The following is a 56697-nucleotide window of genomic DNA, read 5'->3' on the forward strand; positions in this document are numbered from 1 at the left end:
GTGGACGAAGGGGATCGAACCCTCGACAACGGGAGTCACAATCCCGTGCTCTACCAACTGAGCTACGCCCACCATATTGCATTAACAAAGAACTCGAACATCTTCTTTGTTAACCCCACCCAGCCTGACGGCTTGGCGAAGCTTTAATTGGTGCGGATGAAGAGACTCGAACTCTTACGCCTTGCGGCGCTGGAACCTAAATCCAGTGTGTCTACCAATTCCACCACATCCGCGTTTGAAGCTCTTAAAGCAAAGGCGCCAGACGATTAATCTGGCGCCTTTTCAAAATATGGGGTGGACGAAGGGGATCGAACCCTCGACAACGGGAGTCACAATCCCGTGCTCTACCAACTGAGCTACGCCCACCATATAGCGCTACTTGTGCCAAAGCTGCCTAATGGCGCACCCGGCAGGACTCGAACCTGCGACCATCCGCTTAGAAGGCGGATGCTCTATCCAGCTGAGCTACGGGCGCCTTATTAATCTGTACTCTTGGAGGATTACAAACTAAGTGCTTCCAGCCTTGCAGTACAACAATTCTGCTCGACCTTCTTAACCAGTGCTAGGCTGTGCCCGACAAGTGCGACGAATAGTATAGAGGGCCCGGAAACCCGTCAAATCTTTTTTGAAAAAAATTCATTTTATTTAAGGGGTTAGGCCAATTTGCAGACCAAGCGCCTTTGCCCTCACGCCGTGGCGTGCGAGAATGCGCGCACTTTTCCTCCCCCTCTCGATGGTTAATCACGCGTAATGACTGCACAACTTATCGACGGCAAATCAATCGCCGCCAGCCTGCGCCAGCAGATCGCCAAACGAGTCACCGAGCGCAGCCAGCAAGGCCTGCGCACGCCTGGCCTCGCGGTGATCCTGGTCGGCAGCGATCCTGCCTCTCAGGTTTATGTCTCGCACAAGCGTAAAGACTGTGAAGAGGTCGGCTTTATATCCAAGGCCTATGACCTGCCTGCCGCCACCACCCAAGAGGCACTCACCGATCTGATCGACGGCCTCAACGACAACCCTGCGATCGACGGCATCCTCCTGCAACTGCCACTGCCCGAGCACTTGGACGCGTCCAAGCTGCTGGAGCGAATCCGCCCGGACAAAGACGTCGACGGCTTCCATCCTTACAATGTCGGCCGCCTGGCCCAGCGCATCCCCCTGCTGCGCCCGTGCACGCCAAAAGGCATCATGACCCTGCTGGAAAGTACCGGTGTCGATCTGTACGGCCTTGATGCAGTTGTGGTCGGCGCGTCCAACATTGTCGGTCGCCCGATGGCCATGGAGCTGCTGCTGGCCGGCTGCACCGTGACCGTTACCCACCGCTTCACCAAGGACCTGGCAGGCCACGTTGGTCGTGCCGACCTCGTTGTCGTAGCCGCCGGCAAGCCGGGCCTGGTCAAGGGTGAGTGGATCAAGGAAGGCGCCATCGTTATCGACGTGGGCATCAACCGTCAGGAAGACGGCAAGCTGGTAGGCGATGTGGTGTACGACACTGCCCTGCCCCGCGCTGGCTGGATCACCCCGGTGCCAGGCGGCGTCGGCCCGATGACCCGCGCTTGCCTGCTGGAGAACACCCTGTACGCCGCAGAGACCCTGCACGGTTAATAACCAGTCGTACTGAAAAAGCCCTGCCTTATCGCAGGGCTTTTTATTGCCCGAAAAAAACCTGTTTTTTCTTAGTTTTTAAGCACTTTCGTCTGGTTTTAGAAGAACATTCGACACTCCATCGTCCATACTCCTAAAATGTAACGGCATTTATCAAAGAAACCGTTGCTCAACGGTATTTCCTACTTTTTTAGCGAGTTCATCCGCGTGAAAATTCGTCTTTCTATTGCCAGCCTATTTTTTGCGTTCACAGGCACCTTTGCGCACGCCGCCGAATCCACCCAGGCGCCGCGCGACCCATCCAAACTGCAGATCGCATCCGGCAGCGCCATGCTGGTGGACCTGCAGACCAACAAGGTCATCTACGCCAGCAACCCCGACGTAGTAGTGCCGATTGCGTCGGTGAGCAAGTTGATGACCGGCCTGATCGTGCTTGAAGCCAAGCAGAACATGGATGAGTACATCGACATCAACATCAAAGACACGCCGGAAATGAAAGGCGTGTTCTCCCGCGTAAAAATCGGCAGCGAAATGCCTCGCAAGGAAATGCTGCTGATCGCCCTGATGTCATCGGAAAACCGCGCCGCCGCCAGCCTGGCCCACCACTATCCGGGGGGCTACCCGGCATTTATCGCGGCGATGAACGCCAAGGCCAAGGCGCTGGGCATGACCAACACCCACTATGTTGAACCCACCGGCCTGTCGATCCACAACGTGTCCACCGCCCGCGACCTGAGCAAGCTGTTGGCTGCCGCACGGCACTACCCGCTGCTCAGCCAGTTGAGCACCACGAAGGAAAAGACCGTTGCGTTCCGCAAGCCCAACTACACCCTGGGTTTCTCCAACACTGACCACCTGATCAACCGCGCCAACTGGGATATCAAGTTGACCAAGACCGGCTTCACTAACCAGGCCGGCCATTGCCTGGTACTGGTGACCAGCATGGGTAATCGCCCGGTGTCGCTGGTGATCCTGGATGCGTTCGGCAAGTTCACGCACTTTGCCGATGCCAGCCGTATTCGCAGCTGGGTCGAGACCGGCAAGGGCGGTGCGGTGCCGGACGTGGCATTGCGCTACAAGGCCGACAAAAATCTGAAGAACCGCTCGAATGCGGCGCAAGCCCACCGTTAAAGGGCGCTGCACCACATTTTTATCGGTGTTCTGACAATACTTTAAGCGCCTGGGCCGCCGCCTGCTCCTGCCCGGCTTGGGCCGTCGCATTTGCCGCCTCGCGCCAACGCTGGGCATCCACATTCGCTGGCAACTGGCTCGGACGCTGGGTGAGGATCGCCCAGTGCCCGGCGCTTGCCCACTTCGATTCAAAGTCGCTGAAGCTCATCAATAAACGCCGGTCCATGCCCGAGCGCAGCAGAACCGTGCTTTTCTGCTGATTGAAGCCCACCACGACAACATAGTGCGCATCCGACCACAGCCCGCCGCCCACCCGCGCCATCACCGGATAACCCGCCGCCACTTGCGCCAGCACGGCCGTCAGTTTGGCATCCAGGGGATACACCATCAGCCCGTACTCACGGGCCAGCACTTGCATGTTGCGCTCCAGGTCCGCTTCGCCGCCCGGCAAACGCAGCGGCTTATCCAGCAAACCCGGTGTCATGACAATGCCTTGTTGCGACAGCATGCTGGCTAATGCCGTAGGACCGCTCTGATAAGCCTCGCTGCGAAAGGTCGGCACACCATTGAGTTCGACGCGCTCCGGCAAGCCCGGCAGTTTCGACGGATGCCCGGAACAGGCGGCGAGACCCATGGCGCAGGCAAGCAACAGGGATGATTTAACGTTCGACCGTAACCGCAATTTTTTACTCTCTTGATCAACTGCCGGTAAGGGCCCTGATCATAGGGCGCTCGGCCACGCGGGTATAGCCCAAAGCCAGGGTTTACCGCCTGAGATAGAGCAAACAAGTTGGATGAACACGACCATTGGTCAATAGCAGGCAACCGTCAGGTAGCTAGACTGTCCATTGAGAAGACTGTGTGTGCCCCGTACTGGGCGAAAGGAGGCCTGAATGAGCCTTGCAACGACGATTGTGATGTTGATCTGCGGTTGGCTGGCGGTTGCCGGCGCCATGTTGTGGGGGGTGTTGCGCATTACCCGTCGGCACCATCACCCCCACGTAAAACCTGCCAAGCCCCTAAAGGCAGCGGCACACCACGCCTAGCCAGGCATGCAATTGAAGTCCCGCGTCGCCGCAACTTCCTTGCCGTGGCCATCCTTTAAGGATGCACGCACGGTGGTGCCCAGGCTGGATTCCACCAGCGTGTAGTGCTCACCCGCCTTAAAGGCTTCGTATTCGACCCGGCCTTGGCAATCCCGCTGATTGTCGTCGCCGGGCTCCTCTTCGTACAACGTAACATCCAGGCTGTGAGCCCCCGGTGTCACCTCGAAATAGCGCCCGTCATCCACACGCTTGCCGTCCACGCGCTCAGCCAGCAAGTCATTCGGCGCATCTTCTGTCAGACCAATCCAGGCCTCACTCGGATCCGCTTTAGGGATCGGGCCGGCGCACGCCGACAGCAGCAATACGACACCCAATGCAGGGATCAACAACAGAGGTTTAAGTGACATGGCAGTGCTCCAAAAAGACGATATGTCCGATGGGTGACAAGCGTGACCAGCAGCGCTGCCTGGAACAAATGAATCCATATGAAACGATCTTCAGCCCTTACCTAAATGTTCCTTCACCTGGCTGAAAGGCGCGTGTTAGGTGGGTCGGGCAAGACTGCCGGGGTTTGCAATCCTGCTCCCTCGGAGGTTCACGCATGCTCGGGCTGGTAAAGACCGCACTGCAAAAGCCCTACACGTTTATCGTGTTGGCCATATTTATCTGCATCATCGGGCCGATGGCGGCCCTGCGTACTCCCACCGACGTGTTCCCCGATATCGGCATCCCTGTGGTCGCCGTGGTCTGGCAGTACAACGGCCTGTCGCCGGACGCCATGGCGGGCCGCGTGATCTACACCTACGAACGCTCCCTGAGCACCACCGTCAACGACATCGAACATATCGAATCCCAATCCCTGCCAGGGATGGGCATCGTGAAAATCTTCTTCCAACCCGGCGTCGATATCCGCACCGCCAATGCCCAAGTGACCGCCGTGTCACAAACCGTGCTCAAGCAAATGCCGCCGGGCATCACGCCGCCGTTGATCCTCAACTACAGCGCGTCCACGGTGCCGATCCTGCAAATGGCGTTTTCCAGCCCAAGCCTCTCGGAAGCCAAGATCCGCGACCTGGTGCAGAACAACATCCGCCTGCCGTTGAGCGCCCTGCCCGGCCTGGCAATGCCCACACCGATGGGTGGCAAGCAGCGTCAGATCACCCTCGACCTCGACCCGCAAGCGCTGGCTGCCAAAGGCCTGTCGGCCCAGGATGTGGGCAATGCCCTGGCGCTGCAGAATCAGATCATTCCGGTGGGCACTGCCAAGCTCGGCCCCAACGAATACACCATCCTGCTCAACAACAGCCCCAAGGCCATCGATGAGCTTAACGACCTGCCGATCAAGACCGTCGACGGCGCGCTGATCACCATCGGCCAGGTTGCCCACGTGCGTGACGGCTCGCCGCCGCAGACCAACATCGTGCGCGTCGACGGTCATCGCGCAGTGCTGATGCCGGCGTTAAAAAACGGCAGCATTTCCACCCTGTCGATCATCGACGGTATCCGTGGAATGCTGCCGCGCATCAACGAGACCCTACCACCGTCACTGAAGACCTCGTTGCTGGGCGACGCCTCGGTGTTCGTCAAGCAATCGGTGGGCAGCGTGGCCCAGGAAGGCATCATCGCCGCGCTGCTGACCAGCGCGATGATCCTGCTGTTCCTCGGCAGTTGGCGCTCCACGATCATTATTGCGGCGTCGATTCCTCTGGCAGTGCTCTCAGCGATTGCGCTGCTGGCCGTCAGCGGGCAAACCCTCAACGTCATGACCCTCGGCGGGCTAGCGTTGGCGGTGGGGATCCTGGTGGACGACGCCACGGTGACCATCGAAAACATCAACTGGCACCTGGAACAAGGCAAGGCGGTGAAGACCGCGATCCTCGACGGCGCCGCGCAAATTGTCGGCCCGGCGTTCGTCTCGCTGCTGTGCATCTGCATCGTGTTCGTGCCGATGTTCCTGCTGCAAGGCATTGCCGGTTATCTGTTCCGGCCCATGGCGCTGGCGGTGATCTTTGCCATGGCCAGCTCGTTCATTCTTTCGCGCACCCTGGTGCCGACGCTGGCGATGTTCCTGCTCAAGCCGCATACGCCGGAGCAAGGCGCGGGACATCATCCGGAGGATGAATTTATCAACCACCATGAGGGTGAGCAGCACACAAAACCGCGCACTGCCGCGCTGCAAGCCGTGCTGAATTTCCAGCAAGGGTTCGAGCGCCACTTCTCGAATATCCGCGACACCTACCATGGCTTGCTGACATTGGCCCTGGGTCATCGCAAGCGCTTTATCGTGGGTTTTCTGGCCTGTGTGCTCGCCTCATTCCTGCTATTGCCCAGCCTTGGCCAGGACTTCTTCCCGGCCACGGATGCCGGTGCGCTGGCCCTGCATGTGCGCCTGCCGCTGGGCACGCGCATCGAAGAAAGCGCCGCCGCCTTCGACCGCATTGAAGCGCGGATCCGTGAGGTCATCCCTGCCGAAGAACTGGACACCATTGTCGATAACATTGGCATCCCGCTCAGCGGCATCGACATGGCCTACAGCAGCAGCGGCACCATCGGCCCGCAGGATGGCGACATTCAAGTCAGCCTGAAAAAACACCACGCGCCCACCGCCGACTACGTGAAAAAACTGCGTGAAGCGCTGCCGCAAAGTTTTCCCGGCAGCCACTTCGCGTTCCTGCCGGCGGACATCAGCAGCCAGATCCTCAACTTCGGCGCGCCGGCGCCGCTGGACGTGAAAATCTCCGGGCGCAGCGATGAAGAAAACCGCGCCTATGCCGTCGAGCTGGAACGTCGCCTGCAACACGTGCCCGGCATCGCCGACCTGCGCATCCAGCAGTCAACCGGCTACCCGTCGCTGCAGGTGAATGTCGACCGCCTGCGCGCCAACGGCCTGGGCATTACCGAGCGCGACGTGACCAACAGCATGGTTGCCTCCCTCGCCGGCAGCTCGCAAACCGCGCCGACCTTCTGGCTCAACCCGGCCAACGGCGTGTCCTATTCCATCGTCGCCGCCACCCCGCAATACCGCCTCGACAGCCTTCCGTCACTGGAAGCGCTGCCCGTCACCGGCGCCAACGGGCAGTCGCAGATCCTCGGCGGTGTGGCAACCATCTCCCGTGTGCAAAGCCCGGCGGTGGTGACCCACTACAACATCGAACCGACCCTGGACCTGTACGCCAACGTGCAAGGCCGCGACCTCGGCGGCGTAGCCCGCGACGTGCAAAAGGTGCTGGATGACACCGCGTCCATGCGCCCCAAAGGCGCGACGATCAGCCTGCACGGCCAGATCGACGCGCTGCATGAAGCCTTCAGCGGCTTGAGCTTCGGCCTGCTTGGCGCGGTGGTGCTGATCTACCTGCTGATCGTGGTCAACTTCCAATCGTGGGCCGACCCGTTTGTGATCATCACGGCCCTGCCTGCCGCACTTGCGGGGATCGTGTGGATGCTGTTCCTCAGCGGCACCTCATTGTCGGTGCCGGCGCTCACCGGAGCCATCTTGTGCATGGGCGTAGCCACGGCTAACTCAATCCTGGTGGTGAGCTTCTGCCGTGAGCGCCTGGCCGAACATGGTGATGCGCTCAAGGCCGCGCTGGAGGCCGGTTACACGCGCTTCCGCCCGGTGTGCATGACCGCCCTGGCGATGATCATCGGCATGTTGCCCCTGGCGCTGTCCGAGGAGCAAAACGCGCCGCTGGGCCGTGCGGTGATCGGTGGTTTGATCTTCGCCACCATCGCCACCCTGTTGTTTGTTCCCGTGGTCTTCAGCCTGGTCCACGGGCGTCACCCTAGTCGCGCAGTTGCAGGAGAAACCCCACATGTCGTCTGATCACAAACCCTCGCGCAAGCGCCTGATGCTCATGGGTGTCGGCGGACTGACCGTGGCTGCCCTGTTGGTCGCCAACGGCTTGCATGCCCGCACGCTGCACGAGCAATCGGTCACCGCCTGGACAGAGACCGCCGCCATCCCGCAAGTGATGGTGTTTCAACCCAAGCAGAATGTGGCAGGCGATACCTTGCGCCTGCCGGCGCACCTTGAGGCGTGGAGCAAGGCGCCGATCCACGCCCGGGTCAGCGGTTATTTGAAGGACTGGACAGTCGACATCGGCCGCCAGGTCAAGGCCGGGCAAGTCCTCGCCGAAATCGACAGCCCCGACCTCGACCAGCAACTGGCGCAAGCCCATGCACGCTTGGTGCAGGAACAGGCCAATGCGCGCCTCGCTGCAACCACCGCAACCCGATGGCAAAACCTGCTGGCGAGCCACTCCGTATCGCGCCAGGAAGCCGATGAAAAAACCTCCAACGCCGCGGCCGCCAAAGCCAATGCCCAGGCTGCTGCTGCCGACTATGCGCGGCTGTCCGCACTGGAAGGCTACAAGACGATTCGCGCGCCGTTCGCCGGCACCATCACGGCGCGCAACACCGATATCGGCCAATTGATCAAGGCCGACACCGACAGCGACCCGGAGTTGTTCAGCATCGCGGATACGCACCAGCTGCGGCTTTATGTACCCGTGCCACAGAACTACGCGGCAGTGATTCACCCCGGCCTGGAAGCCCGGCTCACCGTGCCCGAACACCCTGGCGAGCACTTCAAGGCACGGCTGATCGGCGACTCCACTGCCATCGACCGCCGCTCCGGCACCCTGCTCGCGCAGTTCGTGGTCGACAATCCCGACGACGCGCTACTGCCAGGTGATTACGCCGAAGCCACGCTGCCGATTCCGGCCGACACCCATGGTGTGAGCATCCCGGCCAGCGCGTTGATCTTTCGCGCCCAAGGCACCCAGGTCGCGGTACTGGATGGGCAGAACCATGTGCACCTGCAAGCCATCCATATCGGCCTCGACCTGGGCGAACGCCTGGTAATCGACCAGGGCCTGAAACCTGCCGACCGCGTGGTCGACAACCCGCCCGACGCTCTGCGCGAAGGCGACGCTGTGCAACTGGCCGACGCCGGAGGTGCGCATGCGCGTAAGGCTTAAGGTGCGCATGCGCACAGGGCTTAAACCACTCGCTGCGTTGACGCTGCTGGTATTGCAAGGTTGCTCGATGGCGCCGAGCTACAAGGTGCCGTCGATTGACCTGCCAGCCAACTACCGCGAACAGACCAGCGACGGCCACTGGCACAGCGCGCAGCCGTCCGACCAATTGGCCCCCGAATGGTGGAAGCTCTACAACGATTCGCGCCTGAATGACCTGCAACAGCAATTGCTCAAGGCCAACCCGGACTTGGCTGCAGCGCTGGCGCACTTCGATGCGTCCCAAGCCTATGCCAGTCAGTTACATGCCGGGCTGTTCCCGCAGATTACCGCCAGCGCACAACCGTTGCGCCAGCGCCAATCTGACTCGCGGCCGCTACGGGGGGAGACGCAGCCGTCGGTGTACAACAGCAACACCGCCGGTTTTTCGTTGAGTTACGACCTGGACCTGTGGGGCAAAATTCGCAATCAGGTCGCGGCCGGTGACGCCCAGGCGCAAGCGTCCGGGGATGACCTGGCGGTAGCGCGCCTGAGTTTGCAGCATCAGTTGGCGACCTTGTACGTGCAGCTCAATGGGCTGGATGCACAGAGCCGGATTCTTACTGGCTCGCTGGAGGATTTCAGCCAGGCACTGCAACTGACCCGCAGCCGTTACGAGGGCCAGATAGCCTCGGAGCTGGACCTGACCCGTGCGCAAAATCAACTGGCGCAGGCCAGGGCGCAATTGGATGAGGTACGCGGGCAACGCAACCTCACCGAGCACGCCATCGGTGAATTGGTGGGTGTGGCAGCCAGCGACTTTACGCTGCCGCCCGGCCAGCAACTGATCGCCCTGCCGGGGGTTCCGTCGCAGCTGCCAAGCCACCTGCTGCAACGTCGCCCGGACATTGCGGCGGCAGAGCGCCGGGTGTTTGCAGCCAACGCGAATATCGGCGTAGCCAAGGCGGCGTGGTATCCGGACTTCAGTTTGACCGGGCTGATCGGCGGGCAAACGCAGGGCGTGGGGAATTTGCTCTCGGCGGGTAATCGGTATTGGGCGCTGGGGCCGTTGGTGAACCTGCCGATCTTTGACGGTGGCCGCCTAAGTGCCAATGAACGCCAGGCCAAAGCCGAGTTTGAAGAAGCGTCCGCGCAGTACCGCAGCCAGGTACTGAAGGCCGTGCGCGAGGTGGAAGATAACCTCGCGCAACTGCGGGATTTGCAGCAGGAAGCGCAGGATGAGCAAGCCGCGGCGGACGCGGCGCAACACACGCAATCGCTGGCGATGAACAGCTATCAAGCGGGTGCGGTGAGTTACCTGGATGTGGTGACGGCGCAGACGGCGGCGTTGCAAGCGCAACGGACATTGCAGGCGGTGCAGACGCGGCAGCTGCAGGCCAGTGTAGGACTCGTGACGGCACTCGGCGGCGGCTGGCAACCTGGCGCCTGACATCATTCTCGGACCTGGCACAGCTCTAGATCTGGGAGGGGCGGTGCGACTTGCTCTCTATAACGGTGGGTCAGTTAATGATGCCTTGAATGAAATACCGCCATCGGGGGCAAGCCCCCTCCCACACTGATTCTGCGTCAGACACATAATATATAAGCACCGCAGAGCCCCCTCCCACACTTGTCCTGCGTCAGACACATAATGTATGAGCGCCGCTGAGCCAATGTGGGAGGGGGCTTGCCCCCGATGGCGACCTTCCCGACACATCCTGCCAAAAGCCTGCCCATCAACCTCGTGCTCTCCAATCTAGCCTCTCTAAGCACATCTAGAGAGGGCCAGGGAATGGCAGATTTACCCGCTTCACACCGCCTGCGCATCGGCCGCTTCAGCGAACCCAACCGCATCTACCTCATCACCACCAACACCCACGAACGCATACCGATATTCAACAACTTCCATCTCGCTCGCTTAGTGGTCTGGCAATTTCGGCTGGCTCAGTACCAAGGGCTGGCCAATTCCCTGGCATGGGTGATCATGCCGGACCATTTCCACTGGCTGCTTGAACTGAAAAAAGGCTCGCTGGCGGACTTGATGTGCCAGGTGAAGTCAAAAAGCACCAGGACCGTCAATGGTGCAAGCGGACGCAAGGGGCGGCTTTGGCAAGAGAGCTTCCATGACCGGGCGCTACGCAAGGAAGATGACTTGGTGAAAATGGCCCGGTATGTGGTGGCTAATCCATTGCGAGCGGGCCTGGTGGAGCGGATTGGCGACTACCCACTGTGGGATGCCATCTGGGTCTAACGTCTGGCAACACTAGCCGAAACAACACCGTTCAAATGTGGGAGGGGGCTTGCTCCCGATTGCGGTAGGTCAGTCAGATTATCTGTAACTGATACACCGCAATCGGGAGCAAGCCCCCTCCCACATTTTTTACCGGCATTTCAGGCGGCGAGTTTGCCGCTGGCGATGGCTGCTGAAGCAGCCACCATGGCGCGCAGCAATACCGCACACCCTGCCGCCAGATCATCCGGGGCGGCATTCTCGATCTCGTTATGGCTGATCCCCCCCTCACACGGCACAAAGATCATCCCCGCCGGCCCCAACTCGGCGACGAAGATCGCGTCGTGACCTGCCCCGCTGACGATGTCCATGTTCGACAAGCCCAGCCCATTCGCCGCATCGCGCACGGCGTCAACGCAGCCTTTGTCGAAGTACAGCGGCGGGAAGTCGGCCGTGGGTTCCATTTCAAAACTCAAGCCATGCTTGGCGCAGGTGTCATCAATGACCTTGCGCACCTCGGCAATCATCGAATCCAAGCGCGCCGGTTCCAAGTGACGGAAGTCCAGGGTCATGCGCACTTCGCCAGGAATGACGTTGCGTGAGCCGGGATACGCCTGCATGCAACCCACGGTCCCGCAAGCATGGGGCTGATGCCCCAACGCCGCCGCATTCACCGCCGCCACCACTGCCGCCGCGCCTACCAGGGCGTCCTTGCGCAGATGCATCGGCGTCGGCCCCGCATGCGCTTCAACGCCGCGCAGCTTCAGGTCGAACCACTTTTGTCCGAGGGCGCCGAGTACCACGCCGATGGTCTTCTTCTCATCCTCAAGAATCGGCCCTTGTTCGATATGCGCTTCGAAATACGCACCGACCTTGTGCCCACTCTCAGGACGGGTTCCCGCGTAGCCAATCGCATTCAACGCATCACCCACGCTCACGCCATCCGCATCGACTTTGGCCAGCGTCTCCGCCAGGGTGAATTTTTCGGCAAACACTCCGGAGCCCATCATGCAGGGCGGAAAGCGCGAGCCTTCTTCGTTGGTCCACACCACCACTTCCAGCGGCGCTTCCGTTTCGATATTCAGATCGTTCAGGGTGCGCAGCACTTCCACCCCGGCTAATACACCAAAGCAGCCATCAAACTTGCCGCCCGTGGGCTGAGTGTCGATATGGCTGCCGGTCATCACGGGCGGCAAGCTGGGATTACGACCGGGACGGCGCGCGAAAATATTGCCAATGCCGTCGACGGTCACGGTGCAACCGGCGTCTTCGCACCACTGCACAAACAGGTCGCGGGCCTTGCGGTCGAGGTCGGTGAGGGCCAGGCGGCACACGCCGCCCTTGGGGGTGGCACCGAGTTTGGCCAGGTCCATCAGCGACTGCCACAAGCGGTCGCGGTTGATGTGCTGGTGGGTCGATTGCAGAACGTCAAGGGCAGCGTTCATGGGGATCTCCTCAGGCTTGTATTTCTTATGAATTGACAACGACCGGGCTGATTCCGCGCCTGGCATTCAGGCCGTAATACAACAACCCGCCCAACGCCGAACCGGTAAACCAGCCGTAGCTGTAGAACCAGCTGAACGCATCACTGCCCAACGACAGCAACGTCAACACCACCGGCACGCCAAAGGCGATAAAGCCGCTCCAGTTCCACGCCGGGTATACGTCGTCGCGGTATAAGCCGGCCAGGTCCAGTTGCTGTTTGCGGGTGATGAAGTAGTCCACCACCATGATCCCGGCGATCGGGCCCAGCAAACTTGAGTAACCCAGCAACCAGTTGGAATACACGGTTTCCAGGCTCACATCCGAGACGATCAGGCCGAGTTTTTTCAGCAGTTCATGGCCCATCAATACCAGCCCGACCAGGCCGGTGAGGATCACCGCCGTGGTGCGGTTGATCAGCTTGGGCGCGATGTTCTGGAAGTCGTTGGTGGGCGAGACGATGTTCGCGGCAGTGTTGGTGGACAAGGTCGCGACGATGATCAGCGCCATGGCCACGGCCACCCACACCGGGCTCTGGATATGACCGATCAGGGTCACCGGATCGGACACGCTGACGCCTACCAGCTTCACTGACGCGGCGGTCATGATCACGCCGAGGGCGGCGAACAGAAACATGGTCAGCGGCAGGCCGAAAATCTGCCCGAGGATCTGATCCTTCTGGCTTTTGGCGTAGCGGCTGAAATCGGGAATATTCAGCGACAAGGTGGCCCAGAAGCCCACCATCGCGGTAAGGCCGGCCATGAAATAACCGGTGAGGCTCGCCCCTTCAGGGCGCTTGGGAGGAATAGCCATCAACTCGCTGATAGATACATTCGGCATCGCCCACACCAGCAGGCCAATGCCCACAGCTACCAGCAACGGCGCCGACAGGGTTTCCAGGCGCTTGATCGACTCGGCGCCACGCAATACGACCCACAAATTCAGACACCAGAAAATCATGAAGCCGATCACTTCACCGGTGCCGCCTAGGGACTTCCACCCCTCGAAAATCGACCCCAGGAACAGGTGAATCGCCAGTCCGCCAAACATCGTCTGGATACCAAACCAGCCGCACGCCACCAGCGCGCGGATGAGGCACGGCACGTTGGAGCCGAGGATCCCGAAGGACGAACGCAGCAACACCGGAAACGGAATGCCGTACTTGGTGCCGGGGAAGGCGTTGAGGGTCAGCGGGATCAAGACCACGATATTGGCGAGCAAAATCGCCATCAGCGCCTCGCCCACCGACAACCCGAAGTAAGCGGTCAGCACCCCACCCAGCGTGTAGGTGGGCACGCAGATCGACATGCCGACCCACAGCGCAGTGATGTGCCATTTGTTCCAGGTTCTTTCATGCACCTTGGTCGGTGCCATGTCGTGGTTATAGCGAGGGCTGTCGAGGACGTCGGGGCCGGCGTCGAGTTCGTACAGGCCGTTGCGTTCTATGACTTGCGATCTGTTCTGTTGCATGGCCGCTCCACGGTTTTTTCGAATTATTTTTGCTCACCTGCGTGGTGAGTGCAGGTGGCCGGAGTACCTCGTAAACAACATGACATCACGGGCCCGGCCAGCCGTTTCTGCACTCAATAACCGTGCCGAAAACCGCTACCACACCCTTACCGCTCATATAACTGACTGATGTTAATCAGCTTTCCGATTGAACCTGCGGTACTTGCCACGTGACTCAGGCCGAATAACGTAGAAGTTGCCCGAACTGTCAGGACTCAATCTGGTGCAACACAATTATTTTTATTTCCCAGCCCCGTCAAGAGGCATATCTCAACCGTCTGATTTGCAATAAGAAATGTTGCTCATATTGAGATCCTGTCAAGTGCGTCAAAATGGTGAGAGGCCGCTACATTTTGGTGATTTTAATTTTTAATCCTTATAAATCAGATACTTAATATGGATATAAGCTTATTAAAAATCTTCTTGCTCAATCGAAAAACTCGGGCTAGTTTCTATTCCTGTCACCGATGACAGGAATTAACCGACCATCGGCAGCAGTATTACAACACTTAGAACTGGCACAAGCCGGTCAAGCCTGTGAGGAACTCGACATGTCGCTGTTGATCCGTGGCGCTACCGTTATTACCCATGATGAAAGTTACCGCGCCGATGTGTTATGCGCAGGCGGTCTAATTCGCGCCATTGGCACGGATCTGGATATTCCCGCCGGCACTGAAATACTCGATGGCAGCGGCCAATACTTGATGCCCGGCGGCATCGACCCCCATACCCACATGCAACTGCCTTTCATGGGCACCGTGGCCAGTGAAGACTTTTTCAGTGGTACAGCAGCGGGCTTGGCCGGAGGCACCACCTCCATCATCGATTTTGTGATCCCCAACCCGCAGCAGTCCTTGATGGAAGCGTTTCACCAATGGCGCGGCTGGGCCGAAAAATCGTCATCCGACTACGGCTTCCACGTGGCAATCACCTGGTGGAGCGAACAGGTGCGCGAGGAAATGGCCGAGCTGGTCAGCCATCACGGCATCAACAGCTTCAAGCACTTCATGGCCTACAAGAACGCAATCATGGCGGCCGACGACACCCTGGTCGCCAGCTTCGAGCGCTGCCTGGAACTCGGCGCCGTGCCCACCGTGCATGCCGAAAATGGCGAATTGGTGTATCACCTGCAACGCAAGTTGATGGCCCAGGGCATCACCGGGCCGGAGGCGCACCCGCTGTCGCGCCCGTCCCAGGTAGAAGGTGAAGCGGCCAGCCGTGCGATCCGTATCGCCGAGACGATCGGCACGCCGCTGTACCTGGTGCACGTGTCCACCAAAGAAGCGCTGGATGAAATCACCTATGCACGTGGCAAGGGCCAGGCGGTGTACGGCGAAGTGCTCGCCGGCCACTTGCTGCTGGACGACAGCGTCTACCAACACCCCGACTGGCAAACCGCCGCCGGCTATGTGATGAGCCCGCCGTTCCGCCCGCGCGGGCACCAGGAAGCGCTGTGGCATGGCCTGCAATCGGGCAACCTGCACACCACCGCCACCGACCACTGCTGCTTCTGCGCCGAGCAAAAAGCCGCCGGGCGTGACGATTTCAGCAAGATCCCCAACGGCACCGCCGGTATCGAAGACCGCATGGCGCTGCTGTGGCACGAAGGCGTCAATACCGGGCGCCTGTCGATGCAGGAGTTTGTCGCGTTGACCTCCACCAACACCGCGAAGATCTTCAACCTGTACCCACGCAAAGGCGCGATCCGCGTGGGTGCGGATGCCGACCTGGTGCTGTGGGACCCCGAAGGCACGCGGACCATTTCCGCCAAGACGCACCATCAAAAGGTCGACTTCAACATCTTCGAAGGCAAGACCGTGCGCGGCGTGCCGAGCCACACCATCAGCCAGGGCAAACTGGTCTGGGCCGATGGCGACCTGCGCGCCGAACGCGGGGCCGGGCGGTATGTGGAACGGCCGGCGTATCCGTCGGTGTTTGAGCAGTTGAGCAAGCGGGCGGAGCATTCCAAACCCGTAGCTGTGAAGCGCTGAGACCGCCATCGGGGGCAAGCCCCCTCCCACGCTTGACCGCATTCATTCAGATACAACTCGGTCGAATGTGGGAGGGGGCTTGCCCCCGATGAGGCCCAAACAGACAACACAAAAAACCAATGCCCATCAGAGGCAGCACCTCAATAACCGTGAGGCCAACACCGTGATCCAGACCCTGACCCACCTCCCCCATCCCCATGAAGACGGGGCCACCCTCGCCAGCCATTTCACCGACCTGGCACCGCCCCTCAACGCCCGCCAGGCCCAACTGGAAGCTTCGCGCTGCCTGTATTGCTACGACGCCCCGTGCGTGAACGCGTGCCCCAGCGAAATCGACATCCCGTCGTTCATTCGCAATATCCACACCGACAACGTCCAGGGCGCAGCGCAGAAAATCCTCTCGGCCAATATCCTCGGCGGCAGCTGCGCCCGGGTCTGCCCCACCGAAATTCTCTGCCAACAAGCCTGCGTGCGTAACAACAGCGAAGAATGCGCGCCCGTGCTGATCGGCCTGTTGCAACGCTACGCCATCGACAATGCGCACTTCAGCGAACACCCCTTCCAGCGCGCCGCTTCCACCGGCAAGCGCATCGCCGTGGTGGGCGCCGGGCCAGCCGGTCTGGCCTGTGCCCATCGCGCAGCCCTGCATGGCCACGACGTGGTGATTTTCGAAGCCAAGGAAAAAGCCGGCGGCCTGAATGAATACGGGATCGCCAAATACAAACTGGTGGACGACTTTGCCCAGAAGGAGTTGGATTTTCTCCTGCAAATCGGCGGCATCGAAATCCGCCACGGCCAGCGCCTGGGTGACAACCTGACCTTGAGCGAACTGCATCAACAATTCGATTCGGTATTCCTCGGCCTGGGTCTCGCCGCCAGCAAACAACTGGGGCTGCCCCACGAAGACGCCCCCGGCCTGCTCGCCGCCACCGATTACATCCGCGAGCTGCGCCAGGCCGATGACCTGACTCAACTGCCCCTGGCCGACCGCTGCATCGTGCTCGGCGCCGGCAACACCGCCATCGACATGGCCGTGCAGATGGCCCGCCTCGGCGCCCGCGATGTGAACCTCGTCTACCGCCGTGGCCTTGCCGATATGGGCGCCACTCACCATGAACAAGACATCGCCAAGGCTAATCAGGTGCGCCTGTTAACCTGGGCACAGCCCGAAGAAGTGCTGCTGGATGACAAGGGCCACGTACGCGGCATGCGCTTCGCCCGCACCCGCGTGGAAAACGGCCGCCTGCTCCCCACCGGGGAAACCTTCGAACTGGCTGCCGATGCAATCTTCAAAGCCATTGGTCAAGGCTTCGACAACGACGCATTGCACGATCCCCTGGCGCAACAGCTGCACCGAGTGGGCGAGCGCATCTTCGTCGACGAACAGCTACGCACCAGCATCCCTGGGGTCTACGCCGGCGGCGACTGCGTCAGCCTCGGCCAGGACCTCACCGTACAGGCAGTGCAACACGGCAAGCTGGCCGCCGAAGCCATGCACGCCCAACTCATGCTTAATGTGGAGGCTGCGTAATGGCCGATCTCTCGATTGTCTTCGCCGGTATCAAAGCCCCCAACCCGTTCTGGCTGGCCTCCGCGCCGCCCACCGATAAGGCCTACAACGTGGTGCGTGCGTTTGAAGCAGGTTGGGGCGGCGTGGTGTGGAAGACCCTGGGTGAGGACCCCGCGGCGGTCAACGTGTCGTCACGTTACTCGGCGCACTTCGGCGCCAACCGGGAAGTGTTGGGCATCAACAACATCGAGTTGATCACCGACCGTTCCCTGGAAATCAACCTGCGGGAAATCACCCAGGTGAAAAAGGATTGGCCCGACCGCGCGCTGATCGTGTCGCTGATGGTGCCGTGTGTTGAAGAGTCCTGGAAAAACATTCTGCCCCTGGTGGAAGCCACCGGCTGCGACGGTATCGAGCTGAACTTCGGCTGCCCCCACGGCATGCCCGAGCGCGGTATGGGCGCGGCGGTAGGCCAGGTGCCGGAGTATGTGGAACAGGTGACGCGCTGGTGCAAGACCTATTGCTCGCTGCCGGTGATCGTCAAGCTCACGCCGAACATCACCGACATCCGTGTGGCGGCGCGGGCGGCCTATCGCGGCGGTGCGGACGCGGTGTCGCTGATCAACACCATCAATTCCATCACCAGCGTGGACCTGGATCGCATGGTCGCCCTCCCCATCGTCGGTACGCAAAGCACCCACGGCGGTTATTGCGGCTCGGCGGTCAAGCCGATTGCCTTGAACATGGTCGCGGAAATCGCCCGCGACCCGCAGACAAAAGGCCTGCCGATCTGCGGCATTGGCGGCATCGGCAACTGGCGCGACGCAGCAGAATTTGTCGCCCTCGGTTGCGGCGCGGTGCAAGTGTGCACGGCGGCGATGCTGCATGGGTTTCGCATCGTGGAGGAGATGAAGGACGGGCTGTCGCGGTGGATGGACAGCCAGGGTTACGCGAGCTTGCAAGAGTTTTCCGGGCGCGCGGTGGGCAATACAACGGACTGGAAGTACCTGGACATCAACTACCAGGTGATCGCCAAGATCGACCAAGAGGCGTGCATTGGCTGTGGCCGTTGCCATATTGCCTGTGAGGATACCTCTCACCAGGCCATCGCCAGCTTGAAGCAGGCGGACGGCACGCATAAGTACGAGGTGATCGATGATGAGTGCGTGGGCTGCAACCTGTGCCAGATCACCTGCCCAGTGGCGGATTGTATCGAGATGGTGCCTATCGACACGGGCAAGCCGTTTTTGAATTGGACGCAGGATCCGAGGAATCCCTACCGGGAGGCGGTGTAGGCCTGTAGGCCGCTATCGGGGGCAAGCCCCCTCCCACAATGGTCTGCATTCTTTCAGCCAAAATGCAGTAAAGCCCCCTCCCACAGTTGTCTGCATTCTTTCAGACAAAATGCAGTAAAGGTGGGAGGGGCGGTGCGACAATTCGACTTGCCCCCGATGAGGCCCTCAGCCCCCAAATCCCACTCAAGGCTCCAACCCAATCCCGCGCAAAATCACACCTGTCACCGTCTGGATCGCCTTCTCGAACTGCATATCCGACAACGGCTGGTGATCATTCAAAATCTTCACTTGGTGGTCAAAGTCGGCATAGTGCTGGGTCGATGCCCAGATCATATACAGCAGGCTCGACGGCTCCACCGGCAGGATGCGTTTGTCTTCCACCCACTGGCGAATTTTCGCTTCCTTCATCTTGGCCCAGTCATACAGGCTCTCGTCCAGCGCCTCACCGAGTGTTGGTGCGCCGTGGATGATTTCGTTCGCCCAGACCTTCGAACCATAGGGCCGCGTGCGTGAGCGCTGCATCTTGGCGCGGATGTAACTGCTGAGGACCACCCGCGGGTCATCGAAGGTTTCGAAGCTCAGGGCGTCCTGTTTCCACACCTCCAGCAGGTCGAACAGCACGGCGCTGTACAGTTCGCTTTTGGTGGTGAAGTAGTAATGCAGGTTGGAGCGCGGCAATTGCGCTTCTTCAGCAATGTCGGCCATGGCGGTGCTGCCGTAGCCTTTCTCGGCGAAGATTTTCTCCGCCGCCAGCAGGATTTTTTCGACGTTGATCCGACGAATTCCGATCTTGTGATTGCCCATAAGGGCTCCCTGACAAAGACATACGCCAAAGACTACCACCCGCTCTAGATCGGGGCGACAGGCGCAGTCGAAACTTCGTACACTGCCCGCTCCTAACCATTGATGGGTATTGCACAATGTTGATCAAGAAAACCCTGACCACTGTCGCCCTGCTCGCCTCCCTGCTGGGTGCCTCCGCAGCATTTGCCCATGCTCATCTCAAAAGCGCCACGCCTGCGGCAGACAGCACTGTCACGGCCCCCCAGGATCTGCGCCTGACCTTCAGCGAAGGCATCGAAGCCACCTTCACCAAGGTGTCCCTGAGCAAGGACGGCACCGAAATCGCCATCAAGGGCCTGGATACCGAAGGCGCCGACAAGAAAACCCTCGTAGTCACCCCGGCCGCGCCATTGGCGGCCGGTAACTACAAGGTGGTGTGGAATGCCGTCTCGGTCGACACCCACAAGAGCAACGGCGAATACAGCTTCAAGGTCGGCCAATAATCCATGGCGACGCTGCTGGTGCTGTGCCGCTTTGTGCATTTCATCGTCGTGTTGCTGATGTTCGGGGCCTGTGTGTTCAGGCCCTGGCTCCTGGGCGCCAAACCGCAGCCCGTGCTGGACCGACAATTGTTGCGCCTGACCCGTGGCCTGGCATGGACTGCCCTCGCGTCGGGTGTGATCTGGTTAATGTTGATCACCGTCAGCATGGCGGGCTCATGGGCGGCGGCGCTGGAACCGTCAACCGTGCAGTTAGTGCTGGGCAAGACCTTTTTTGGCCAGGTATGGACCTGGCATCTGATGTTGAATGGGTTGCTGGCCATCGCCCTGATGACCGCGTGGAAGGCCCCGCGCCTGCCGCTGATCACACTCTTGCTGATGACCCTCGCGCCGGTCGGCCATGGCGCCATGCTCGACGGGCTGAGCGGGCAGCTGTTGATCCTCAACCAGGTGGTGCACCTGATGTGCGTCGGTGCATGGTTGGGTGGGTTATTGCTGCTGGTTATGATCCTCAGGCAATCGAACCGTTATGAGCTGGCACCTGTCCTGCGTCGTTTCAGTGGCGTGGGCTATGGCCTGGTCGCGGGCCTGCTGGTGACTGGCTTGATCAATGTGCGCGTACTGACCGGGCAACTGTGGCCCACGCCGTTGTTCAGTGGTTTTGCCCTGATTCTGTTGATCAAGGTGATGCTGGTGTTGGGCATGTTGGCCCTGGCACTGCTGAACCGGCTGCGCCTTGATCGTTGCGAACAGCAGCTGGGCAGTTTGAAGGTCAGCGTGATGGTGGAGTGGCTGCTGGGTGTTTGCGCAGTAGCCGCTGTTTCGCTCCTCGGCACTTTGCCGCCAATGGTCCTGGCTGACTGAATATACAAGGGGCGGTGCGACGATTCGCCTGGCTTCCGATGGCGGTGTATCAGCGACATCATCTGTGGCTGACCCACTAGTCGAATCGTCGCACCGCCCCTCCCACATTGACTGTTCCCGCCTTTACTTAGTCATCGTATAACTTCTGCTTGACACTCCAAGAAAACCCCGCAAATATCCGCCCTGATGTTGTACGACGACGTATAACAAATAATAAAAACAACAAATCAAAGGGAGCGTCACTGTGAGTCAATTCGCCCGTAATTCCTCGTCGTGTATCGGCCTTATCGGTCTCGGCGGCCTGGCCTTCACCCTGCCCCTCATCACCCACGCCGAAGGTTTTGTCGACGACGCCAAAGCCACGCTCAACCTGCGCAACGCCTACTTCAACCGCAACTTCACCAACCCGGCAAACGCCCAGGGCAAGGCCGAAGAGTGGACGCAGAGTTTCATTCTCGATGCCAAGTCGGGCTTCACCCAGGGCACGGTGGGTTTCGGCCTTGATGTGTTGGGCCTGTATTCCCAGAAACTGGATGGCGGCAAAGGCACTGGCGGTACCCAATTGCTGCCAATCCACGATGACGGCCGCCCCGCCGACAACTTCGGACGCCTGGGTGTGGCGCTGAAAACCCGACTGTCGAAGACCGAACTGAAGGTCGGCGAATGGATGCCGGTGCTGCCGATCCTGCGTTCCGACGATGGTCGCTCCCTGCCCCAGACCTTTCGCGGCGGCCAGGTGACGTCCAACGAGATCGCCGGCCTGACCCTTTACGGCGGCCAGTTCCGTGGCAACAGCCCGCGCAACGACGCGAGCATGGAAGACATGTTCATGAACGGCAAAGCGGCATTCACCTCCGACCGGTTCAACTTCGGCGGCGGCGAATACAGCTTCAATGACAAGCGCACCCAGGTCGGCCTGTGGTACGCCGAACTGAGCGACATTTACCAGCAGCGCTACGTCAACCTCACCCACAGCCAGCCGGTAGGCGACTGGACGTTGGGCGCCAACCTCGGTTTCTTCAGCGGCAAGGAAGACGGCAGCGCCCTGGCCGGCGACCTGGACAACAAGACCACCTTCGCCCTGCTCTCGGCCAAATACGGCGGCAACACCTTCTATGTGGGCCTGCAAAAACTCACCGGCGACAGCGTGTGGATGCGCGTCAACGGCACCAGCGGCGGCACCCTGGCCAACGACAGTTACAACGCCAGCTATGACAACGCCAAGGAAAAATCCTGGCAGGTGCGACATGACTTCAACTTCGTGGTGCTCGGCGTACCGGGGCTGACCCTGATGAACCGCTACATCAGCGGCAGCAACGTGCACACCGGGGCGATCACTGATGGCAAGGAGTGGGGACGTGAGTCGGAGCTGGCCTACACCGTGCAGAGCGGTGCGTTGAAGAACCTGAACGTTAAGTGGCGGAACTCGACCATGCGTCGGGATTTCAGCACCAACGAATTCGACGAAAACCGGATCTTTATCAGCTATCCAATCTCCCTGCTGTAGAGCTCAGTCTCCCAGCCCAAGAAAATCCCCTGTGGGAGGGGGCTTGCTCCCGATGGCGGTGGGTCAGTAGCAGATGCATTCACTGGCACGCCCTCATTGAGGGCAAGCCCTCTCCCACATTTTGCTCCGCACTCTGTCCGCAAGAACGTTGACAACCTGGGGGCTCCCTAACAATACTTCGGCATAGTCATACGACAACCTACAACAAAAATTTGGAATCCCCATGACCACGACCACCCCCGCTCCCTTCAACCGCCTGCTGCTCACCGGTGCCGCCGGTGGCCTCGGTAAAGTCCTGCGCGAGCGTCTGCGCCCTTACGCCCAAGTACTGCGCCTGTCCGACATCGCCGCCATGGCCCCGGCTGCCGATGCCTCGGAGGAAGTCCAACCGTGCGACCTCGCCGACAAACAAGCCGTGCACCACTTGGTGGAAGGCGTCGACGCCATCCTGCACTTTGGCGGTGTCTCGGTGGAGCGTCCGTTTGAAGAAATCCTCGGTGCCAATATCAGCGGCACATTCCATATCTACGAAGCCGCCCGTCGCCATGGCGTAAAGCGCGTGATCTTCGCCAGCTCCAACCATGTGATCGGCTTCTACAAGCAGACCGAAACCATCGACGCCCATTCCCCACGCCGCCCCGACAGCTACTACGGCCTGTCCAAATCCTATGGCGAAGACATGGCCAGCTTCTACTTCGACCGCTACGGCATCGAGACCGTGAGCATCCGTATCGGCTCCTCGTTCCCGGAACCGCAGAACCGTCGGATGATGCACACCTGGCTGAGTTTCGACGACCTCACTCAACTGCTCGAACGCGCGTTGTACACGCCGAACGTCGGCCACACCGTGGTCTACGGCATGTCGGATAACCTCGACACCTGGTGGGACAACCGCCACGCCGCACACCTGGGTTTTGTGCCCAAAGACACTTCCGAAGTGTTCCGCGCCCAGGTCGAAGCCCAGCCGCCAGTGGCAGCCGATGACCCGGCCAAGGTCTATCAGGGTGGCGCATTCTGCGCAGCCGGACCGTTCGGTGACTGAGTTCACATCAACCCAAGGGAATGAGTTGCCATGACTGCTGAATTGATCGTCGACGCCCGCAATGCCGTGGGCGAATGCCCGGTATGGGTGCCAGAGGAAAACGCGCTGTACTGGGTGGACATTCCCAACAGCGGCCTGCAGCGCTGGAGCGCCGGCAACGGCCATGTCGCCGCCTGGAAAGCCCCGCAGATGCTTGCCTGCATCGCCCGCACCAATGCGGGCAATTGGGTCGCAGGCATGGAAACCGGCTTTTTCCAACTCACCGCACACAACGACGGCAGCCTCGACACCACCCCTCTGGCCAGTGTCAAACACCCACGCCCGGACATGCGCCTGAACGATGGCCGCTGTGATCGTCAGGGCCGTTTCTGGGCTGGCAGCATGGTGCTCAACATGAGCGCCAATGCGGCGCTAGGCATCCTCTACCGTTATGCGTCCGGTTCAGCGCCCCACGCCCACCTTGACGGGTTCATCACCCTGAATGGCCTGGCCTTCAGCCCCGATGGCCGCACGATGTACGCCTCCGATTCCCACCCGCTGGTGCAGCTGATCTGGGCCTTCGACTACGACATCGAGACCGGCACGCCGTCCAATCGCCGCGTGTTTGTCGACATGAACCATTTCCTGGGTCGACCCGACGGCGCCGCGGTTGACGCCGAAGGCTGCTACTGGATCTGCGCCAACGACGCCGGTTTGGTCCACCGTTTCACCCCCGACGGTCGCCTGGATCGCTCCCTGAGCGTGCCGGTGAAAAAACCCACCATGTGCGCCTTCGGCGGCAGTCGGCTGGACACCCTCTTCGTCACCTCGATCCGTGATGACCAGAGCGACCAGTCCATCGCCGGCGGCGTGTTTGCGCTCAACCCCGGCGTCACCGGATTGCCGGAGCCCACCTTCACCCTCTAGCTGCATCGCTGTGCCTTGAATACAACAATAAAATAACAAGACAGGAGTGACCCCCAATGGACTTCAAACGCACCTTGCTCGCCGCCGCAGTGTTCACCCTCAGCAGCGCCGCTCACGCGCTGGAAATCAAATTCGCCGACATCCACCCCGCTGGCTACCCCACCGTGGTCGCCGAAGAAAACATGGGCAAGGCGCTGACCAAGGAAAGCAACGGCGAACTCACGTTCAAGTACTTCCCGGGCGGCGTGCTGGGTTCCGAGAAAGAAGTGGTCGAACAGGCCCAAGTGGGCGCCGTGCAGATGACCCGCGTCAGCCTCGGCATCGTCGGGCCGGTGGTGCCGGACGTGAACGTCTTCAACCTGCCGTTCGTGTTCCGCGACCAGGCGCATATGCGCAAGGTCATCGACGGCGAGATCGGCGATGAAATCCTCGCCAAGATCACCGACTCCGAGTTCGGCCTCGTGGCGCTGGCCTGGATGGACGGCGGCACGCGCAACCTTTACACCAAGAAACCGGTGCGCAAGATCGAAGACCTCAAGGGCATGAAGATCCGCGTGCAGGGCAACCCGCTGTTCATCGACGCCTTCAACGCCATGGGCGCCAACGGCATCGCCATGGACACCGGCGAGATCTTCAGTGCCTTGCAGACCGGTGTCATCGACGGCGCGGAGAACAACCCGCCCACCCTGCTGGAACACAACCACTTCCAGAACGCCAAGTACTACACCCTCACCGAACACCTGATCCTGCCTGAGCCCATCGTGATGTCGAAAATCACCTGGAACAAACTCACTCCCGCCCAGCAGGACATGGTGAAAAAAGCCGCTAAGGTCGCCCAGGCCGATGAGCGCGTGCTGTGGGACGCCAAGTCCGCCAGCAGTGAGGAAAAACTCAAGAAGGCCGGGGTCGAGTTCATCACCGTCGACAAAAAACCCTTCTACGACGCCACCGCCGCGGTGCGAGCCAAGTACGGCGCGCCTTACGCCGACATCATCAAGCGTATCGACGCCGTTCAGTAACGCCCCATTCCCTGACAAGGCCTGGCGCGGTCGGCATCGACGCGCCCGGTGACGGTGAACGCCATGAAGAATCTACTGCTGCGCATCAACGACCGTATCTACATGACCTGCATCTGGGTCGCCGGTCTCTCGGTCCTCGGGGTCGCACTGATCATTCCCTGGGGCATCTTCGCCCGCTACATCCTCGGCACCGGTTCCAGCTGGCCGGAGCCCACCGCTATCCTGCTGATGCTGGTGTTCACCTTTATCGGCGCAGCCGCCAGTTATCGTGCCGGGGCGCACATGTCGGTGGCCATGGTCACGGACCGCCTGCCACCTGCCCAACGCCGAATCGTCGGCATTTTCTCGCAACTGCTGATGGCGACAATCTGCCTGTTCATGGCGATCTGGGGCACCAAGTTGTGCCTGTCCACCTGGAACCAGTTCATGAGCGCCATCCCCACCCTGCGCGTGGGTATCACCTATATGCCGATCCCCATCGGGGGCGTGCTGACGCTGATTTTCGTGCTGGAAAAACTGCTGCTGGGCGACCAGAGCAACCGGCGCGTGGTGCGCTTCGACCTGGTAGAAGAAAACGAAGGGGCTGCCTGATATGGACGCATTGATTCTGCTGGGCAGCTTTATCGCCCTGATCCTGATCGGCATGCCAGTGGCCTATGCCCTGGGGCTGTCGGCGCTGATCGGCGCGTGGTGGATCGACATCCCGTTCCAGGCCCTGATGATTCAGGTGGCTGGCGGGGTGAACAAGTTTTCGCTGATGGCGATACCGTTCTTTGTGCTGGCTGGGGCGATCATGGCCGAGGGCGGCATGTCGCGGCGGCTGGTGGCGTTTGCCGGGGTGCTGGTGGGCTTTGTGCGCGGCGGGCTGTCCCTGGTGAACATCATGGCCTCGACGTTTTTCGGCGCGATCTCCGGCTCGTCGGTGGCGGACACCGCTTCGGTGGGCTCGGTGCTGATTCCAGAAATGGAGCGCCGTGGCTATCCACGGGAATTTGCCACGGCGGTGACCGTCAGCGGCTCGGTGCAGGCCTTGCTCACGCCACCCAGCCACAACTCGGTGCTCTACTCCCTGGCGGCTGGCGGCACAGTGTCCATCGCTTCGCTGTTCATGGCCGGCGTGGTGCCGGGCCTGCTGATGAGCGCGTGCCTGATGGTGCTGTGCCTGATCTTCGCGAAGAAACGCAACTACCCCAAAGGCGAAGTCATCCCCCTGAAGCAGGCGCTGAAGATTGCCGCCGATGCGCTCTGGGGCCTGATGGCCATGGTGATCATCCTCGGCGGCATCCTCTCGGGCATCTTCACTGCCACCGAGTCCGCCGCGATTGCGGTGCTGTGGGCGTTCTTCGTGACCATGTTCATCTACCGCGACTACAAGTGGCGCGAGCTGCCCAAGCTGATGCACCGCACGGTGCGCACGATTTCCATCGTGATGATCCTGATCGCCTTCGCCGCCAGCTTCGGCTACATCATGACCCTGATGCAGATCCCGGCGAAGATCACCACGCTGTTCCTGACGCTGTCGGACAACCGCTACGTGATCCTGATGTGCATCAACGCCATGCTGCTGTTGCTCGGCACGGTGATGGACATGGCGCCGCTGATCCTGATCCTCACGCCGATCCTGTTGCCGGTGGTGTTGGGTATCGGCGTCGACCCGGTGCACTTCGGCATGATCATGCTGGTGAACCTCGGCATCGGCCTGATCACCCCGCCGGTGGGCGCGGTGCTGTTTGTCGGCGCAGCGGTGGGCAAAACCACCATCGAGAAAACCGTAAAGGCGCTGGTGCCGTTTTATGCCGTGCTGTTCCTGGTGCTGATAGCAGTGACGTACATTCCAGCATTGTCGCTGTGGCTGCCGAGCGTGGTGCTGTAATGCTGATTGAACTTGAAGACAACCTGACCCACCTCACCTTGAATCCGGCCGTGGGCGGCAGCATCGTCAACTGGACGGTGCGCGCCACCGGGCAGCCGTTGCTGCGCCATAACGATGAGCAGGCGATCCATACCGGTTTGCCGGGCAAGCTGGGGTGCTATCCGTTGGTGCCCTGGTCCAACCGCATTGCCCACGGCGGTTTCGATAACCCCGACGGTTGGCTGGTGCTCACGCCTAACAGCCTGACCGATCCGCTGCCGATTCACGGTTCGGCCTGGCAACAAGCGTGGCAGGTGGTCAGCCAGTCGGCAGATGAAGTGGTGCTGGAGGTGGTCTGCCAGACGCCTTTTGCCTATCGCGCCGAGCAGCGGATTCACTTGAGCGATGGGGCCTTGCATATCGAACTGCGCGTGACCCATCTGGCCGAAACAGCGGCGTGGCATGGCGTGGGCTTGCATCCGTACTTTCCGCGTCGGCCGGGTACCCGGTTGCAGGCCAAGGCCGCGCAGGTGTGGATGAGTGACGCGTCCAAGCTGCCGACCGGCTTGGCACCGGTGCCGAACGAGTGGGATTTCCAGGAAATGAATGCCCTGCCCCAAGGCTTGGTGGACAACGGCTTTTGCCAGTGGGACGGGTATTGCCGGATCGAACAGCCGGACCTGGGCTATGCGCTGGAATGCCAGGCCAGCGGGGCCGATTACTTCCTGCTGTACTGCCCGCCGGGGCTGGGGTTCTTTTGCATCGAGCCGGTGAGTCATCCGGTGAATGCTCATCACCTAGCGGGAAGGCCGGGCCTGAAACTGCTGGAACACAATCAGTCGGTCCAACTCAATTTCAACCTGAAATACATTCAAAATGTGGGAGGGGGCTTGCCCCCGATGGCGGCCTGACAGCCGAACAGGATGCTGGAACAGACCGAGTACATATCCATTATTCAGCCAACGGCCGCTATGGGTTCCGCCCTTACGGCGGCTCGCTTCGCATCGTGATTACCGTTGACTGCTATAAAGTTGTGTAAATACCTATAGCTATCGGGGGCAAGCCCCTCCCACAGTTTTGATTTAGGTTTTGTCAGTGATGTCAGGGTGGAGAGTTTTTCAGACGCCCAGCCGTATCGATACTCACGACAACCGACAACCCCGGCCGCAACCGTTCGCTCTCAGCCTGATCCGGGTCCACCGTAATCCTTACCGGCACGCGCTGGGCAATCTTCACAAAGTTGCCCGTCGCGTTGTCCGCCTGCAACAGGCTGAACTCCGAGCCGGTGGCCGGCGAAATATGCTGCACCGTGCCATGAAACTTGCGGTGGTTCAGCGCATCTACGGTAAAGGTCACCGGCTGGCCGACCTGCACATTGTCCATTTGGGTTTCTTTCATATTGGCAATCACCCACAGCTGCTTCGGCACCAGTGCCATCAACTGCGCGCCAGAGTTGACGTAGGCACCGAGGCGCACGCCAATCTGCCCCAACTGACCGTCGCGGGGTGCGGTGATGCGGGTGTTGGACAGATCGATCCGCGCCAATTCCACCGCCGCATCGGCACTCGCCACCGCCGCTTCCAGGGAGCCGCGATTGACGATCACCGTCTGCAAATCCTGCCGCGCGATTTCCAGGCTGGCCTGGGCTTGGGCGACGGCGGCGACCGTCTGCGCATTGGCAGCACGGGTCACGTCCAGCTCGCGCTTGGACACCGAACCGTCGCTGATCAGCTCCTCGTTACGACGCAAATCCGCAGTGCTTTTACGCGCCTGTGCCTGGCTGTCTACCAGCGCAGCCTGGCGTAACTTGATGGTCGCTTCGGCGCTGTTGCGCTGCTGCACCACATTGGCCAGCGAGGCCTTCTGCACCGCCAGTTGCGCCAAGGCTTGGTCCAGGCGCTGCTTGTAGATGCGATCATCAAGGCGCACCAACAAGTCACCGGCCTTGACGTACTGGAAGTCCTGCACTGGCACCTCGAACACATAGCCGCTGAGCTGCGGGCCAATAATCGTCACTTGGCCACGTACCAGGGCGTTTTCAGTAGTTTCCACCGCGCTGCTGAAAGGCGGCAGTTGCCAGGCATACAGCACGATCAGTACCCCGACGATGGCAATCGCGGCGAAGCCCATGGACGAAAGGATGCGCACACGCAATGAGCGCGGCTCGGTGACCGTAGCGCCGGGCGGCATGGTGCCTTCCGGGGTGGATGCAATGGCGGTGGTGGTGGTTGTCGAAGGTTCGGTCATGAAGGTGCGCCGCTGGGTTGAACGGGAGGGGCTGCTGCTTGGGTGGTACTCATCAGCCACAGACTGCGAATAAATATCCAGAGCATGGTCAGGATCGCGATGATCGCAATCAGCATGAACACATCGTTGTAAGCCATGACATTCGCTTCACGGGTGGCCGCCGTGGCCAAGCTGCGGATACCCATCAGGTTGCGCAGCTCGGGGTCGGCAATGACACCGCCATAGGCCGAGCCACCGCTGCTCACCCGCGCGGCCACACGCGGGTCGAGCAAGGTCAAGTGTTCGACGATCATGCTGGAATGAAACTTCTCCCGCACGACCTGGAACGTTCCCAGCAACGCGGCTCCAATCAGGCCGCCGAGGTTCTGGCAAATGCCGAACATCACCGAAAAACTCACTAGATTGCGCGGGTTCGTCAGCACGTTCTTGGTGCCCAACACCATGGTCGGTCCCAGGAAAAAAGTGCCGCCAAAGCCCAACAGGAACTGGCTGATATACAGGTTTTCGGGCCGGGTCAGGTTGCTGGAGAAACTGTCCATCACCGAGCCCGTGGCCATCAGCGCCAGGGAGATCACCAGCGGCATCAGCAAGTGAGCCGGGTTGATCGTCAGCGCACTGACCGCCAGCCCGCTGATCGCGCCGGCCAGCATCACCACGTACAGCGTATGCATCTGCTGGTAGCTCATGTTCAACATCTGCATGAACCCGACCGCACCGGTGGACTGCTCCGACAGCACCATGCGAATCAGGATCACCGCCAGTGCCAGGCGAATCATGGTGCCGCTGCCCAGCCAACGGGTCATCAACATCGGGTTGGCGCGGTTATGCTCAATGGCCAGGCCGGCCATGATCAACACCAGGGAACAGGCTGACGCGATACCGATCCACGGGGCTTCCAGCCACCAGTCGATGCGCCCCAGGGACAGCACCGCACAGAGCAACGCCACGCCGGTGGCGAGGATGCCGAAGGTCAGGAAGTCGAGTTTCTCAAAGGTCTTGAAGCGGTCACCCGGCGGCAACTTGAGCAAGAACACACACCCCAGGCAGATCAGCGCCATCCCCAATTCAAACAGGTACAAACCGCGCCACTCGGCGATTTGCAGCAAATCTTCGGAGAACAACCGCGCCAGCGGCAACGCCAACTGCGCCGTGCCCAAACCCAGCACCAGGGCTTTGAGTCGCCACTTGGCGGGGAACGCCTGGATCATGTAGTACAAGCCCAACGAACTCAGGGCCGCGCCCACCATCCCATGGGCCGCCCGCACCGCGATGGCCGAACTGAGATCGTTAACGAACAAGTGGCCGAAGGTCACCAGCGCGTACAGCACCAGGAACACCTCGGTGAACACGCGCAGGCCGAACTGCTGGCGGAACTTCACCAGCAGCAGGTTCATGCACACGTTGGTCATCACATAGGCGGCGGGCAGCCAGGCCATTTCCGCTGTGGTCGCGCCGAGGGCGCCTTGCAGGTATTGCAGGTTGGCGATGACCAGGGCATTTCCCAGGCCGCCAGTGATCGCGACCAGCACACCGACCAGCGCATACAGCCAACGCTTGTGCGTAGGGTGCCACGGCGTCGACGGCGAACCGGGCAGGCTCGGGCGCTCGTGGGGTTCCCAGGTGTGGGGGGTGTATTTATCCATTCGATGACCTAGATGACCCGACGGGTGAGGTCGGTAAAACCATTACTCAGAGTAGTAAACCTGAGCGGGGTTCATCTTGCCATCTTGGGCATGGAATTGATGCCTGGAGCGGGTACGGTCAAAAGTCGGAGGGGGCTTGCTCTCTTTGGATAGCATGCCCATCCAGAACCGCCTTCCCGATCAGATCCACCCCAACCAACTCCAGTAAGTCGCCGCAAACACCAACATCAGCCCATACCCGATCAACGTCACCAGGATCCCCACCTTGGCGAACTGCCGCGCCGTAAACGTCCCAGTCCCCAGGCACACCATATTCTGCGGCGCATTAATCGGCAGGATGAACCCGTAGCTCATCACAAACCCCAGCAGCATGGTCATCCCCAACCGGTTGAACTCCCCGGGCAAGGTCTGCAACACCGCAATCAGGATCGGCAACAGCGCCGAGGTCAGCGCCGTGGCGCTGGCAAAGCCCAGGTGGATCACAATCAAAAACGCTCCCAAAATCGCAAACACCCCCAACGGCCCGACCTGATCCAACCCGGTATGCGCCACCACCTGGGAGCCCAGCCACTGCCCGGCTTGGGTCGTCAGCAACGCGGTGGCGAGGCTGATGCCCACGCCGAATACAATCACCGTGCCCCACGGAATACGCGACTGCACATCCTTCCAGGTCATCACCCCAATCCCCGGCAACAGCAGGAACACCAGCCCCGCGTAGGTGGTCGAGGTGGTATCGAAAGGGTGCAGGCGCCCTTCCGTCGCCCACGCCAACAGCAACAGCACCGACACGGTGAGCAAGCGCTTCTGCGGGCCGGTCATCGGGCCGATGTCCACCAGGGACTGGGCCACGGCCTCTTTACCACCGGGGATGCTGTCGGTTTCCGGCGGCAGCAGCTTGATCACCAGGAACAGCAACACCGCCGACATGATCACCGCCCACGGCGCGCCGGCGATCAGCCAGTCGATCCACGACACGCGCTGGCCGAGCATCTTGTCCATAAAGCCCACGGTCAGCAGGTTTTGCGCGGCGGCGGTCTGGATGCCGACGTTCCAGATGCTGGTGCCCTGGGCCACCACGATCATCAGGCCGGCGGCAATATTGGAGCGCTTGTCCACGCCAAACGCGGCGACCACGCCCATCATGATCGGCACCACACAGGCACTGCGCGCGGTGGCACTGGGCACCACGAGGCTGAGCAGGATGGTCACCGCAATCGCCCCCAGCAGAATGCCGCGGGTGCTGGTGCCGACGCGGGTCAGGGTCACGAGGGCGATGCGCCGGTCGAGGCCGGTGTGGGTCATGGCCGCCGCAATGAACAACGCGCCCGCCACCAAGGCCAGTGCCGGGTTGGAAAAGCCGGTGAGCGCCATGCTGATGGCCGGGCTGGAGCCGATCAGGTGGGCGGGGTCTTGCAGCGACGGCGCCGTGCCCAGCAAAAATGCCATGAGCGAGGTGATCATGATCGCGCTGGCCTCATAAGACACCGCCTCGGTGATCCACACCACCACGGCAAACGCGAGAATCGCCAGCATGCGCTGCCCGGCCACCGGCAGATCGGCGGGCAGCGGCAACAGCAGCACGCCGACCATCGCCAATACGCCGATCACCAGGCCCAGGGGCAACTTAAAGGATGCTGCGGTTGTTGCGGGGGCGTTCATGGCGGGCTCCGTCGTGCTCTAAATCAGGCAGGCAGCATGGGGCAAAGCGCCGCAACGGGTGTTGACGGGTATCAAGACCCTAGGTCAATAACTGGCTCAATACCGCCCGCAACTTGCCGGGCTTGAGCGGTTTGTTCAACAACGGCGCGTCAAGGCGGCGCAGCACACGACGGCATTGGTCGGTGCGGTCGGCGGTGATGATCACGGCCGGGATCTTTTGCGCGAAATGCTCGCGCAGATGCTTGACCACCGCAGCGCCCACCACGCCGTGGTCGAGGTGGTAGTCGGCGAGGATCAACTCCGGCGCCCTGCCCTGCAACGCCAGTAACGCGCCGGCCTGGTCGGTGGCGGTGACCACCTCACAGCCCCACTGCACCAGCAGCGCGCGCATGCTTTCGAGGATGCTCACCTCGTTATCGATCACCAGCAAACGCCGCCCCGGCAGCGGGTTGCCCGTGGTCGGCAGCACCGGCAGTTGGCTGATCGCCAGGGGCATCTCTTCGCTGATGGGCACCTCGATGCTGAACATCGAGCCACGCCCCGGCCACGAACGGACCGCCACCGGGTAGCCGAGGATCTCGGCGATACGCTCGACAATCGCCAGGCCCAGCCCCACGCCTTTGCGGTCCGAGGCGCGGCCGACGTCGAGCTGGTTGAATTCGAGGAAGATCGCGTCGAGCCGGTCGGCCGCGATGCCGCGCCCGGTGTCCCACACCTCCAGGCGCAGGCGATCGCCACGGCGGCGCGCGCCGAGCAGGATGCAGCCCTCGTCGGTGTAGCGGCAGGCGTTGCTGAGGAAGTTGCGCAGGATCCGCGTCACCAGGCGCAAGTCGGTGCGAATCGCATAATGGCCGGTACGCGCGCGCAGGTTCAGCCCGGCCGCCAGCGCCACCGACTGGAACTCCGAGACCAGCGGCGCAAACAGTTCATCCAGGCGATACAGCGCCACGTCGGGTTTGACCGCCGCCTGGTCGAGCCGCGAAATATCCAGCAAATCGGTGAGTAAATCTTCCGCGCCTTCCAGCGCCTGGTGAGTACGTTCCACCAGCACCTGCTCGACGCTGGGCAAGTTGCGTTCACGCAGGGTGGAGATCAGCAGCCGCGCCGCGTTCAGCGGTTGCAGCAGGTCATGGCTCGCGGCGGCGAGGTATTTGTCCTTGCTGCGGTTGGCAGCCTCCGCGGCGTCGCGCGCATCGCGCAATTCCTGCTCGACCTGCTCACGCTGGGCGATCTGCTGTTGCAGGTTGCGGTTGGCTTCCAGCAGCTCATCGGTGCGCGCGGCCACGCGCTGTTCCAGCTCATCGTTGAGACGGATATAGCGGTTGCGCTCCGCCTCCAGCTCGTCGAGGCGCGCGGTGAGTTCCGGGTAGTGACTCTTGCGTGCCGAGTGATTACCCAGGCCCAGCAGCCCGGCCAGTGCTTGTTGCTGGTCGTCAGAGCGCTTCGCCATAAACAACCTCGACGTCACGCTGGCTGGACTCACGAGGGTTGGTGAGGATGCAGGGGTCGTCCATCGCATGCTCGGACAGAAACGGAATATCCGCCACGCGCACCCCATGCAGACCCAGGGTTTCGTGGAAGCCAATTGCATGCTTGAGCGCGATCAGGTGGTCGACCAATCGTCCGCAGATCTGTCGATGGTTGAGGCCACGGCAGTCAATGCCAAAGGTCTCGGCAATCACCTTGAAGCGCTCCGGCGCCGAGTTGTAGTTGAACGCCACCACATGCTCCACCAGCACCGCGTTGCACAAACCGTGGGGCAAATCGAGAAAGCCGCCGAGGCTGTGGGACATGGCATGCACGGCGCCGAGGATCGCGTTGGAAAACGCCAGGCCCGCCTGCATGCTGCCGAGCATGATTTTCTCGCGCAGGGCAATGTCCGTGGGGTTGGCGATCATCTGCACAAGGTTGCCGTTGATCAGGCGCATGGCTTCCAGCGCATGGGGGTCGGTCAGCGGGCCGTGGCCGGTGGACACGAACGCCTCGATGGCATGCACCAGCGCGTCGATGCCGGTACAGGCGGACAGGAACGGGTCCATGCTCGCCGTGGTTTCCGGGTCGATCAGCGACACATCCGGCACCACCGCCTTGCTGACGATGGAGAACTTCATGCGCTCCTGCTGGTTGGAAATGATCACGAACTGCGAGACATCCGCCGACGTACCGGCGGTGGTGGGGATCAGGATCAACGGCGGGCTGGGCACACGAATGGTGTCCACGCCCTCGAACTCAAGAATGCTACGCCCATGGGCGACCACAATGCCGATGGCCTTGCCGCAATCCATCGGACTGCCGCCGCCGATGGCCACGATCACGTCGCAATGGTTTTCCCGATACACCTCGGCGCCGAGCATTACTTCTTCGACGCGCGGATTGGGCGACACAGCGCTGTACAGGCAGTAGTCGATACCGATGGCTTGCAGGCTGGCTTCCACATCCGCCACCCAACCGGCAGCGATCACACCGGGGTCGCTGACGACCAGCACCTTGCGCGCACCGAAGGTCTTGGCATAGTTACCGACGTTGTGCCGGCAGCCGGCACCGAAGATGATTTCAGGCGAGACGAATTTACGCAGGAGGCTCAGATTGGGGCTCATTGGAAAGCCTGTTCTTATTATTTTTGGGAGATGCGCTTCACACTAACCCATTCGCAGGCGAATGCAATCAGACCAAAGGGTCATTCCCAATACGGCACCGGCCAGCGCGAGGCTGGCCGGAGATGGATCAACGGCTGGCGAAGTACATGGTCACTTCGAAGCCGATACGCAGGTCGGTGAAGGCGGGTTTGGTCCACATGGGGAGAGTCCTCTTGTTGTGCCGGAAGATTCCGGTAGAGGCATTAATGCATGGGGGGATGGGGGTGCGAATGCTACTTTCGAAGGAGCTCGCACCCGCATTGGTAGCGGGTATACGCCGATCAAAATGTGGGAGGGGGCTTGCTCCCGATAGCAATGTGTCAGCCACATCACTGTTGACTGACCCACCGCCATCGGGAGCAAGCCCCCTCCCACAGGGGACCGCGTTGCAATCCGAGGGTTAGAAGAAACCCAATGGATTGATGTCGTAGCTCACCAGCAAATTCTTGGTCTGCTGGTAGTGATCGAGCATCATCTTGTGGTTCTCACGCCCCACGCCCGACTTTTTGTAGCCGCCAAACGCCGCATGCGCCGGGTACAGGTGATAACAGTTGGTCCACACGCGGCCAGCCTTGATCGCCCGGCCCATGCGGTAGGCGCGGTTGATGTCGCGGGTCCACAGCCCGGCGCCGAGGCCGAATTCGCTGTCGTTGGCAATGGCCAGGGCTTCGGCTTCGTCCTTGAAGGTGGTGATACCCACCACCGGGCCGAAGATTTCTTCCTGGAACACGCGCATCTTGTTGTGGCCCTTGAGCAGGGTCGGCTGGATGTAATAACCGCTGGACAGGTCGCCTTCCAGGCGCTCGGCCGCGCCGCCGGTGAGCAGCTCGGCGCCCTCTTCCTGGGCGATCTTGAGGTAGGAGAGGATCTTGTCGTATTGCTGCTCGGACGCCTGGGCGCCGACCATGGTCTCGGTGTCCAACGGGTTGCCGCGCTTGATCTTGACGATCTTCTTCATCACCACTTTCATGAAGTCGTCGTAGATCGACTCCTGCACCAGCGCCCGCGACGGGCAGGTGCACACTTCGCCCTGGTTGAAGAACGCCAACACCAGGCCTTCGGCGGCTTTTTCGATGAATTGCGGCTCGGCCTGCATGATGTCTTCGAAGAAGATGTTCGGCGACTTGCCGCCCAGTTCCACGGTAGACGGAATGAGGTTCTCGGCGGCCGCGTGCATGATGTGAGCACCGATTGGGGTCGAGCCGGTAAAGGCAATCTTGGCGATGCGCTTGCTGGTGGCCAGTGCCTCCCCGGCTTCGCGGCCAAAGCCCTGGACGATATTCAGCACGCCCGGTGGCAGCAGGTCATTGATCAACTCGGCAAACACCATGATCGACAGCGGTGTCTGCTCGGCCGGCTTGAGCACGATGCAGTTACCGGCAGCGAGGGCCGGGGCGAGTTTCCAGGCGGCCATCAGCAGCGGGAAGTTCCACGGAATGATCTGCCCGACCACGCCCAATGGCTCATGGAAGTGGTAGGCCGCGGTGTGTTCGTTGATCTCGGCGGCGCCGCCTTCCTGGGCGCGGATGCAGCCGGCGAAGTAGCGGAAGTGGTCGGCGGCCAGGGGCACGTCAGCGTTGAGGGTTTCGCGCACGGCCTTGCCGTTGTCCCAGCTTTCGGTCACGGCCAGTACTTCGAGATTCTGCTCGATACGGTCGGCGATTTTCAGCAGCACCAGGGAGCGATCCTGGGGCGACGTCTTGCCCCAGGCGTCAGCGGCGGCATGGGCGGCGTCGAGGGCTTTGTCGATATCGGCAGCGTTGGAGCGCGGGAATTCGGCGATCGCTTCACCGGTCACTGGCGAGGTGTTGGTGAAATACTCACCGCTCAGCGGGGCGACGAACTCTCCGCCGATGTAATTTCCGTAGCGCTGCTTGAAGCTGACGATAGCGCCAGGGGTGCCAGGTTGTGCGTAGATCATGTTAAAGCCTCTGTCTGGGTCCGGGCCTGTCGGTCAACAGGCGATGACCCGATAGTAAAGAGCCCCCGTTGCCGGGCGAATGCGCCGTTGGCAGGGGGGCACTTGTCATTTGGTCGTAGATTCAGTGTTTGGCGACCAGCTCTTTGGGCAGCTTGAAGGTCCAGAGCATGCCGCCCTGGTTGAAGTCCTTGATGCGCTTGGCCACCTCACCGCCCCACAACGGCACCGCGCCGCCCCAGCCGGAGAGCACCGAGACGTACTGTTCGCCGTCCATTTCCCAGGTCACAGGCGAACCGAGCACGCCGGAGCCGGTCTGGAATTCCCAGACCTTCTCGCCAGTCTTGGCGTTGAATGCTTGCAGGAAACCTTCCGGCGTACCGGTGAACACCAGGTTGCCCTTGGTGGTCAGCACCCCGCCCCACAGCGGCGCGAAGTTCTTGTGGCGCCAGACTTCCTTACCCGTCTTAGGATCGATGGCGCGCAGTACGCCGATGTAGTCTTCGTTCAACGGCTTGATAGTGAAGCCCGCGCCGAGGAACGCCGCGCCTTTCTTGTAGGCGATACCTTCGTTCCAGATGTCCATGCCCCACTCGTTGGACGGCACGTAGAACAGCCCGGTGTCACGGTTGTAGGCCATCGGCATCCAGTTCTTCGCACCGAGGAACGCCGGTGCGACAAACACCGAAGTGCCCTTGGTTTCGCTGCCCGGCGCACCTGGGCGGCTGGCTTCGTTGTAGATCGGACGACCGTCCTTATCCAGGCCCGTGGCCCAGGTGATCTTGTCGACAAACGGGAAGCCTCGGATGAACTTGCCGTTGGTGCGATCGAGCACGTAGAAGAAGCCGTTGCGGTCGGCGGTGGCCGCAGCTTTGATTTCCTTGCCACCTTCGGTGTAGTTGAAGGAGACCAGCTCGTTGACGCCGTCATAGTCCCAACCGTCGTGGGGCGTGCTCTGGAAGTGCCACTTGATGGTGCCGTCGTCCGGGTTCAGCGCCAGGCGCGAGGACGAGTAAAGGTTGTCGCCAGGGCGCAGGTGCGAGTTCCACGGCGCCGGGTTGCCGGTGCCGAACAGCAGCAGGTTGGTTTCAGGGTCGTAGTAGCCGCCCAGCCACGGTGCCGCGCCGCCGGTTTTCCACAAATCCCCCGGCCAGGTCTTGCCCGCCTCGCCGCCGGAGATGCCGTTTTCCACAGCCTTGCCGTCTTTGTAGACATAACCCATATGGCCTTCGACCGTCGGGCGGCTCCACAGCAGCTCGCCGTTTTTCGGGTCATAGGCCTGGATCTTGCCGACCACGCCGAATTCGCCACCGGCCACGCCGGTGATCAGCTTGCCGTTGACCACCAGGGGCGCGGCGCTGATCGAGTAACCTTCCTTGTGGTCAGCGACCTGCTTGCTCCACACCACTTTGCCGGTGTCTTTGTTCAGCGCCACCAGCTTGGCGTCGAGGGTGCCGAAGAACACCAGGTCGCCGTACAGCGCCACGCCACGGTTGATCACGTCACAGCACGGGCGGATGTCATCGGGCAGACGCGCATCGTACTGCCAGAGTTTCTTGCCGGTGCGCGCATCCACCGCGAACACCCGCGAGTAGGAACCGGTGAGGTACATCACCCCGTCCTTGATCATCGGCTGCGCCTGTTGCCCACGCTGCTTTTCGCCGCCAAAGGAAAACGCCCAGACCGGGCGCAGTTCCTTGACGTTATCGACGTTCAGGGTGTCGAGGGGGCTGTAGCGCTGGCCCTGCACGCCCAGGCCGTTGGTGACGATCTGCCCGGGGTTTTTCGGGTCCTGGAGGATGTCCTCATCGGTGACCGAGGCCATGGCCTGGCCGGATAACAGGATGGCACCGAGCAACACACTCAAGGCGAAGGGTTGGCGACGTGCGGGTTGGGTCATGACGGCTACCTCTGCGGTTTTTTGTTATACCCGGGAAATTTTCCCGGTCTGGTGCAGATTCTTGGGCGCAGGGGCCATTGTCACAATTGACCGCAGTATCGAGTTTGCTAGTTCCTTAGTAGCGGTTGCATCTGCTCGCGCTCGTAACGCGGGTACAGGTGGCTGACGCTGCGGATCAGTTCATAGCGGCTCAGGCTGATCGCGGCGAAGCGTTCGGGGATGGGGCTGCGGATCATCTCGGCCATGTCGTTGCCCTTGGCAGCGCCGTCACGCAGCAGTTGATCGAGCCAGGTCAGGTAGTCGCGCATTTGCGTGAAGGGTTGCGCGTCGCTGGCCACCGGGCCATGGCCCGGCACGATCAGGGTCCAGGGCAAGGCTTGCAGGGTGCCGAGGTCGGCCAGCCACACCGCCAGCCCCGGGCTGTTGGGGGTGGTGAGCGCGCGTTGGTAAAACACCAGGTCGCCGGCGAACAGCACGCCGGTGCTCTGGTCGAAGATCGCCAGGTCGGCGCCGGTGTGACCGGTGAGCGCGAGCAGGCGCAAGTCGTGGCGGCCGACGCTCAGCACCCCGGGTTCCAGCACCTGGGTGGGCAACACCACCTCGGTGCCGCGCATCCAGTCGCCGACCATGCGGTAGAGGTTTTCCGCCATGCCGTCGCCCTGCTCATGCAGCAGCCGCGTGGTCTCGGCCAGGGCGCCGATGGGCACGTCCTTGAAGGCCTGGTTGCCCAGCGCATGGTCGGGGTGATGATGGGTAATCAGCACCTGGATCACCGGCTTGGGGGTGACGCGGGCGATGGCCTCGCGCATCGCTTCGCCGTAGCGCCGCGACGGCCCGGTGTCGATCACCACCACGCCGGCCTCGGTGACGATGAAGGCGGTGTTGACGATATTGCCGCCATTGGCCTTGGCAAAATTGTCAGTGCTGCCTTCGAGTAGCCAGGTGTCGTCGGCGATCAGCCGGGGCTTGAGGGCGTAGTCGAGATCTGCCAGGGCGGGCAAGCTCAGGCCCAGGCACAACAATAGAATCCAGCGCATGCCGCGCTCCTTCTGGTCAGGGGATGGCCGCGTCGAACTCGTTGCCGCTGTTGTCACGCAGCACCAGTCGGGTGGGCCCCGGCGCGTCGATGTCGAAGGCCAGGTTGGGGTTCTCGCTAACCGCCGGGAACAGCTCAAGATCAGCCAGCACTTGGCCGTCCTGGCCGCGCAGTTGCGCATGGTTGATAAAAAACTCGGGGATGCCGCTGACCATGCCGTTGTCCATCGGGTGCGCCACCTGCACACGCACACGGCTGAACTCGCCACGCGGGTAACGGCCGCCGAGCACTTCGCCGATGTGCTCTTCCCAACCCGGCTGGGTGCGTACCACGCTGGGCGCGGTGCAGCCGCCACCGGCCGCGTCGATCAGGGTCGAGCCCACATGCCACAGGCCGTCATCGGTGAGCACCGCCGCACGCAACGGCGTGGCCTGCTCGATACGAATGCGCAGCGACAGCCACGGCAGCACGCCGGCCTTGGGCTGGAAGTCGACGATTTTCGGCAATGGGTTGAGCTCGGCCCAGGCGAGGATTTTCACCACATGGCCGTTGAAGGCGCGGGCGTCGATTTCCAGCGGCACCTGGCGCGCATCTTCGGCGAACGGCGGCGCCAGCAGCTTGACCCGGTCGTCGAACACGAACGGCGCCTCGGCCAGGAACTGCTTGTGATAGAACGCCCACATCACCGACGGCACCGGGTCGACCTCCACGGCGTGAGCCGCCAGCGGCAGCCAACACGCCAAGATGCAGCTCAGTCGCCAGTTCATCGCCTGCTCCTATTGATACATCTCGGGGACTTCGTACTGCAGGCCGTAACGGGCATAGATGGCTTGCACCGCGCCGTCGCGGATCAGGCCTTCCAGCGCCTCTTCCACCGCGTAGGCCAACTGGCGATTGCTCTCGTGCACCGCCATGCCGATCTCCCAGCGTTGCTTGCCCATGTTCGGGTAGGCGTTTTCGGCGAGGGCCAGTTGCGGGTCGTGGGCTTCATGCACCTGCCAGTCGACTTCGCCGCGCATCGCCATCACCGCGTCGACCTCACCGGCTTTCATCGCCGCAAAGGCCTGGGGGACGTCGGGGTAGTGATGGGTCTTGGCGGCGAGCATGCCGTTGAACACCGAGGTGAGGTAGAACGACGGCACGCTGTCGACTTCGACGCCAATCGGGTGCTGCTCGAACACCGCCACGCTGGCGACCGTGTCCAGGCGCCGACGGTCATAGGCCACCTGCCATTGTTCGTTCTGGTACGGCCCGAACATCACCACATGGCCGTTTTCCAGTTCACCCTGGTCGTTGCGCTTTTGTGCGTAATCGCGATCGTAGGGCGCGCGCATCATCAGGTCGGCCAGTTGCTGGTTGTGCAACTGGCTGCCGCGCCAGATGTAGTCGCGCAGATCGTCATCGAGCTTCTCGCCGGCCGGCGCCCAGATCAACTTGAGCTTTACCCCCAGCGCCGTGGCCAGGGCCTGGGCCAGTTCCACATCGACCCCCCGCGCGTTGGCGCCGTCTTCGAAACTGTAGGGGGCGAAGTCCTTGTACACCGCCACCTTGATTTCGCCGTCAGCGATCATCTGGTCATAGCTGCGCACCTGCGCCTGTGCCGGCTGGCAACACAGCAGGGCCAGGCCAAGCACATAAGCGAACAGGCGCATGGCTTACTCCTCGACGTGCACGCTGTCCAAGTAGGTGCGCACGGCCCACAAGGCTTCCTGGCTCAGGTAGTCGGCCATTTTGGGCATGTACACACGGCCGTCACGCACCGCGCCATGGCGCACACGCTCGACGAACCACTCATCACCGGCTTCGCCCACATCGAGCATGCGCAGGTCGGGGGCGATACCACCGGACTTGGCTTCCAGGCCGTGGCAAGCGGCGCAGTTCTGGTTGTAGGCGGACGAACCAATCTCCACGGCCCGGTCGTGTTCAGGCGAGGTGCGGTACGGATTGACCGCCGCCCAGCCGTCTTCGTTGACCGGCACGCCGGCGTCCTTGATCGAGGTCAGGCCCTTGGTTTCCACTGCTTGTGGGACCACGTTGCCATGGGCCCAAACAGAGCCGGCGCCGAATACACCCACCAACAGGCCAGCCACGAGCCAGGCATTGTGTTTTGTTGTCATTATTTTTGCCCTCAGGATTGCACGCAAAACCTCATTGCAGAGGCTATGGCAACCATCTTAGAAACCCCGGGGCATGGGCCGTATGCTGCTTTGGTGGCCGCCCTCTCCTCCCTTGGTAGTAGGGCTTGTGGGGCACACCTAAAACAGCGGCGGTCCGGGAAGTCTTCCCGGCCACAGCGGGACTTTTTCCGTATCCGCCCGGCGCCCCGGCGTTCCACCCTGTGCAGGCCAAAACCTCCACTGGGAACTGCAACCATGACAATAAGATCGCTACCCGCCCGCTCACCTTTAAGCCTTGCCGTGCAAGCCTTTATGCTGGTGGGCAGCCTGTCCCTCAGTGCTGCAACCTTCGCAGCCGCCGAGCCTGCCAAATCGACACGCAACGTCACCTGGGAAGACATTGCCAACGACCACCTGACCACCAAGGACGTGCTGCAATACGGCATGGGCACCAACGCCCAGCGCTGGAGCCCACTGGCCCAGGTCAACGACAAGAACGTGTTCAAACTCACCCCGGCCTGGTCCTATTCCTTTGGGGACGAGAAACAGCGCGGCCAGGAATCCCAGGCCATCGTCAGCGACGGCGTGGTGTACGTCACCGGCTCCTACTCCCGCGTGTTCGCCCTGGATGCAAAGACCGGCAAGCGCCTGTGGACCTACAACCACCGCCTGCCCGACAACATTCGCCCGTGCTGTGACGTGGTCAACCGCGGCGCGGCGATCTTCGGCGACAAGATCTACTTCGGCACCCTCGACGCGCGCCTGATCGCCCTCGACAAAAACACCGGCAAAGTGGTGTGGAACAAGAAATTCGGCGACCACGCCGCCGGCTACACCATGACCGGCGCCCCGGTGCTGATCAAAGACAAGGTCAGCGGCAAGGTGCTGCTGATCCACGGCAGCTCCGGCGATGAATTCGGCGTGGTCGGCCAGCTGTTTGCCCGCGACCCCGACACCGGTGAAGAAGTGTGGATGCGCCCGTTCGTGGAAGGCCATATGGGCCGCCTCAACGGCAAGGACAGCACCACCACCGGCGACGTCAAGGCCCCTTCGTGGCCGGATGACCCCACCACCGAAACCGGCAAGGTCGAGGCCTGGAGCCACGGCGGCGGCGCGCCTTGGCAGAGCGCAAGCTTCGATGCCGAGACCAACACGATCATCGTCGGCGCCGGCAACCCTGGCCCTTGGAACACCTGGGCGCGCACCGCCAAGGGCGGCAACCCCCACGACTTCGACAGCCTCTACACCTCGGGCCAGGTTGGCGTCGACCCGAGCACCGGCGAAGTGAAATGGTTTTACCAGCACACCCCGAACGACGCCTGGGACTTCTCCGGCAACAACGAACTGGTGCTGTTCGACTACAAGGACAAGGACGGCAAAGTGGTCAAGGCCACCGGCCACGCCGACCGCAACGGCTTCTTCTACGTGGTGGACCGCAACAACGGCAAGCTGCAGAACGCCTTCCCGTTTGTCGACAACATCACTTGGGCCAGCCATATCGACCTGAAGACCGGGCGTCCGGTAGAAAACGAAGGCCAGCGTCCGGCCAAGCCATTGCCGGGTGAAACCAAAGGCAAGCCGGTGGAAGTCTCGCCGCCGTTCCTGGGTGGCAAGAACTGGAACCCCATGGCCTACAGCCAGGACACCGGCCTGTTCTACATTCCGGGCAACCAGTGGAAAGAGGAATACTGGACCGAAGAGGTCAACTACAAGAAGGGCTCGGCCTACCTGGGCATGGGTTTCCGCATCAAGCGCATGTATGACGACCACGTCGGCACCCTGCGCGCGATGAACCCGACTACCGGCAAGGTGGTGTGGGAGCACAAGGAAGCCTTGCCACTGTGGGCCGGCGTGTTGGCAACCAAGGGCAACCTGGTGTTTACCGGCACCGGCGACGGTTTCTTCAAGGCCTTCGACGCCAAAACCGGCAAGGAGCTGTGGAAGTTCCAGACCGGCAGCGGCATCGTCTCGCCGCCGATCACCTGGGAACAGGATGGCGAACAGTACATCGGCGTGACCGTCGGCTACGGCGGCGCGGTGCCGTTGTGGGGCGGCGACATGGCCGAGCTGACCAAACCGGTGGCGCAAGGCGGGTCCTTCTGGGTGTTCAAGATTCCGAGCTGGGATAACAAAACGGCCCAGAAGTAACCCATCAGAAAATGCCGGGGCCGCGTTTTTCTGTGGTGAGCGGGCTTGCCCCGCGCTCGGCTGCGAAGCAGTCGTAGAACCTGAGCGCACGCAGGTGCTGGAGGAATGCCAGGGCCGCTTCGCAGCCCAGCGCGGGACAAGCCCGCTCACCACAACAAGCCCGCTCACCACAGGATCTCCAGAGGTCTCGCAATGAACTACCTGCCCTTGCTACTCCTGTTATCCCTACCCATGGCCCACGCCGACGATGGCGACGACGCCCCGTTGATCGTCAACGGCTGCACCATCGCCGAACACAGCCAATGCCCCGGCGCCAACCTCAAGGGCGCCAACCTTCGAAATCAGAACCTGAGCAAAATGAACCTGGCCGGTGCCGACCTGCGCGATGCAGATCTGCGCCATGCCAACCTCGACCTGGCCAACCTGGAAAAGGCCCAGCTGCAAGGCGCCAACCTGACCCGCGCCAGCCTGCAGCAAAGCAACCTGCGCCTGGCGGACTTTAGCGGTGCCACGCTGATGGCGATCCAGGGTTGGGGCCTGTTCGCCCAAGGGGCGCAGTTCGAAAACGCCAACCTCAGTGCGGCCTACCTGCAATTTGCACGGCTGTCAGGGGCCAAAATGCACAAGGCCAACCTGCGTGCGGCCGACCTGGAGATGACCTGGCTGAGCAAGGCCGACTTGCAAGGTGCTGACCTCAGCGACGCCAATCTGCAGGAAGCGAAGTTCGGCGAGAGCAACCTTGAAAACGCCACGCTGACCGGTGCGCGGCAACATTATGGGAATTTTCAGGATGCGAATATGGAGGGCTGTCAGGATTGCCCAACGACCTGGGATCGCTGAAACGACGCCCTTAAAATGTGGGAGGGGCGGTGCACACCCAATTATCCAACCACCCGCACCACCCCCATGTCGATTCCCAGGTGCACCAGCTCGGCATGGGAGCTCACCTGCAGTTTGCTCTTGAGCAAGGTCAGGTGATTGGACACGGTCTTGCTGCTGATATTCAGCTGGTCGGCAATCGCTCGGGTGGGCGTGCCTTTGGCCAGCATCAGGAAGATTTCCAGTTCGCGCGGGGTCATGCCCTGCAAGCGTTGATCACTGGGGGTGTAGGCCAGCTCGGTGGCCAGGGCCTGTTCGATATAGGCGTGGCCGTCGAGGATGCGCCGCACGGCTTCAATCAACACCTCGGGCGCCGAGCTTTTGGTCAGGTAACCGGAGGCTCCGGCGTCCAACGCCTGGCGCACCAGCGGCAGCTCGTCGTGCATGCTGAAAAACAGCACGCGCAACTGTGGCAAGCGCTGGCGCAGGCGGCGCGTGGTTTCCAGGCCGCTGATGCCAGGCAGGCCGAAGTCCATGATCACCAGATGCGGCACCGCCTCCTGCACGCGGCTCAGTGCCTCTTCGCCACTGGCCGCTTCGCGTACTTCGACCGCTGGCAGCAGCGCGCGCAGCAGGCTGGCATAGCCTTGGCGCACCACGGCGTGGTCATCCACCAACAGAATATTCATGAGGCCTCCAACGGCATGTTCAACGCCAGCGCCCAACCGCCGCCGGGGTGGCTGATGATCTTTAATTCGCCGCCCAGGCAGCGGGCGCGTTCGGCCATCGAATACAGGCCCACGCCGGGCCGCTGGGGCGTGACTGCACCGCGACCGTTATCACGCACCCACAGGCGCAGACGTGAACCGCGGTGTTGCAGGCGCACGCGCACCTGGCTGGCATCGGCATGCCGCAGGATGTTGGTCAGCGCTTCCTGGAGCAGGCGGTACAGGTGAGTTTTGTTGGCGCCGGACAACGCCGGCAGGTCGGCACTGACCTGCAATTGGCAGGGAATCCCATGGCTGGCCTGCCACTGCGTTACCAGCATCGAGAACGCCTCGCCCATCGGCAAGTGTTGCAACGCCACCGGGTAGAGGTCGTGGACCAGGGCGCGGAAACCTTGCTGCAAGTGCTCGCAATGATCTTCCAGCAGCCCCACCGTACGGGTCAGCACGTGCGGCTGATCGGCGACCAGCCGCAACAGGCAGGCCTGGGCGCGAATGCCGGCCAGGTATTGGCCGAGGTCATCGTGCAGGGTCTGCGCCAGGTGGGTGCGTTCCTGCTCCTGCACCGCCAGCAGGGTCTGGGTGAGCCGGGTGTTATCGGTGCGCGCCTGCTCCAGGGCGTCGGTCATGCGGTTGAAGTGCAGCGCCAGTTGCCGCGCTTCCGGCGCGCCTTCACCGCGCAGACGCACATTGAGCTGGCCGGCGCACACCTGTTGCAGGGCGCGCAGCAATTCATCGAGCACGCCCATGCCCCGCCGCACGGCCCAGCGGATAGTCAACAGACTCAGGGCCAACGCCAGGGCGCACAGGCCCAACAGTTGTTGCAAGGAATCCCAGACTTCGTCGATTTCATCCCGTGGGTCGACGGCGATGGACACGCGCCGACCGTCCGGCAAGTCCAGCACCTGGGCACTGCGTCGCGCCTCGACGAACAGCAGGCGCCCAAGCCAGGCGTCCAGCCCGTCCGAGGCCGGCGCTTGCGCGGTGTCGCCGCTCGCCAGCCAGTGCACGCGTACATGACGCAAACTCGCGGTGAGGTGGGGTTGCAGGCTGGCCGGGTCGCGCTCGGCGGTTTCGCTCAGGTAGTGCACCACCGCTTCGGCCGATTGCAACTCGCGCTCCACATCGGCCAGGGCTTGGTGCAGCAACAGCGCGGTGCAGGCGCAGGTCACCAGGGCGAAGAAGCCGCAGACCCATAGATTGATGCGCCACAACGCCGACATAGCCAACTCCCGAACAACACACTGAAGCGTCATGCTAAGACCGCTTCACGCGCTGCGAGCTACTACCTTGGTACTGCCCCAGCGCTACTTTCTGCATATTTGCAGCGACCTTAAGGCTTTCTATGCTGGCGCTTCCTGTCATGGAGTGCCTTATGCGCCAGCTCGCCCCTTACGCCGTGATCTATCTGCTGGCGATTGCTTGCGCAGCCGGGGTGGCCACCGCCAGCCAGGCCGCCGAGCCCTTGCAGGTGCAGATCGGCTACTTGGGTTATCGGTCCGATCCGGGCCCGCTGCTGTCGAATGTGATTCCCGAACCTGCCGACGCCGGGCAGCGCGGCGCCGAACTGGCGATCATCGACAGCAACAGCACCGGCGCCTTTCTCAACCAGCGCTACAGCCTGACGACCGCCACGGTTGATACGCCGGACGCCCTGCTCGCCGCGGCCCAGGCCCAGCATGCCCAGGGCCTGCGTTTGTTCGTGGTCAACGCCCCCGACGCGAGCCTTCGCCAACTCAGCGCCGCGTTGCCTGACAGCCTGCTGTTCAATGCCGGCAGCCCGGATGACAGCCTACGCAGCACCGACTGTCTGGGCAACGTGCTGCATACGCTGCCCAGCCGGGCGATGCTCGCCGATGCGCTGGCGCAGTTCCTGGTCGTCCGTAAATGGCAGAAAGCGTTGTTGATCGTCGGCCCCACCGAGGATGACCAAGCCTACGCCGCCGCTCTGCGCCGCGCCGCCAAACGCTTCGGCGTGCGTCTGGTGGCGGAGAAAGCCTGGCGCTTCGATAACGACCAACGCCGCAGCGCCCAGGCAGATATGCCGCTGTTCACCCAGACCGCCGAATACGACGTGGTGCTGGTGGCCGACGAGCGCGGCGACTTCGGCGAGTACGTGCCCTACCAGACCTGGTACCCGCGCCCCGTCGCCGGCACCCAGGGCCTGACGCCCACCGGTTGGCACAAGACCGTCGAGACCTACGGCGCCGCTCAACTGCAGAAACGCTTCGAGGCCCTGGCCGGACGTTGGATGAACGATCGCGACTTCGCCGCCTGGATGGCCGTGCGCAGCGTCGCCAGTGCCGTGAGCAAGTTGCGCCAGGTCGAGCCCATGGCGATCCGCGATCTGGAAATCAGCGAGCAACTGCCCCTGGATGGCTTCAAGGGCCGCAAGCTCAGTTACCGCGCCTGGAACGGCCAATTGCGCCAACCGATTCCCATCGTGCAACCCCGCGCGTTGGTCAGCACATCGCCCCAGGAAGGCTTCCTGCACCCCACTAACGAAATGGACAGCCTGGGCTATGACAAACCCGAGGTGACCTGCCGCTTCCCTTGATCACCTACCCACAATAATAAGGAATCCGCCATGCGCCGCACCCTGCTCTCATGCGCCCTGCTGCTTGCCGCCGGGCACGCCGTGGCCAGTACCGCCTGGGTCTCCAACGAGAAAGACAACAGCCTGAGCCTGATCGACATGCAGACCCTGCAAGTCACCGACACCCTCAAAGTCGGCCAGCGTCCGCGAGGCTTGCTGCTGTCCCATGACAACAAGCTACTGTACATCTGCGCCAGCGACTCGGACCGCGTGCAGGTGATGGACGTGGCCACGCGCAAGATCATTAAGGAACTGCCCTCCGGCAAAGACCCCGAGCAGTTCGCCCTGCACCCCAATAACCGCTGGCTGTACGTGTCCAACGAAGACGATGCGCTGGTCACCGTGATCGACACCGAGACCTCCAAGGTGCTCGGCCAGATCAACGTCGGCGTCGAACCCGAAGGCATGGCCGTCAGCCCGGATGGCAAGTGGGCGGTGAACACCAGCGAAACCACCAACATGCTGCACTGGATCGACACCAGCACCCAGACCCTGGCCGACAGCACCCTGGTGGACCAGCGCCCGCGCTTCGTCGAGTTCAACCACGATGGCTCGCAGCTGTGGGCCTCGGCAGAAATCGGCGGCACCGTGACCATCCTCGACGTGGCCAGCCGCGCGATCCTCAAGACCCTGACCTTCAAAATCAAGGGCGTGCACCCGGACAAAGTCCAGCCGGTCGGTATCAAGCTCAGCGCCGACGGCAAATACGGTTTTGTCGCCCTCGGCCCGGCCAACCATGTGGCGGTGATTGATGCCAAGACCTTTGAGATTCTCGACTATCTGCTGGTGGGCCGCCGAGTGTGGCAGATGGCATTTACCCCGGACGAGAAACAGTTGCTCGCCACCAACGGCGTGAGCGGTGATGTGTCGGTGATCGACGTGGACAGCCTCAAGGTGGTCAAGTCGGTGAAAGTCGGGCGTTACCCGTGGGGTGTGGTGGTGACGCCATGAACGCCTTGGAAGTGCGCGACGTGAGCTTCGCCTATGGCGCACGGCAGGCCTTGTGCGAGGTGAGTTTCAGCCTGGCGCCAGGGCGTTTTGCGGCATTGCTGGGGCCCAATGGCGCCGGCAAATCCACCTTGATCGCCCTGCTCACGCGGCTGTATGACCTGCAAAGCGGCGACATTCGCGTGGGCGGTCATTCCCTGCGCGATGCGCCGCGCGCCGCCCTTACGCAACTGGGCGTGGTATTCCAACAAAGCACCCTGGACCTGGACTTGAGCGTTGAGCAGAACCTGCGCTACCACGCCGCGCTGCACGGTTTGTCGCGGCGCCAGACCGACACACGGGTAGAAGCCGAACTGACGCGCCAGGCCCTCACCGAGCGCCGCCGCGAAAAAGTCCGCGAACTCAACGGCGGGCATCGGCGCCGCGTAGAAATCGCCCGCGCCCTGCTGCACGAACCGCGCGTGCTGTTGCTCGACGAAGCCAGCGTCGGCCTCGACCCGGCCAGCCGCCTGGCGCTGAACCAGCATGTGCGCAGCCTGTGCGCCGAGCACGGCATCAGCGTGCTGTGGACCACTCACTTGCTCGACGAAGTGCAGGCCAACGATGCACTGATGATTCTGCACCAAGGCCGCCTGGTGGCCAGCGGGCAAGTTGATGAGTTGATCCAGCAACAAGGCGGCGACCTGGGCAGTGTGTTCGCCCGATTGACCCGACCCACTGTGACGGGAGCCGCCGCATGAACGCTTACTGGCAATGCCTGCGCGGCATCGTGCTGCGTGAGTGGCTGCGTTTTGTTTTGCAGCGCACGCGCTTTCTCAGCGCCCTCGTGCGCCCGTTGCTGTGGCTGGTGGTGTTCGCCGCCGGGTTCCGTGCCGCGTTGGGCATCTCGGTGATCGAGCCCTACGACACCTACATCCCCTACGAGGTCTACATCATTCCGGGACTGGCCTGCATGATCCTGCTGTTCAACGGCATGCAGGGCTCGTTGTCGATGGTCTACGACCGTGAGATGGGCAGCATGCGCGTGTTACTGACCAGCCCGTTGCCGCGCACGTTTTTGCTGTGCAGCAAACTGTTGGCCACCGCATTGATCTCGCTGTTGCAGGTATACGGATTCCTGGCGATTGCCTGGGTCTACGGCGTGCAGCCGCCAGCCATGGGCCTGTTGACTGCCCTGCCGGCGTTGCTGCTGGTGGCGTTGATGCTCAGTGCATTGGGCCTTCTGCTGTCGAACGCGATTCGCCAATTGGAGAACTTTGCCGGGGTGATGAATTTCGTGATTTTCCCGCTGTTTTTCCTGTCGTCGGCGTTGTACCCGCTTTGGAAAATGCGCGACTCCAGCGAATGGCTGTACTGGCTGTGCGCGGTCAACCCGTTTACCCACGCCGTGGAACTGGTGCGCTTTGCCCTGTATGAACGCTTCGCCGGCCTGGCCCTGGCGGTGTGCCTGGGGTTGACCCTGTTGTTCACGCTGCTGGCGGTGCTGACCTTCAATCCCCAGCATGCCGCACTGCGCAAAAAAGGCTGAAGCCGATAAAACTACTACTTTGGTACTGGTTTTCCTGTCTATCGTCGCATTCCCAAGGGCTCGGGACTCACGTGTAATGCGCGCATAACGATAAGGATTGCCCTGCCATGCTGCACGCTCGACTGCCTCTGTTGGCACTGCTGTGCCTGTTCGTCGCCTACGTCCAGGCCGACACCCCACTGTTTTCCGCCGACGGCTACCGCATCAGCCTGTACCGCAGCCCCACGCCCGACCACCTGCCTGGCGCCACGATTGTCGACACCGCGGCCCTGCAAACCCTGCTCGGCCAAAGCCCGGCGCCGGTGCTGATCGATGTGTACCGCCGCCAATGGCTGCAAGGCCGCTTCATCGAAGACCAGCCCCACGCCAACCTGCCCGGCAGCCACTGGCTGGCCAATACCGGCGACGGCGACCTCACGCCGGAGTGGCAAAGCTATTTCGTGCGCCACCTGTATGCCTACAGCGGCGGCGACCTCACGCGACCGTTGGTCTTCTATTGCCGCTCCGATTGCTGGCTGAGTTGGAACGCGGTAAAACGTGCCGCCAACCTCGGCTATACCTCTGTGTACTGGTATCGCGACGGTCTGGATGCCTGGGAGGCGGCGAAGCTGCCGGTGACGGTCGCCCAACCCGAGCCATTTCAAACATCACAATAAGAAAGGTGAACGGCCATGTACAAAATCCTGATTGCCGACGATCACCCACTGTTTCGCGAAGCGATCCATAACGTCATCAGCGACGGCTTTCCCGGCAGCGAAGTGATGGAAACCGCCGACCTGGACAGCGCCCTGGCGCTGACCCAGGAACACGACGACCTCGACCTGATCCTGCTGGACCTGAACATGCCCGGCATGCACGGCCTCAATGGCCTGATCAACCTGCGCAACGAGGCGCCGACCATTCCGGTGGTGATCGTCTCGGCCGAGCAGGACAAGCAGATCGTGCTGCAAGCCATCACCTATGGCGCCGTGGGTTTTATCACCAAGTCCTCGCCACGCCTGCAAATGACCGAGGCGATCCAGCAGATTCTCAACGGCAACGTGTACCTGCCGCCGGACATCATCCGCACCCAGAAGCCCGGCACCCACCGGCGCCTCAACGAAAACCCCGGCTTCGCCCCCGAACTGCTGCAAGCCCTGACACGCAAGCAATTGCTGGTGCTGGAGCGGATGACCAAGGGCGAGTCGAACAAGCAGATCGCCTACACCCTGGAGATTGCCGAGACCACCGTGAAGGCCCACGTGTCGGCGATCCTGCGCAAGTTGAACGTGCACAACCGGGTGCAGGCAATCCTCAGTGCCGGGGATATCGATTTCGGCTCATACCTGCGCCGCTGACCCGCCTGACACAACAGTGGTAAATGTGGGAGGGGGCTTGCCCCTGATAGCGGTGGGTCAGTCGGCATCTACTTGACTGAAACACCGCCATCGGGGGCAAGCCCCCTCCCACATTTGATCTCCGTTTGTCAGGGCCGACCGAGGGGTGGCTCGTGGCAGTATTGAGTTGCATCGGCCGTACCTGCGCGCCAATCTTCCAAACACAACACCGGTCAAATGTGGGAGGGGGCTTGCTCCCGATAGCGATGGGTCAGTCGACATCTACTTGACTGAAACACAGCCATCGGGGGCAAGCCCCCTCCCACATTTGATCTCCGTTTGTCAGGGCCGACCGAGGGGTGGCTCGGGGCGGTCTTGAGCTTCATTGGCCGTGCCTGCGCCGCAAATCCTCCAGACACAACACCGGTCAAATGTGGGAGGGGGCTTGCTCCCGATAGCGGTGTGTCAGTCGGCATCTACTTGGCTGAAACACCGCCATCGGGGGCAAGCCCCCTCCCACACTTGATCTACGTTTGTCAGGGACGACCGAGGGGTGGCTCGTGGCAGTCTTGGGCTTCATTGGCCGTAACTGCGCCCCAATCTTCCAAACACAACAGTGGTCAAATGTGGGAGGGGGCTTGCTCCCGATAGCGGTGGGTCAGTCGACATCTACTTGGCTGAAACAACGCCATCGGGGGCAAGCCCCCTCCCACATTGGTTCTCCGTTTGTCAGGGACGACCGAGGGGTGGCTCGTGGCAGTATTGAGCTTCATCGGCCGTAACTGCGGCGCCAATCCTCCAGACACAACACCGGTCAAATGTGGGAGGGGGCTTGCTCCCGATAGCGGTGGGTCAGTCGACATCTACTTGGCTGAAACACCGCCATCGGGGGCAAGCCCCCTCCCACACTTGATCTCCGTTTGTCAGGGCCGACCGAGCAGGTGGCTCATGGCGGTCTTGAGTTTCATTGGGCGTACTGGCTTGTGCATCAAGGTGTGCCCCAATTCGCGGATCTGTTGCTTCAACTCATTGCTGTAGTTGGCGGTGATCATCAGCGCCGGGATTGCACTGGCCCGGCGTGCGTTGATGCGTGCCACGGCATCTACACCGTTCTGGTCGTCGTCGAGGTGATAGTCGGCGATCAGCAAGTCGGCTTCGGCATGGTAGTTGTCCACCTGCCGTGCCAAATCCTGTTCCGACAAGGCGGTAATCACCCGGCAGCCCCAGCCTTCCAGCAAGGTGCGCATGCCCGCGCAGATCGCCGCGTCGTTATCCAGCACCCACACCCGTGCGCCTTGCAGGCGTTCGAGCATCGGTTCGCTCATGGCCAGCATCGGCAGTGACTTGGGCGCCGTGGCGCTCAACGGCACCTCCACCGAGAACATCGAGCCCTGGCCCGGCCAGGATTTGACGCTGATGCGATGACCCAGTATCCCCGCGATTTTTTCCACGATCGCCAGCCCCAGGCCCAACCCGCGGTCCTGGTCCGGACGCTGCACATCGCCGCGTTTGAACTCCTGAAAAATCTCCTCCAGCCGCTCCTCGGCAATGCCCATGCCGCTGTCCCACACCTGGATCGACAGGCGCTGGTGCTGGCGGCGACATCCCAGCACCACACGCCCTTTGTAGGTATAGCGAATCGCATTGCTCAGCAGGTTGCGCAGAATCCGCGCCAGCAACTGAATATCACTGCGCACCAGCGCCGAGCAGCCGACAAAATGCAGCTCCAGGCCCTCGCTGCGGGCCAATTCGGTGTATTCGGCAGCCAGGTTGTCGAGCAATTCACTCAGGGCAAACGGTGCGATGTCGGCCTTGATCACCCCGGCATCCAGCTTGGAAATATCCACCAGAGTACCCAGCAGGTTTTCCACGTCTTCCAGGGAATTGCTCACGTTGCGCACCAACTGTTCGCTGGGGCGTTCGAGCAAAGCGCTGGTGAACAATCGCGCGGCGTTCAGCGGTTGCAGCAGGTCGTGGCTGACGGCGGCGAGGAATTTGGTTTTCGACAGGTTGGCCTGTTCGGCTTCGAGCTTGGCTTCGCGCAGGCGGGTTTCCATGCGGCGGCGCTCGTCGATTTCCTTGAGCAACTGGTCGTTAAGCGCAGTGAGTTCCGAGGTGCGCTGGGCGACACGCTGCTCCAAGTGTTGATAGGCCTGATGCAGGGCCTCGGCGGTGCGGCGGCGTTCGGTGATGTCGCGGATCAGCACAAAGATCCCCACCACTTCGCCACTGGCCAGCAGATTGGGGACATAGGAGCGCAGCATGTAGCGCTCCTGGTTATTGATATTGGTCTCGGCGAATTCAAAGGTCACGCTCTCCCCCGCCAAGGCCCGGGCGACGTAGGCGTCCAGGCGCTGGCAGTGCTGTTCGCTGTGGACCTCGCGCAGGCTCTGGCCGAGCATCATGCCGCGCGGCCAGCAGTACCATTCTTCGTAGACTTTGTTGGTGAACTCGTAGACCAGGTCAGCATTCAGGTAGCCGATCAGGGCCGGAACGTGGTCGGTGATCAAGCGAATCCAGCGCTCGCTTTCCTGGGCTTTCTGCGCCGCCACCTGTTCGCCGCGCAGGGTTTCGGCACGCAGCCGGGCGTTGATCAGCAAATGGTTGCTGGCCTTGAGTTCAGCCATCGCCTGGTTCAGCGCGTCGGTGCGTTCACGCACTTGCTCGGCCAGTACCACCGAATGCTGGAAGGTGGTGTAGGGGTTGTTGCCCTGGGTCACGCCGGACTCGATGCGCTCGATCAGCGCGGCGTTGATCCGCGCCAGCTTGTGGTTGTCCTGTTGCAGCTGGGCAACCTGGGCGAGCAGTTCAGCGCCGGCCTCGGGCAATGGCGACCCCGGTGAAGGTCTGGTTGATATGCATGCCATTGAACTGTTCTCCGTAGGTGTTGAAACCCATCACCCGCTGGTCACGCAGGAAGCCGCCGATCTGTTCCAGATTGTCACTGTCTTCCAGCTCAAGGCGGCGCAGGAAGCAGTCGCAGCCGATGGTCAACAGCAGGTCGCCAAGGCGCGCTTGCAGGCCGTCGAACAGCGTTTGCAGGTTCGGCAGGATCGGCCCGGGCTTCATTACGGTGAGGACGATGCCGTTTTCCACGGCGCAGTAGAAACTCAGGCTCAAGTCGTCGTGCACTTGCTGGATCGCGCGTACGTAATACTGATCGTGGATGCGCACCGCCAGCGGGTGCGCCGCGAACACGCGGTGATCGAGATCGGCCACGGCCACGCCGATATGCCGCGCGTACTCTTCGGCGGCAGGTTCGGCGTTGAGCTCGAAGACCCGGCGCGACGGGCTGTCGGCGCCGGTCACCACCAGCTTTTCACTGCGCGGCAGAATGTGGTGGGTGGTAAACACCTCGAAGTCCAGCCAGGTATTGACCAACACCACCACCGCCGCGCCGCTGTGGAAGGCGCCGTTAAAGTACACGTGGGTGTGGGTGAGGAAGTTGTCGTCGCCGGCCGAACCGCCAAAATGCGGAATGTCGCCAAGCGCCGCGCTGAGGGCCGCGAGCACCACCTCTTCACGGCTGGACAGGCCATCGAGCAGGGTCAGGGCGAACGTGTTGCCCTTGATCGGCGCCAGGGTATTGCTGCGGCAACCGCCGACCAGGCGTTCGACCATCTGCTGGGCGTCGATCAGGCTGAAGTGTTCCACCTGATCGATCAGCTCGGTGGCGATGGAAAAGTGCGCGTGGTTAAAGCCCATCGCCGTCACGCAATTGCGGCCGTAGCCCTGGGGCGTGATCTCGCCGGCGCTGGTGCAACCCACCACGCGCACGTTACCGAAGCACTGTTGCAGGGCCCGGCCCAACGCCTGCAAATCGTAGGAGGCCGAACAGAAAAACAGCACAAACCCCAGGTAAGGGTGCAGCAGTTGACGGGCCAACTCCTCAGCCGCCTGCCCGGCGTCGGTGGCCTGGGACATGGCGCTGATTACGCCTTCACTGTTATGCATCGTTGGTTCCCCCTCTGAGGCATGAGTGTACGAAGGGCGGGGGGTGGGACCTATGCTACTTGGGTACTGGGTGGGGGGATGCGATGGGATGAGTCTCTCCACTGACCGATCCACCCCATCGGGGCATAGGTATCTACACCTTGCCTAAAAGCCGACACATAACGCTGTGGTGGGGGGGGGTGGCCCGCGCAACACGAAAGAAAGAGTTTTCCAAAAGGTGGTTTCACCAAAAAGGGGTAGATAACCCCGCGCGTGGGGGGTAAAGCAAAACCGTTCACCA

48 protein-coding genes and 3 tRNA genes are annotated in these 56697 nt (G+C 61.7%); 27 read left to right on the forward strand and 24 right to left on the reverse strand.

Features of this window, described 5'->3' with window-relative positions; translation table 11 throughout:
- Positions 1–148: 148 nt before the first annotated feature.
- The 3 genes from ACEN2T_RS27720 to ACEN2T_RS27730 form a co-directional block, all read right to left on the reverse strand.
- Positions 149–233: transfer RNA gene (locus tag ACEN2T_RS27720), tRNA-Leu, on the reverse strand.
- Positions 234–290: 57 nt separating this feature from the next.
- Positions 291–366: transfer RNA gene (locus ACEN2T_RS27725), tRNA-His, on the reverse strand.
- A gap of 32 nt (positions 367–398) precedes the next feature.
- Positions 399–475 (reverse strand) — tRNA-Arg (locus tag ACEN2T_RS27730).
- A 275-nt stretch (positions 476–750) separates the two neighbouring features.
- On the opposite strand from ACEN2T_RS27730, the gene folD reads away from it, so the two are divergent.
- A complete protein-coding gene (gene folD, locus ACEN2T_RS27735) occupies positions 751–1605 on the forward strand; it encodes a bifunctional methylenetetrahydrofolate dehydrogenase/methenyltetrahydrofolate cyclohydrolase FolD (RefSeq protein WP_032889913.1) in 855 nt (284 codons plus the stop codon).
- A gap of 207 nt (positions 1606–1812) precedes the next feature.
- Positions 1813–2736: a D-alanyl-D-alanine endopeptidase gene (pbpG, locus tag ACEN2T_RS27740; protein ID WP_442117874.1), complete on the forward strand. Its 924-nt coding sequence runs from the start codon at positions 1813–1815 to the stop codon at positions 2734–2736.
- A gap of 19 nt (positions 2737–2755) precedes the next feature.
- Here pbpG and ACEN2T_RS27745 read toward each other — a convergent pair whose 3' ends face one another.
- The gene (locus tag ACEN2T_RS27745) at positions 2756–3418 is read right to left on the reverse strand and encodes a C39 family peptidase (RefSeq protein ID WP_081797819.1); all 663 of its coding nucleotides are present in this window, start codon (positions 3416–3418) and stop codon (positions 2756–2758) included.
- 211 nt (positions 3419–3629) lie between these two features.
- On the opposite strand from ACEN2T_RS27745, the gene ACEN2T_RS27750 reads away from it, so the two are divergent.
- Complete coding sequence (locus ACEN2T_RS27750) at positions 3630–3782, forward strand: hypothetical protein (RefSeq protein ID WP_163034900.1); 153 nt, start codon at positions 3630–3632, stop codon at positions 3780–3782.
- Here ACEN2T_RS27750 and ACEN2T_RS27755 read toward each other — a convergent pair.
- Complete coding sequence (locus ACEN2T_RS27755) at positions 3779–4189, reverse strand: PA0061/PA0062 family lipoprotein (RefSeq protein ID WP_099600964.1); 411 nt, start codon at positions 4187–4189, stop codon at positions 3779–3781. The genes ACEN2T_RS27750 and ACEN2T_RS27755 overlap by 4 nt on opposite strands.
- A gap of 194 nt (positions 4190–4383) precedes the next feature.
- On the opposite strand from ACEN2T_RS27755, the gene ACEN2T_RS27760 reads away from it, so the two are divergent.
- From ACEN2T_RS27760 to ACEN2T_RS27775, 4 genes are all read left to right on the forward strand, one after another.
- Positions 4384–7605: an efflux RND transporter permease subunit gene (locus tag ACEN2T_RS27760; RefSeq protein ID WP_032889917.1), complete on the forward strand. Its 3222-nt coding sequence runs from the start codon at positions 4384–4386 to the stop codon at positions 7603–7605.
- Positions 7595–8761, forward strand: coding sequence for an efflux RND transporter periplasmic adaptor subunit (locus ACEN2T_RS27765; RefSeq protein WP_122680599.1), 1167 nt, complete (start codon positions 7595–7597; stop codon positions 8759–8761). Before ACEN2T_RS27760 ends, ACEN2T_RS27765 begins: the two co-directional genes overlap by 11 nt.
- A gap of 7 nt (positions 8762–8768) precedes the next feature.
- Complete coding sequence (locus ACEN2T_RS27770; RefSeq protein ID WP_442117885.1) at positions 8769–10187, forward strand: efflux transporter outer membrane subunit; 1419 nt, start codon at positions 8769–8771, stop codon at positions 10185–10187.
- A gap of 342 nt (positions 10188–10529) precedes the next feature.
- Positions 10530–10988: an REP-associated tyrosine transposase gene (locus ACEN2T_RS27775; protein WP_095184376.1), complete on the forward strand. Its 459-nt coding sequence runs from the start codon at positions 10530–10532 to the stop codon at positions 10986–10988.
- Positions 10989–11128: 140 nt separating this feature from the next.
- On the opposite strand, the gene ACEN2T_RS27780 is transcribed toward ACEN2T_RS27775, so the two are convergent.
- Together ACEN2T_RS27780 and ACEN2T_RS27785 are read right to left on the reverse strand one after the other, a co-directional pair.
- The gene (locus ACEN2T_RS27780; protein ID WP_442117875.1) at positions 11129–12412 is read right to left on the reverse strand and encodes a Zn-dependent hydrolase; all 1284 of its coding nucleotides are present in this window, start codon (positions 12410–12412) and stop codon (positions 11129–11131) included.
- 25 nt (positions 12413–12437) lie between these two features.
- The gene (locus tag ACEN2T_RS27785; protein ID WP_032889926.1) at positions 12438–13919 is read right to left on the reverse strand and encodes an NCS1 family nucleobase:cation symporter-1; all 1482 of its coding nucleotides are present in this window, start codon (positions 13917–13919) and stop codon (positions 12438–12440) included.
- A 590-nt stretch (positions 13920–14509) separates the two neighbouring features.
- On the opposite strand from ACEN2T_RS27785, the gene hydA reads away from it, so the two are divergent.
- The 3 genes from hydA (at position 14510) to preA (ending at position 18754) form a co-directional block, all read left to right on the forward strand.
- Complete coding sequence (gene hydA, locus ACEN2T_RS27790) at positions 14510–15949, forward strand: dihydropyrimidinase (RefSeq protein WP_442117876.1); 1440 nt, start codon at positions 14510–14512, stop codon at positions 15947–15949.
- A 163-nt stretch (positions 15950–16112) separates the two neighbouring features.
- Entirely contained in the window at positions 16113–17480 is a 1368-nt protein-coding gene (locus tag ACEN2T_RS27795; RefSeq protein WP_032890056.1) for an NAD(P)-dependent oxidoreductase, read from the forward strand.
- A complete protein-coding gene (preA, locus tag ACEN2T_RS27800) occupies positions 17480–18754 on the forward strand; it encodes an NAD-dependent dihydropyrimidine dehydrogenase subunit PreA (RefSeq protein WP_032889931.1) in 1275 nt (424 codons plus the stop codon). Before ACEN2T_RS27795 ends, preA begins: the two co-directional genes overlap by 1 nt.
- A gap of 183 nt (positions 18755–18937) precedes the next feature.
- Here the strand turns inward: preA and ACEN2T_RS27805 are convergent, their stop codons facing one another.
- Positions 18938–19558, reverse strand: a complete 621-nt coding sequence (locus ACEN2T_RS27805) for a TetR/AcrR family transcriptional regulator (protein ID WP_032889933.1) — start codon at positions 19556–19558, stop codon at positions 18938–18940.
- 116 nt (positions 19559–19674) lie between these two features.
- On the opposite strand from ACEN2T_RS27805, the gene copC reads away from it, so the two are divergent.
- From copC to ACEN2T_RS27850, 9 genes are all read left to right on the forward strand, one after another.
- Positions 19675–20040: a copper homeostasis periplasmic binding protein CopC gene (gene copC / locus ACEN2T_RS27810; RefSeq protein WP_032889934.1), complete on the forward strand. Its 366-nt coding sequence runs from the start codon at positions 19675–19677 to the stop codon at positions 20038–20040.
- 3 nt (positions 20041–20043) lie between these two features.
- Positions 20044–20901 carry a copper homeostasis membrane protein CopD gene (gene copD / locus ACEN2T_RS27815; protein WP_181640443.1) on the forward strand — a complete coding sequence of 286 codons (858 nt, stop codon included), beginning with the start codon at positions 20044–20046 and terminating at the stop codon, positions 20899–20901.
- 244 nt (positions 20902–21145) lie between these two features.
- Positions 21146–22408 (forward strand): OprD family porin, encoded by a 1263-nt coding sequence (locus tag ACEN2T_RS27820; protein ID WP_032889938.1) that lies wholly within the window; start codon positions 21146–21148, stop codon positions 22406–22408.
- Between the two features lie 223 nt (positions 22409–22631).
- On the forward strand, positions 22632–23450 hold the full coding sequence (locus tag ACEN2T_RS27825) for an NAD-dependent epimerase/dehydratase family protein (protein ID WP_032889940.1): 819 nt from the start codon (positions 22632–22634) through the stop codon (positions 23448–23450).
- A 30-nt stretch (positions 23451–23480) separates the two neighbouring features.
- Positions 23481–24356: an SMP-30/gluconolactonase/LRE family protein gene (locus ACEN2T_RS27830; RefSeq protein ID WP_442117877.1), complete on the forward strand. Its 876-nt coding sequence runs from the start codon at positions 23481–23483 to the stop codon at positions 24354–24356.
- Positions 24357–24412: 56 nt separating this feature from the next.
- Positions 24413–25375, forward strand: a complete 963-nt coding sequence (locus ACEN2T_RS27835) for a TRAP transporter substrate-binding protein (protein ID WP_032889942.1) — start codon at positions 24413–24415, stop codon at positions 25373–25375.
- A 63-nt stretch (positions 25376–25438) separates the two neighbouring features.
- A complete protein-coding gene (locus ACEN2T_RS27840; protein ID WP_032889944.1) occupies positions 25439–25966 on the forward strand; it encodes a TRAP transporter small permease in 528 nt (175 codons plus the stop codon).
- Position 25967: 1 nt separating this feature from the next.
- Entirely contained in the window at positions 25968–27248 is a 1281-nt protein-coding gene (locus ACEN2T_RS27845; protein WP_032889946.1) for a TRAP transporter large permease, read from the forward strand.
- Complete coding sequence (locus tag ACEN2T_RS27850; RefSeq protein WP_442117878.1) at positions 27248–28138, forward strand: aldose 1-epimerase; 891 nt, start codon at positions 27248–27250, stop codon at positions 28136–28138. Before ACEN2T_RS27845 ends, ACEN2T_RS27850 begins: the two co-directional genes overlap by 1 nt.
- 190 nt (positions 28139–28328) lie before the next feature.
- Here ACEN2T_RS27850 and ACEN2T_RS27855 read toward each other — a convergent pair whose 3' ends face one another.
- The 12 genes from ACEN2T_RS27855 to pedF all read right to left on the reverse strand — a co-directional run bounded on the left by ACEN2T_RS27855 (position 28329) and on the right by pedF (position 42383).
- Positions 28329–29474, reverse strand: coding sequence for an HlyD family secretion protein (locus ACEN2T_RS27855; protein ID WP_032889950.1), 1146 nt, complete (start codon positions 29472–29474; stop codon positions 28329–28331).
- Positions 29471–31117, reverse strand: coding sequence for an MFS transporter (locus ACEN2T_RS27860; RefSeq protein WP_032889953.1), 1647 nt, complete (start codon positions 31115–31117; stop codon positions 29471–29473). The genes ACEN2T_RS27855 and ACEN2T_RS27860 overlap by 4 nt, the downstream gene beginning before the upstream one ends.
- Positions 31118–31297: 180 nt before the next feature.
- A complete protein-coding gene (locus tag ACEN2T_RS27865) occupies positions 31298–32776 on the reverse strand; it encodes a DASS family sodium-coupled anion symporter (protein WP_442117879.1) in 1479 nt (492 codons plus the stop codon).
- 79 nt (positions 32777–32855) lie between these two features.
- Entirely contained in the window at positions 32856–34226 is a 1371-nt protein-coding gene (locus tag ACEN2T_RS27870; RefSeq protein ID WP_032889957.1) for an ATP-binding response regulator, read from the reverse strand.
- On the reverse strand, positions 34210–35373 hold the full coding sequence (gene ercA / locus ACEN2T_RS27875; RefSeq protein ID WP_032889958.1) for an alcohol dehydrogenase-like regulatory protein ErcA: 1164 nt from the start codon (positions 35371–35373) through the stop codon (positions 34210–34212). Before ercA ends, ACEN2T_RS27870 begins: the two co-directional genes overlap by 17 nt.
- A 127-nt stretch (positions 35374–35500) precedes the next feature.
- A complete protein-coding gene (gene pqqA / locus ACEN2T_RS27880) occupies positions 35501–35572 on the reverse strand; it encodes a pyrroloquinoline quinone precursor peptide PqqA (protein ID WP_010209364.1) in 72 nt (23 codons plus the stop codon).
- Between the two features lie 240 nt (positions 35573–35812).
- On the reverse strand, positions 35813–37333 hold the full coding sequence (exaC, locus tag ACEN2T_RS27885; RefSeq protein WP_032889961.1) for an acetaldehyde dehydrogenase ExaC: 1521 nt from the start codon (positions 37331–37333) through the stop codon (positions 35813–35815).
- A 121-nt stretch (positions 37334–37454) separates the two neighbouring features.
- A complete protein-coding gene (locus tag ACEN2T_RS27890; RefSeq protein WP_032889964.1) occupies positions 37455–39230 on the reverse strand; it encodes a PQQ-dependent methanol/ethanol family dehydrogenase in 1776 nt (591 codons plus the stop codon).
- 107 nt (positions 39231–39337) lie between these two features.
- Positions 39338–40267 carry a quinoprotein relay system zinc metallohydrolase 1 gene (locus tag ACEN2T_RS27895; protein WP_032889965.1) on the reverse strand — a complete coding sequence of 310 codons (930 nt, stop codon included), beginning with the start codon at positions 40265–40267 and terminating at the stop codon, positions 39338–39340.
- A gap of 16 nt (positions 40268–40283) precedes the next feature.
- Positions 40284–41033, reverse strand: coding sequence for a quinoprotein dehydrogenase-associated SoxYZ-like carrier (locus ACEN2T_RS27900; protein WP_092490238.1), 750 nt, complete (start codon positions 41031–41033; stop codon positions 40284–40286).
- Positions 41034–41042: 9 nt separating this feature from the next.
- Entirely contained in the window at positions 41043–41918 is an 876-nt protein-coding gene (locus ACEN2T_RS27905; protein ID WP_032889969.1) for a substrate-binding periplasmic protein, read from the reverse strand.
- 3 nt (positions 41919–41921) lie between these two features.
- Positions 41922–42383: a cytochrome c-550 PedF gene (pedF, locus tag ACEN2T_RS27910; RefSeq protein WP_032889971.1), complete on the reverse strand. Its 462-nt coding sequence runs from the start codon at positions 42381–42383 to the stop codon at positions 41922–41924.
- Positions 42384–42638: 255 nt separating this feature from the next.
- Here pedF and exaA point away from each other — a divergent pair, with 255 nt between their 5' ends.
- Positions 42639–44531, forward strand: coding sequence for a quinoprotein ethanol dehydrogenase (gene exaA / locus ACEN2T_RS27915; RefSeq protein WP_442117880.1), 1893 nt, complete (start codon positions 42639–42641; stop codon positions 44529–44531).
- 192 nt (positions 44532–44723) lie between these two features.
- Positions 44724–45371, forward strand: coding sequence for a pentapeptide repeat-containing protein (locus tag ACEN2T_RS27920; RefSeq protein ID WP_442117881.1), 648 nt, complete (start codon positions 44724–44726; stop codon positions 45369–45371).
- A 41-nt stretch (positions 45372–45412) separates the two neighbouring features.
- Here ACEN2T_RS27920 and ACEN2T_RS27925 read toward each other — a convergent pair whose 3' ends face one another.
- Both ACEN2T_RS27925 and ACEN2T_RS27930 read right to left on the reverse strand, forming a co-directional pair.
- On the reverse strand, positions 45413–46039 hold the full coding sequence (locus ACEN2T_RS27925) for a response regulator transcription factor (protein WP_032889977.1): 627 nt from the start codon (positions 46037–46039) through the stop codon (positions 45413–45415).
- On the reverse strand, positions 46036–47298 hold the full coding sequence (locus ACEN2T_RS27930; RefSeq protein ID WP_095184366.1) for a sensor histidine kinase: 1263 nt from the start codon (positions 47296–47298) through the stop codon (positions 46036–46038). Before ACEN2T_RS27930 ends, ACEN2T_RS27925 begins: the two co-directional genes overlap by 4 nt.
- A gap of 152 nt (positions 47299–47450) precedes the next feature.
- Between ACEN2T_RS27930 and ACEN2T_RS27935 the strand changes: the two genes are divergently transcribed.
- The 6 genes from ACEN2T_RS27935 to ACEN2T_RS27960 all read left to right on the forward strand — a co-directional run bounded on the left by ACEN2T_RS27935 (position 47451) and on the right by ACEN2T_RS27960 (position 52484).
- Positions 47451–48632, forward strand: a complete 1182-nt coding sequence (locus ACEN2T_RS27935; RefSeq protein WP_442117882.1) for an ABC transporter substrate-binding protein — start codon at positions 47451–47453, stop codon at positions 48630–48632.
- 30 nt (positions 48633–48662) lie between these two features.
- Positions 48663–49622, forward strand: coding sequence for a YVTN family beta-propeller repeat protein (locus ACEN2T_RS27940; protein ID WP_032889983.1), 960 nt, complete (start codon positions 48663–48665; stop codon positions 49620–49622).
- Complete coding sequence (locus ACEN2T_RS27945; RefSeq protein WP_442117883.1) at positions 49619–50359, forward strand: ABC transporter ATP-binding protein; 741 nt, start codon at positions 49619–49621, stop codon at positions 50357–50359. Before ACEN2T_RS27940 ends, ACEN2T_RS27945 begins: the two co-directional genes overlap by 4 nt.
- Positions 50356–51147 (forward strand): ABC transporter permease, encoded by a 792-nt coding sequence (locus ACEN2T_RS27950; RefSeq protein WP_099600947.1) that lies wholly within the window; start codon positions 50356–50358, stop codon positions 51145–51147. Before ACEN2T_RS27945 ends, ACEN2T_RS27950 begins: the two co-directional genes overlap by 4 nt.
- 107 nt (positions 51148–51254) lie before the next feature.
- Complete coding sequence (locus ACEN2T_RS27955) at positions 51255–51803, forward strand: PQQ-dependent catabolism-associated CXXCW motif protein (protein WP_442117884.1); 549 nt, start codon at positions 51255–51257, stop codon at positions 51801–51803.
- A 15-nt stretch (positions 51804–51818) separates the two neighbouring features.
- The gene (locus ACEN2T_RS27960) at positions 51819–52484 is read left to right on the forward strand and encodes a response regulator transcription factor (RefSeq protein WP_032889994.1); all 666 of its coding nucleotides are present in this window, start codon (positions 51819–51821) and stop codon (positions 52482–52484) included.
- A 902-nt stretch (positions 52485–53386) separates the two neighbouring features.
- Here the strand turns inward: ACEN2T_RS27960 and ACEN2T_RS27965 are convergent.
- Together ACEN2T_RS27965 and nosP are read right to left on the reverse strand one after the other, a co-directional pair.
- The gene (locus ACEN2T_RS27965) at positions 53387–55330 is read right to left on the reverse strand and encodes a PAS domain-containing hybrid sensor histidine kinase/response regulator (protein WP_050442845.1); all 1944 of its coding nucleotides are present in this window, start codon (positions 55328–55330) and stop codon (positions 53387–53389) included.
- Complete coding sequence (gene nosP / locus ACEN2T_RS27970; protein ID WP_181640450.1) at positions 55272–56417, reverse strand: nitric oxide-sensing protein NosP; 1146 nt, start codon at positions 56415–56417, stop codon at positions 55272–55274. Before nosP ends, ACEN2T_RS27965 begins: the two co-directional genes overlap by 59 nt.
- Positions 56418–56697 lie beyond the last annotated feature (280 nt).

This window comes from Pseudomonas sp. W22_MBD1_FP4 (genome assembly GCF_052113765.1).
GTDB lineage: Bacteria > Pseudomonadota > Gammaproteobacteria > Pseudomonadales > Pseudomonadaceae > Aquipseudomonas > Aquipseudomonas sivasensis.

What these genes read in the sequence shown, in the direction of transcription:
- folD (WP_032889913.1), top strand. Translation starts at nt 751, where the DNA reads ATGACTGCACAACTTATCGACGGCAAATCAATCGCCGCCAGCCTGCGC.
- ACEN2T_RS27750 (WP_163034900.1), top strand. Translation starts at nt 3,630, where the DNA reads ATGAGCCTTGCAACGACGATTGTGATGTTGATCTGCGGTTGGCTGGCG.
- ACEN2T_RS27755 (WP_099600964.1), bottom strand. Translation starts at nt 4,189, where the DNA reads ATGTCACTTAAACCTCTGTTGTTGATCCCTGCATTGGGTGTCGTATTG.
- ACEN2T_RS27760 (WP_032889917.1), top strand. Translation starts at nt 4,384, where the DNA reads ATGCTCGGGCTGGTAAAGACCGCACTGCAAAAGCCCTACACGTTTATC.
- ACEN2T_RS27765 (WP_122680599.1), top strand. Translation starts at nt 7,595, where the DNA reads ATGTCGTCTGATCACAAACCCTCGCGCAAGCGCCTGATGCTCATGGGT.
- ACEN2T_RS27770 (WP_442117885.1), top strand. Translation starts at nt 8,769, where the DNA reads ATGCGCACAGGGCTTAAACCACTCGCTGCGTTGACGCTGCTGGTATTG.
- ACEN2T_RS27775 (WP_095184376.1), top strand. Translation starts at nt 10,530, where the DNA reads ATGGCAGATTTACCCGCTTCACACCGCCTGCGCATCGGCCGCTTCAGC.
- ACEN2T_RS27780 (WP_442117875.1), bottom strand. Translation starts at nt 12,412, where the DNA reads ATGAACGCTGCCCTTGACGTTCTGCAATCGACCCACCAGCACATCAAC.
- ACEN2T_RS27785 (WP_032889926.1), bottom strand. Translation starts at nt 13,919, where the DNA reads ATGCAACAGAACAGATCGCAAGTCATAGAACGCAACGGCCTGTACGAA.
- hydA (WP_442117876.1), top strand. Translation starts at nt 14,510, where the DNA reads ATGTCGCTGTTGATCCGTGGCGCTACCGTTATTACCCATGATGAAAGT.
- preA (WP_032889931.1), top strand. Translation starts at nt 17,480, where the DNA reads ATGGCCGATCTCTCGATTGTCTTCGCCGGTATCAAAGCCCCCAACCCG.
- ACEN2T_RS27805 (WP_032889933.1), bottom strand. Translation starts at nt 19,558, where the DNA reads ATGGGCAATCACAAGATCGGAATTCGTCGGATCAACGTCGAAAAAATC.
- copC (WP_032889934.1), top strand. Translation starts at nt 19,675, where the DNA reads ATGTTGATCAAGAAAACCCTGACCACTGTCGCCCTGCTCGCCTCCCTG.
- copD (WP_181640443.1), top strand. Translation starts at nt 20,044, where the DNA reads ATGGCGACGCTGCTGGTGCTGTGCCGCTTTGTGCATTTCATCGTCGTG.
- ACEN2T_RS27825 (WP_032889940.1), top strand. Translation starts at nt 22,632, where the DNA reads ATGACCACGACCACCCCCGCTCCCTTCAACCGCCTGCTGCTCACCGGT.
- ACEN2T_RS27830 (WP_442117877.1), top strand. Translation starts at nt 23,481, where the DNA reads ATGACTGCTGAATTGATCGTCGACGCCCGCAATGCCGTGGGCGAATGC.
- ACEN2T_RS27835 (WP_032889942.1), top strand. Translation starts at nt 24,413, where the DNA reads ATGGACTTCAAACGCACCTTGCTCGCCGCCGCAGTGTTCACCCTCAGC.
- ACEN2T_RS27840 (WP_032889944.1), top strand. Translation starts at nt 25,439, where the DNA reads ATGAAGAATCTACTGCTGCGCATCAACGACCGTATCTACATGACCTGC.
- ACEN2T_RS27845 (WP_032889946.1), top strand. Translation starts at nt 25,968, where the DNA reads ATGGACGCATTGATTCTGCTGGGCAGCTTTATCGCCCTGATCCTGATC.
- ACEN2T_RS27850 (WP_442117878.1), top strand. Translation starts at nt 27,248, where the DNA reads ATGCTGATTGAACTTGAAGACAACCTGACCCACCTCACCTTGAATCCG.
- ACEN2T_RS27855 (WP_032889950.1), bottom strand. Translation starts at nt 29,474, where the DNA reads ATGACCGAACCTTCGACAACCACCACCACCGCCATTGCATCCACCCCG.
- ACEN2T_RS27860 (WP_032889953.1), bottom strand. Translation starts at nt 31,117, where the DNA reads ATGGATAAATACACCCCCCACACCTGGGAACCCCACGAGCGCCCGAGC.
- ACEN2T_RS27865 (WP_442117879.1), bottom strand. Translation starts at nt 32,776, where the DNA reads ATGAACGCCCCCGCAACAACCGCAGCATCCTTTAAGTTGCCCCTGGGC.
- ACEN2T_RS27870 (WP_032889957.1), bottom strand. Translation starts at nt 34,226, where the DNA reads ATGGCGAAGCGCTCTGACGACCAGCAACAAGCACTGGCCGGGCTGCTG.
- ercA (WP_032889958.1), bottom strand. Translation starts at nt 35,373, where the DNA reads ATGAGCCCCAATCTGAGCCTCCTGCGTAAATTCGTCTCGCCTGAAATC.
- exaC (WP_032889961.1), bottom strand. Translation starts at nt 37,333, where the DNA reads ATGATCTACGCACAACCTGGCACCCCTGGCGCTATCGTCAGCTTCAAG.
- ACEN2T_RS27890 (WP_032889964.1), bottom strand. Translation starts at nt 39,230, where the DNA reads ATGACCCAACCCGCACGTCGCCAACCCTTCGCCTTGAGTGTGTTGCTC.
- ACEN2T_RS27895 (WP_032889965.1), bottom strand. Translation starts at nt 40,267, where the DNA reads ATGCGCTGGATTCTATTGTTGTGCCTGGGCCTGAGCTTGCCCGCCCTG.
- ACEN2T_RS27900 (WP_092490238.1), bottom strand. Translation starts at nt 41,033, where the DNA reads ATGAACTGGCGACTGAGCTGCATCTTGGCGTGTTGGCTGCCGCTGGCG.
- ACEN2T_RS27905 (WP_032889969.1), bottom strand. Translation starts at nt 41,918, where the DNA reads ATGCGCCTGTTCGCTTATGTGCTTGGCCTGGCCCTGCTGTGTTGCCAG.
- pedF (WP_032889971.1), bottom strand. Translation starts at nt 42,383, where the DNA reads ATGACAACAAAACACAATGCCTGGCTCGTGGCTGGCCTGTTGGTGGGT.
- exaA (WP_442117880.1), top strand. Translation starts at nt 42,639, where the DNA reads ATGACAATAAGATCGCTACCCGCCCGCTCACCTTTAAGCCTTGCCGTG.
- ACEN2T_RS27920 (WP_442117881.1), top strand. Translation starts at nt 44,724, where the DNA reads ATGAACTACCTGCCCTTGCTACTCCTGTTATCCCTACCCATGGCCCAC.
- ACEN2T_RS27925 (WP_032889977.1), bottom strand. Translation starts at nt 46,039, where the DNA reads ATGAATATTCTGTTGGTGGATGACCACGCCGTGGTGCGCCAAGGCTAT.
- ACEN2T_RS27930 (WP_095184366.1), bottom strand. Translation starts at nt 47,298, where the DNA reads ATGTCGGCGTTGTGGCGCATCAATCTATGGGTCTGCGGCTTCTTCGCC.
- ACEN2T_RS27935 (WP_442117882.1), top strand. Translation starts at nt 47,451, where the DNA reads ATGCGCCAGCTCGCCCCTTACGCCGTGATCTATCTGCTGGCGATTGCT.
- ACEN2T_RS27940 (WP_032889983.1), top strand. Translation starts at nt 48,663, where the DNA reads ATGCGCCGCACCCTGCTCTCATGCGCCCTGCTGCTTGCCGCCGGGCAC.
- ACEN2T_RS27945 (WP_442117883.1), top strand. Translation starts at nt 49,619, where the DNA reads ATGAACGCCTTGGAAGTGCGCGACGTGAGCTTCGCCTATGGCGCACGG.
- ACEN2T_RS27950 (WP_099600947.1), top strand. Translation starts at nt 50,356, where the DNA reads ATGAACGCTTACTGGCAATGCCTGCGCGGCATCGTGCTGCGTGAGTGG.
- ACEN2T_RS27955 (WP_442117884.1), top strand. Translation starts at nt 51,255, where the DNA reads ATGCTGCACGCTCGACTGCCTCTGTTGGCACTGCTGTGCCTGTTCGTC.
- ACEN2T_RS27960 (WP_032889994.1), top strand. Translation starts at nt 51,819, where the DNA reads ATGTACAAAATCCTGATTGCCGACGATCACCCACTGTTTCGCGAAGCG.
- ACEN2T_RS27965 (WP_050442845.1), bottom strand. Translation starts at nt 55,330, where the DNA reads ATGGCATGCATATCAACCAGACCTTCACCGGGGTCGCCATTGCCCGAG.
- nosP (WP_181640450.1), bottom strand. Translation starts at nt 56,417, where the DNA reads ATGCATAACAGTGAAGGCGTAATCAGCGCCATGTCCCAGGCCACCGAC.